Genomic DNA, 56,387 nt, shown 5'->3' on the forward strand with positions numbered 1-56,387 from the left:
CATAATTGAAGAGGCCGATCTGCGGCTGGTAGAGAAAAGTCCAGAAGTTTCCGACGACGGCGGGGCTCAGCATCATCGGAAGCACGATGATGGTCGTCCACAGGTCGTTACCGCGGAACTTCTTGTTGATGAGATAGGCGAGAGCAAAGCCGATCAGCACCTGCAGGACGATCGTCCAGATCAGGAAGTGGGCCGTGGCCTGCATCGTCAGCCAGATGTCCTTGTCGGTCAGGATGTTCAGGTAGTTGCGCAGACCGACGAACTGAACAGGCTCGTTCGGGCGGTTCACGCGGAAATTGGTGAAGCTCAGCCGGACGGTCCAGATCAGCGGGAAGATGTTGATCGCAAGCAAAAGCACGATGGACGGTGCGACGAAGATCCAGGCGATCGCGCGGTCCGACAACCCTGTGATGCGCCGTGCAAGCACGGGCGGCGTCGCGTGCGCAGCGCGATCGATCGAAGAATGGAGCATGGTATTCCCCTAAGGCATTGACGAATGGGCATGCGGGGCCGGCGCGAGAGATCGGCCGGCCGGCCCCGCATGGACGCTTCCGCCGGGAGGCGGCGGGTGTTTGCGTCAATACTTGCCTTCGTCCTCGAAGATGTCCTTCCAGTCGTCAGCGAGACCATCGAGCGCGTCCTTCGCCGTGCCCTGCTTTGCTACGACATAGTCGTGGAAGCGCTTTTGGGAAGCCTGGAGCAGAGATGCATAGGAAGGTTCTGCCCAGAAGTCCTTCACGATTGCCATCGAATCCAGGAAGGTCTGCGCATAGGGCTGGCTCGTGGCGAAGCTCGGGTCCTCGACCACCGAGCGCAGCGCGGAGTAACCGCCAAGCGCCCACCACTTTTTCTGGATTTCAGGCTGCGCGAACCACTTGATGTAATCCAGCGCTTCCTTCTGCTTGTCGGACGCCGCGACGACCGAGATGCCCTGGCCGCCGAGCTGGGCGAACTGAACTCCGGCCGGACCAGCGGGATTGGGGAAGTAGCCGGACTTGTCGCCGCCGACATTGGCGTCGGCATGGATGCCCGGCCAGGTGAAGGCGAAGTTCATCTGCAGGGCGACCTGCCCGGACTTGTAGGCGTCGATGTCCTCCGACATGTAGGCGTCGGAATGGCCAGGCGGCGTGCAGCAATCATAGAGCGCCTTGTAGAATTCCAGGCCCTTGACCGCATCCGCCGAGTTGACGAAACCGTCGAGCTCATAGGCCTTCTTCGGATTTCCGTATTCGAATCCGTAGCTGTAGAGCACGTCCATCACGCCCATGGTGATGCCTTCAGAGCCGCGCTCCGTATAGATCGCAGCGCCATAGACGGTCTTGCCGTCGATCTGACGCTTCTGGAAGAATTCGGCGATGTCCTTGAGTTCGGCGAAGGTCTTCGGCACGGCGAGATCGCGGCCGTACTTCTGCTTGAACTCCGCCTGGAGTTCGGGACGCGAGAACCAGTCCTTGCGATAGGTCCAGCCGACCACGTCGCCGAACGCCGGCAGCGCCCAGTAGTTCGGCGAGTTCTTCGGCCATTCCGCGTAACCGATGACGGTTGCGGGAATGAAGTCGTCCATCTTGATTCCTTCCTTGTCGAAGAAATCATTGAGCTTGATGTATTGGCCATTCTCGGCGGCGCCGCCGATCCACTGGCTGTCGCCGATCATCAGATCGCAGAGCTTGCCGCCGGAATTCAGCTCGTTCAGCATCCGGTCGGCGAAATTCGGCCACGGCACGAACTCGAATTTCATCGTGTTGCCGCTCTTGGCTTCGAAGTCCTTGCTGAGTTCGACGAGCGCGTTGGCCGGATCCCAAGCGGCCCAGCAAAGGGTCAGCTCCGCTGCGGAAGCGTGCGTACCGGACGCACCCGCAATGCCAAAATACGCTCCGACCATGACTGTGGAGCTCAACAGAATCTGCTTCATCATCGGGTTCCTCCCCCCCTTGTACCTTCTGACCTCCATCAGAAGGAAGCGCCCTGACCGGGCGGTGGCGTACCTAAATCCTCTTGGCACGAGCGGCGGGCGCGGCCGCATTCAGGGCCTGCGTTCTTCGCTGAAGGATTCATAACTGAGGTGCGCACCTCAGCGCAAGCGATTTTTGAGGTGCGCACATCAATTCTTGATTTCGCGGCGATTTTGGTGGAGTAGATTGGGGACGATACACACTGGGAGTTCCGCATGCGGCCAACAGCCAAGGATCTTGCTGAGGCAGCGGGGTTGAGCCTCGCAACCGTCGACCGCGTGCTGAACGACAGGCCGAATGTCAGCCCGAAGGCTGTCCGCAGTGTCAACGAAGCCATTGAGCGCATTGGGTTTATTCGAAACCCCGCGGCCGTCAGCCTGGCCCGCAACAAGAGCTATCGGTTCCGGTTCGTGCTGCCGACGAGCGGCGATCTCTATCTGGCGGAACTCATCCACCGGGTCGAGGAGGCGCGGGTGTCGATGAAGGGCGACCTCGTCGACCTCGACGTCGTCCAGATCCCGATCGACGACCCGCACAAGGTCGCAAAATATCTCGCCGACATCGACGAGAACGAATTCGACGGGATCGCGATGATGGCGCCGGAATCGCCGCAGGTCCGCGATGCGATCGGCCGCCTGATCGAGCGCGGCGTCAAGTTCGTGCAGTTCCTGTCCGGGCAGGAAAGGCTGCCGACCGCAGATTTCGTCGGCGTCGACAACTATGCCGCCGGCGCGACCGCGGCCAAGATCATCGGCCGGTTTGTCGGCCGGAAGGCCGGAAAAGTCCTGATCGTGGCCGAGACGATGCAGTCGCTCGACAGCATCCAGCGCCGCTTCGGCTTCGACGATGTCGTCAACTCACAGTTCCCGCACCTGCAGTGTCTGCCCTCGGTCGAGACCCACGGCGACGAGCGCAGGGCGACCCAGATCCTCCAGAGAGTTCTGGAAAACAATCAGGAGGTTGCGGCAATCTACGTATTGAGTTCCGAGGCGAGGATTCCGCTCGAGGGAGCCGCGTCCCTCACCGATCTGCAGAAGATCACGGTGGTCGTGCACGAGCGCACCCCCTTCAGCGAACGCGGCCTGCGCGACGCCAGCATCGACGCCGTCATCGCCCAGGATCCGGGCCACGCGGTGCGCAGCGCCATTCGCATCATGCGCGCACGGACCGATTTTCGCGAACCGCACGCCGCTCAGGACAAGATCAGGATAGAGGTCCTCCTCAAGGAGAACCTTTAAGCCAACGCTTGGCGCATACATCTTTGACGTGCGCACCCCAAGCGGCCGGGCGCAACGCCAGATCGCGATAGCGCCGCCGCGCCATGGAATGCATTCCCTAGCAGCCGACGTCAACCCTCGCTCGACGCGATCGAAGTACAGGACGAGACTGCTAAAGAATGTAGGTTGACGCTGTGATCAGGCGCGCGCTTTGGCGCGCACCGTCTCCGGCTGCGCGGGCGGTTGCCGGCTGGCGCTGCCGCCATAATTCACCAGCATCTGCATGGCTTTCTCTATGCCCGCGGGACTGTTCGGGTCGGTGTCGTTGGCGCGACACCATTCCTCGTGCTGCTGTTTGATGACGTCCATGTCGGCGGTAGAGAATGTGCCGGGCATCGTCGCCCTCCCTTTAATAATCACACCAAAGAGAAAACTATCACAACGGCGCAAAGAGGCTCCCCGCACAACTGGGGGGTTTGCGCCCTCGAACAGCAAATTCCTTTGCACAGTTGCCTGCGACGCAGACTGGCACCGGAACGTTGTGTGCCGAGGCAAACTTGACACGATCGACGGCATCGCGTCAGCATGAGCGCTACTCAGAGCCACGACCTGGGAAGGCTCGCAGCTCGGCGGACGTCCGAGCAAACGCGCTCCGGCCCGGTCGCGAGGGAGGGAAAAGATGGGTTATGATTGGAGCGGCTCACGCGAACGGCGGATGAAGGTTGCACGCTTCAGTGCGGCGCTGACACTGGCCGCAATGTTCGTAACCGTGGCGGCGCAGGTCGTGACGAGAGCAATCTGAGCCCGACCTCTTCGTTATGATGAGGACGAAGACGCCCTCATCCGGGCGTCGGCTTCCCGCGCCACGCCATGGGGTGCCGGAAGAACCGAACCCCAGCTCCCATGGAGAGCAAAAGGCAAGTCTCGGCCGCCAGCGGCCACCTCTCCGGATATGTCCGAGCACGCTCGACAGCGAACGGGAGATCTTGGCGGCGCGAGCATGAAGGGCAAATGACGACGACCATCAAATCCAGCGAGACACAGCCCGACCGTCTCAAGATCGGCTTCGTTCTGGCGCGGTCCTTCACCCTTTCGGCATTCGCGCTGTTCATCGACACGCTGCGGCTTGCGAGCGACGAGCTCGACAAGTCCGGCCGCATCCGCGCGGACTGGCAGGTCCTGGGCAACACGCGGCATCTCATCGCCTCCAGCTGCGGCGTGCAGGTGGCGCCGACATCCGACCTCGTCGATCCCGCCGGGTTCAACTACATCGTCGTGGTCGGCGGCCTGCTCAACAGCAAACAGCCGATCGACGACGACACGATCCGCTTCCTCCAGAAGGCGGCGGCGCGCAGGGTGCCTCTGATCGGCCTCTGCACCGGGACCTTCGTGCTTGCCGAAGCGGGCCTGATGACCGGGCACACCGTCTGCGTGAGCTGGCTTCATTATCAGGCGTTCCGCGAGCGCTTCCCCGATCTCAAGGTTCGTTCGGACCGCCTCTTCAACCTTGACCGCACCCGCGGGTCCTGCGCGGGCGGCAGCAGTGCCGCCGACATGGCAGCCCATATCGTGCGCCTGCACATCAGCAAGGAAGCCGAGCGGAATGCACTCGAGGTGCTGCAGATCGACAAGGCGCGCTCGCATCTTCATGTCCAGCCGAGAAAGCCGCTGGCGATCGAGAGCAACGACCCGCGCCTGAACGCCGCTCTCATCATCATGGAGCAGCACACGGACAACACGCTGTCGATCCCGGAACTGGCCGCATCCGTCGGCCTGTCCCGACGGCAGCTCGAGCGCCTGTTCATGGACAAGGCGAAGATGTCGCCGGCGCTGGTCTATCGGAAGTTTCGGCTGGAACGCGCCAAGCATCTCCTGACGCAGACGAAGGCGCCGCTGATCGACATCGCGCTCGAAGTCGGTTTCGAGAACGCCGGCCACTTCTCGCGAATTTTTGCGAAGACCTACGGTCAATCACCGAGCAAGTTCAGGGCCACGCTTTCGGCGTGACCCGTCCCAGGCGATCCGGTTAAAGGCACACTGGCCATAGCCGCCGCCGTCGGCTCGTCGGTTTCCTCAGGCCTGACCGCTACCCGCTGTCGCGGCTTCCTTGACGGCGAGTTCCGCCATGGCGAGCGCTGCCTCTCGCGTCGCTGCCGCCGCGATGAAGCGGCCGTTGTGGCAGAAGCGCGCGCCGGCCACGCCGCAAGCCGCCTCCAGTTCGCTGTTCGTCAGGCCGGCCCAGGCAGCCGGGAGATCGGCGCGCAGCTCGAACCCTTCGTCGGCCTTGCGAATGCCCGTCAGGCACCAGTCGTTCTCGCGCGGATGAACGACGAACAGCAGGTGGTCGGCGCCAGCCTTCACGATCGCCGGGCGGAAAGGCATGCCCCGCGGCAGTTCGAGCACGCGACTCTCACCGGCAAGGGCGATCTGCGCAAGCACGAGCGCCTCGGCCCGAAGCTTTGAAGCGCGCTGCGACACGCCAGCCTCGACGAAGGCGCGCGCGATCGAAAGGGCCTGATGGAAGCTGCGATCCTCGGCCTCCTGGCCGCCTTCGTCGAAGACAGGCTTCAAGGTCTCCAGCAGCGCCGACAGCGTCAACCCCGCCAAGGGCCCGGCAACCGAAGGGTCAAGCGCACCGTTGTCGACCAGATCGATCGGCAGCACGAAACGCGCATCGAAGGCGGCATGAACCGCCTCTACATGGGCCTCGGGAACACCAAACGCTGCCAGATAGGCGCGGCCGTAATGCTTCCAGATCAAGCCGAACGAACTGTAGGGCTGGCCGTCCTCTCGCACCGGCGCCCCGCGCTGATGGTGGTCGAACAATCCGGCCTCGGCATCATACTGGCCGCCGACATCGTAGATGATGCGGTCCGTCCCCGGCTTCAGCCATTCCGGCGCCCGGCTGCGAACGAGGCGAGCCTCGGGGAAAAGCCGCGTAAGAATGACGCTGGAAAGCAGTTCGTCGGCGTGGAAACCACCGGAATGGGTAACGAGAAAGTCTGGGATCATTCCGAATGGCCTTATGGTTCGTGACGCGTGTGTGCGGCACGACATAGCCATTGCCTGCGGTGACCTCAACCCGTCATCGCGCCTTCGTCGCAGTGTTCTGTTCTCAACGCACCCAAATCCGGCGCGAGATGTCGCGCCGCTTCTGACGCTACCCCACACGTTCGCCAGCCGACGACATCACTGCCGTCAGATCCGCGACCTTGGCAGGCAACAACTCCCTTCCCGTCAACCGATCGACAAAGGTGTCGCCGTCACACCTTGCGCAGCAACATAGCCCTAACGCGCCATTTCGAAGATCGCCTCGCCGGAAATCGGGTCCGTGACCCCGAGATCCTGACCGAGTTCCAGGAGCGTATCGCGGAACGTATCGAGGTTCGCCTTCATCATGGGACGTGCCGCAGCGATCGCCTCAAGGCTTTCCCACTCGGCAATTGAGAAATACGATCCATCCGCAGCCTTGCTGAGCGCCATCTTCCGCAAACCTTCAAAGTCGCGAAGAGCGCTGCGAAAAAGGTGCTCGAACCGTTCCTCTTGACCGGGTCTCACGCGGAAACGGACACAATTGCAAGCCGTCATCCTAACCTCCCTATGGGACGCAACTTCTACAGGATGGATCCGATACGGTTCACTCGCAAGAGGCAGGAAAGGTACGGTTGCAGTCTCGGATCGCCGGCAAGCCTGGAGCCATTCGACCTGAGCTTTGACAAGCCTCCCGGGCCTCGCGGCCAAGCTTGCGTCAAGGACGCTGCGACCATGCGTTGCGGGCAATATCGCTACGGTGACAGGCCTCTCCCGGCCGTTCTGAAGATGGCGCAGAAATCTTCTTTTCGCCCTTGACCTTCCCATCGTTGGAAGCCCCATCTTGCGACAAAAGACAGAGAAAGGAGCACGATCATGGGATCTGTGACCCCCATTAGAACGAACGATCTCGAAGCGATGTCCGCCGCGGCATTAAGCGCCAGCATTCCCGTCGAGGGCATGACCTGCGCATCCTGCGTGGCGCGCGTCGAAAAGGCGATTCGCGCCGTGCCTGGTGTCACCGAAGCCTCGGTCAACCTCGCAACCGAACGCGCCGACGTCCGCTTCGATGCCAGCACCAAGTCCGCCGATATCGTCAAGGCGATCGAGAATGCCGGGTATGGTGCGGCCGAAGACACGATCGAGCTCACCATCGAGGGCATGACCTGCGCCTCCTGCGTCGCGCGCATCGAAAAGGCGCTGAAGACCGTGCCGGGTGTCACCGAGGCCAACGTCAACCTGGCGACCGAGCGCGCGTCGGTGCGGGTAACCAGGGGCATCGCCACGGCCGCAGCACTCGAAGAAGCGGTCCGCGTTGCCGGCTATGCCGCCAAGCGCATCACCGGCGACGAAAGCGTCGACCGCGAAGGCGAGAAGCGCGAACAGGAGACCCGCAAGCTTGCGCGCTCGCTGCTGATTGCCGGCGTGCTGACGCTGCCGATCTTCTTGCTTGAAATGGGCTCGCACTTCATTCCGGCCGTGCACGAATTCGTCATGAATAATATCGGCATGCAGGAAAGCTGGTATCTGCAGTTCGTGCTGACGACGCTGGTGCTCTTCGGCCCGGGCCTGCGCTTCTACCAGAAGGGCGTTCCCGCCCTCTTCCGCCTGGCGCCCGACATGAACTCGCTGGTCGCAATCGGCACGTCCGCCGCCTGGATCTATTCCGTGGTCGCCACCTTCGCGCCCGATCTCCTGCCTGACGGCACCGCCAACGTCTATTACGAGGCGGCCGCCGTCATCGTGACGCTGATCCTGCTCGGCCGCTTCCTGGAAGCCCGCGCCAAGGGCCGGACCTCCGAGGCGATCAAGCACCTGATGGGGTTGCAGGCAAAGACCGCCCGCGTCATCCGCAACGGTGAGACGATCGAGGTTCCGCTCTCCGACGTCACCACCGGCGACAGCGTCGTGGTGCGCCCCGGCGACCGTGTCCCGGTCGACGGCAGCGTCATCGACGGCAACTCCTATGTCGACGAATCGATGATCACCGGCGAGCCCGTTCCGGTCGAAAAGATCGCCGGCAGCGAGGTGGTCGGCGGCACGATCAACAAAACCGGCTCCTTCACCTTCCGCGCCACCAAGGTCGGCGCCGACACGGTGCTGGCGCAGATCATCAAGATGGTCGAGCAGGCCCAGGGCGCCAAGCTGCCGATCCAGTCGCTGGTCGACCGTGTCACCGCCTGGTTCGTGCCGGCCGTCATCGCGATTGCGCTTCTGACGTTCGGCGTCTGGCTGATCTTCGGTCCGGATCCGGCACTCACCTTCGCGCTCGTCAACGGCGTCGCCGTGCTGATCATCGCCTGCCCCTGCGCCATGGGCCTTGCCACGCCGACCTCGATCATGGTCGGCACCGGCCGCGCCGCCGAAATGGGCGTGCTCTTCCGCAAGGGCGAGGCGCTGCAGACGCTGCGCAACGCCGCCGTCATCGCCGTCGACAAGACCGGCACGCTGACCAAGGGCCGGCCGGAACTGACCGACCTCGAAACCGCCGAAGGCTTCGACCGTGACACCGTGCTGACGCTGGTCGCCGCCGTCGAAACCCGCTCCGAGCACCCGATCGCCGAAGCGATCGTCGAGGCGGCCAAGGCAAAGGATCTTGATATCGCTGAACCGGCCAGGTTCGAGGCGATCCCCGGATTCGGCGCCAGCGCCGAAGTCTCGGGCCGCTCCGTCCATGTGGGTGCCGACCGCCTGATGACGCAGCTGAAGCTCGACGTGTCGGCCTTCGCCGACCAGGCGGCTCGCCTCGGCTCGGAAGGCAAGAGCCCGCTCTATGCGGCGATCGACGGCAAGCTTGCGGCGATCATCGCCGTTGCCGACCCGATCAAGGAGACGACGCCGCAGGCGATCCGCATGCTGCACGATCTCGGCCTCAAGGTCGCGATGATCACCGGCGACAATCGTCGCACCGCCGAGGCGATCGCCGCCAAGCTCGGCATCGACGAGGTCATCGCCGAAGTGCTGCCGGACGGTAAGGTCGCGGCCCTGAAGAAGCTGAAGCAAGGCGGGCGCGCGGTGGCCTTCGTCGGCGACGGCATCAACGATGCGCCGGCGCTCGCCGAAGCCGATGTCGGCCTCGCGATCGGCACCGGTACGGACGTCGCCATCGAAAGCGCCGACGTGGTGCTGATGTCGGGTGATCTCTTGGGTGTCCCGAATGCGATCGCGCTGTCGAAGGCGACGATCCGCAACATCAAGGAGAACCTGTTCTGGGCCTTCGCCTACAACGCGGTGCTGATCCCGGTTGCCGCCGGCGCGCTCTACCCGGTCTACGGCCTCCTGCTGTCGCCGATCTTCGCGGCCGGCGCCATGGCGCTGTCGAGCGTCTTCGTGCTCGGCAATGCGCTCCGGCTTCGGGCCTTTCGCCCGGTTGCCGCAGCACAGGCGGCCTAAGTTCGATCGTCTCCCCGGCTCTCGCCAGCATGGCGGAAGCCGGGGAGAGACCTTATATTCTCAAGGGAATGTCCGCACGGCGGTAACAAGGATGACATCATGAATATCGGCGAAGCTTCCCGCGCCTCCGGCGTATCGACGAAAATGATCCGCTACTACGAGACGATCGGCCTCATCCCGCAGGCCGACCGGAGCGAAGCCGGCTATCGCAACTATGGCGACAACGACGTCCATACGCTGCGCTTCATCCGCCGCTCGCGCGATCTCGGTTTCACCGTCCAGCAGATGGCCGACCTTTTGGCGCTCTGGCGCGACCGCGAGCGCGCCAGCGGCGAGGTCAAGAAGATCGCGCTCGAACATGTCGAGATCCTGGAGCGCAAGGCCGAGGAATTGAAGGCGATGAGCCGGACGCTCAAGCATCTCGCCGCCCATTGTCACGGCGACGGGCGCCCGGACTGCCCCATTCTCGAGGATCTCGCCGACGCCACGAACGCGTCGACGAAGGCAACCGAGCCCGCCCGCTTCGGTACGGCCGGCATCGATCCGGTCCGTAACCGGCGGCACGGGTGACGACGCGTGTGCAGCCCGGGAGGCCTCACGCATTCGTGACGGCGCCAGGCGCAAGCATCATTGACAGGAATCAAAGGCGTTTCTACGGATCGATCATGGAGAAGGTGCGAACCACATATCTGCGTTTGCTGATAGTGCTGAAGCTGGCGATCGCTTTGTCGCTGGCCGTGCTGCCTTTTTCCACCGCCTCCGGCATGATGCATGCGGCCGCGCACGGCTCGATGCAGATCGAGGCAGCCGCCAATCCGATGCAAGCTGCGACCGAGCATTGCCCGAGCCTCGACAAGGGCAAGGTGAAGCCGGCACAAGAAAACGGCAAGGCGGACAAGAAGGATTGCTGCAAGACCTTCTGCGCCGCCGTCGCGGTGCTTGGCGATGTCGACGGCAGCCATCCGGCTTTCCCACGCTCGGTCCGCAATTTCGGCCCGCACCCGCAGCTCACCCCCGGTGAGCTCGACGGTCTTCATCGCCCCCCAAGAGCCTGATTTCGTGAACCTGTGACCGCTGCCGTGGGCTTCCTTTGGTCCTTGCCGACTAAAGGATCTGTGGCGGTGCGAAGCGTTGCCGTGGCTTCCGCGTGTCCGATGAGACGCTCGCCCCACCTCTAGCGCGGTCCGCGACAAGGCCCGCCCGGTTTCATCCGGTCGACGGCCGACCTCTGCCATTCACATTTCAGGTTTGACCATGAAACGTTTGTTTTCCATGGCGCTCCTGCCCATGATCCTGGGCGGATGCGCTGCCACATTGCCTGCCGAGGTCTCAAGCCTTGGCGATCCCGCCAACAGCACGAGCGGCATTCGAAACACGCAGTATCGCAGCCCCATTTCGGGCTACACCCACCGCGAACCGACCGGCCCCAAGGCCTGGGGACCGCTCAACGACGCGCAGTCGACCGCCAAGGGAGACGCGTCATGAGGCTTCGCAAACTCAACCTCGCAGCAGCCATCGGTCTGCCTCTCGTGCTCGCCGGCTGCGTGACCGCATACTCGGCCAAGGACGCCGGCTTCACCACCGTGGATGCCAAGGTCTCGACGGCCGCGACCAAGAAGAGCGTCTGGATCCAGAACCGCGAACAGGCCGACAAGGTCAATGCCGAGGTGAAGGCGCTGCTGAAGCGCAAGACCATCGACGCCGACACGGCCGTCCAGATCGCCCTTCTCAACAACAAGGGCCTGCAGGCGGCCTATGCCGATCTCGGCGACGCGTCGGCGGATGCCTGGCAGGCGACCTTGTTCCTCAACCCCACCGTCTCGATCGGCACGACCGGAATCGGCACGCCGGAACTGCAGGCCTATGAGGCGATCGAGGGCCTCGTCACGACCAATATCCTGGCGCTCCTGACCCGCGACAAGACGATCGCCATTGCCGATGCGCGTTTCCGCCAGGCGCAGCTCAACGCGGCGCTCAGCACACTGCAGCTGGCGGCCGAAACCCGCCGCGCCTGGATCGAAGCGGTTGCCGCTTGGGAAACCGTGGCACAGCTGAACCAGGCCCAGGCGGCGGCAGACGCCTCCTCGGAGCTCGCCGCAAAACTTGGCGAAACCGGCGCCATGGGCAAGGGCAACCAGGCGCGCGAGCACGTCTTCAACGCCGAACTTGCCGGCCAGACGGCCGAAGCCCGGCTTGCGGCGCGTCTTGCCAAGGAGAACCTGACGCGCCTGATGGGTCTCTGGGGTAGCGACGTCGACTACCAGGTTCCCAACCGCCTGCCGAACCTGCCGAAGACGCTGGCGCGCAAGGACAGCATCGAGGCGGAAGCGCTGAAACGCCGCGTCGACCTGCAGATCGCCCGCCTCGATCTCGAAGCCGTGGCCAAGTCCTACAAGCTCACCGAAGCGACCCGTTATGTGACCGACCTCGAGCTCATCGCCGGAGCGGAAGCGGAACGGGAGAAGGAGGACGACGGCACCAAGGTCGAGACAACTGGCCAGTTCGAGCTCGAATTCGTGATCCCGATCTTCGACAGCGGCAGCGCGCGCATGCGCAAGTCCGAGCTTGCCCATATGCGCTCGGCAAACCTGCTGGCGGAAAAGGCGGTCAACATCCGCTCGGAAGCCCGCTCGGCCTACGAGGCCTATCGCTCGCGCTACGACATCGCCCGGCACTACCGCAACAACGTCGTGCCGCTGCGCACCAAGATCGAGGAAGAAGCGACGCTCAGCTACAACGGCATGATCACCAGCACCTTCGAGCTGCTTGCCGACGTCAGGGCCAAGGTCAATTCGACCGTGCTCTCCGTCAACGCGAAGCGCGATTTCTGGCTGGCCGATGCCGACCTGATGACCGCCATCCACGGCGGCGGATCAGGTGGCTCGGCTGGAGGGGCGGCAGCACCCGCGGCAGCGGAAGCCGGCGGCGCCGGGCACTAGGGCGGGTTGAGGAAAAATGTGTGCGGTTTCCGTACGCATCCGCCTCATTCAAAAAGGATCAGATCATGTTCAACAGAAGAAACTTCCTCGGCGCCGGTGCTGCTCTCGTCTCGACGGCCGCCTGGGCGCAAACCTCCAACTCCGGGCTGCCCGAAGCGGCAAGCATGGACAATGCCACGACCCAGAAGCCGCTCGTGCCGACGAGCGGACCGGACTACAACCCGGTCGTCACCCTCAACGGCTGGACGCTGCCGCACCGCGTGAACAACGGCGTCAAGGAATTTCACCTTGTCGCCGAGCCGGTCGAACGCGAGATGGCCGACGGCATGACCGCCTATCTCTGGGGCTATAACGGCCAGTCGCCGGGCCCGACGATCGAGGCGGTCGAGGGCGATCGGGTGCGGATCTTCGTCACCAACAAGCTGCCGGAGCACACCACCATCCATTGGCACGGCATGATCCTGCCTTCGGGCATGGACGGTGTCGGCGGCCTGTCGCAGCCGCATATCCCCGCCGGCAAGACCTATGTCTACGAGTTCGACCTCGTGAAGTCGGGCACCTTCATGTACCACCCCCATGCCGACGAGATGGTGCAGATGGCCATGGGCATGATGGGCTTCTTCGTGGTGCATCCGAAGGATCCGAGCTTCATGCGCGTCGACCGCGACTTCGTGTTCCTGCTCAACGCCTATGACATCGATCCCGGCACCTATGTGCCGCGCATCATGGAAATGACCGACTTCAACATGTGGTGCTGGAACAGCCGGATCTTCCCGGACATCGACCCTTTGGTCGTGTCGAAGAACGACCGGGTGCGGGTCAGGGTCGGCAACCTCACCATGACCAACCATCCGATCCACATGCACGGTTACGACTTCGAGGTCACCTGCACCGACGGCGGCTGGGTCAGGCCGGAGGCGCGCTGGCCGGAAGTGTCGATCGACATCCCCGTCGGCGCCATGCGCGCCTACGAGTTCGACGCCAAATACGAGGGCGACTGGGCGATCCATTGCCACAAGTCGCATCACACGATGAACGCCATGGGTCACGACATCCCGACCTTCATCGGCGCCGACAAGAAATCGGTCGCGGCGAAGATCCGCAAGGTGAAGCCCGACTACATGCCCATGGGTACGGCCGGCATGGCCGACATGGGCGAAATGGAAATGCCGCTCCCCGACAACACGATCCCGATGATGACCGGCTGGGGTCCGCACGGCGCGTTGGAGATGGGCGGCATGTTCTCGGTGGTGAAGGTCCGCGAAGGCATCTCCGCCGGCGATTACAGCGATCCCGGCTGGTACGAAAACCCGCCGGGAACACAGGCCTGGGAATGGACCGGCGCGTTGCCGGAACCGACGCGGGCTAAGGATGCCAAGACCGTGCTCACGCCCAAACCGTGAGAGGGCGGCCGACTGCAATGAACTCTTTCAATCCATCAGGAACATTACGATGAAGAAATCAGCATTCGCTCTGGCGCTCGTTGTCGCCTCCGCCCTTTCCTCCCAGGCGCTCGCCAGCGGCAGCCACGCCGGCGGCCACGACAAGGTGCCGATCGGCGAGCCCGGCGACAGCAAGAAGTCGACGCAGACGATCCGCGTCACCATGAAGGAAACCGACGACGGCAAGATGATCTTCACGCCCTCGACCATCAAGGTTCGCCAGGGCCAGACGGTCCATTTCGCGATCAAGAACGCCGGCGAACTCGCGCATGAATTCGTGCTCGACGACAAGGCGACGATCCAGGAACACAAGATCACCATGGAGAAGTTCCCGGACATGGAGCACGACGACCCGAACGCCATCCGGCTCGAACCGGGCAAGTCCGGAGACATCTACTGGACCTTCACCAATGACGGCACCTTCGAATTCGCCTGCCTGGTGCCGGGCCACTACGACGCCGGCATGCACGGCCCGCTCGACGTCGTGAAGAAGTAACCCCAAGAAAACAGGAAAGGATGAAACCATGAAAACCGTAGGTACCCTCTTTGCAGCGCTCGCGCTCACCGTTTCCGCCACCTTCGCCCTGCCCGCTTATGCGGCGGAGTTCACCAAGGGCGTGGTCAAGAAGATCGACACCAAGGCCAAGAAGGTGACGATCGACCATGAGGATCTGAAGAACCTCGACATGCCGGCCATGACCATGGTGTTCCGCGCCGACGACGCGGTGCTTGCCAAGCTCAAGGAAGGTGCTGCGATCGAATTCGTCGCCGACCGGGTCAACGGCAACCTCACGGTGACCGAGGTCAAGTAAACTGCGGCAAACCGCCCGGGTCGACTTTGCGCGGCCCGGGCGTCACAATCCGGAAATCAGGAAGAAACGGAAAGGAGTGTTCGATGAACGTGTTACGCAGGCATTTCGTTGCAGGCACGATTGCGGGCATCACCCTCTTGGCAACAGGCGCAGTCGCGGCAACCGGCACCATGGCGGTCTACAAGGATCCGCAATGCGGTTGCTGCGAACTATGGGCGGACGCGATGGAAGCGGCCGGCTACAAGGTCGAGGTGCGCGACGAGGCCGACATGTCGGTGATCAAGACGCGCTTTGCGGTTCCCGCCGACATGGAAGGCTGCCATACCGCCGTCATCGACGGCTATGTCATCGAGGGTCATGTACCGCTCGAGGCGGTCAAGAAGCTGCTCTCGGAAAAGCCTGATGTCGCAGGCATCGCGGTTCCCGGCATGCCCTCGGGCTCGCTCGGCATGGGCAACGATCCGCAGGCCTCCTACGATGTCTACACGATCGCCAAGGCAGGCGGCGCGAAGTCGACGGTCTATTATCAGGTCCGGCCGGCGAACTAGAAACCGGTCCCAGCCGTTCAAAGCCCTCTGGGCTGTCCTGCACGAAAGAGTTCGGGCGCTTCCGCGATCGCGGCGGTGCCCGAACTTTGATGTCGCCTCGCCAATTGAGACGCCCTAAACTGCCGTGCCTGCGGCGCCCAAGTCCTGTGGCTCTCCGAGCTCGATTGCATGCCCGTCCGGATCGCAAAATCGAAAGACGCGCTGGCCCCACGCCTGCAGCTCGATCGGATGGATCAGCTCCACATGCGGTGCGATGCGCGCGAAGGCTGCGTCTACATCGTCATCCTCGGAGTAAAGGAGCACGTTTTTCCGCCCATAGGGTTCGCCCGAAGACAGGTCCTGCCGCCAGATCGTCCGCTCGAGCGCGCGTCCTTCGTGGATGGCAAAGCCGCCCTCGAAAAGCACGAAGTCACCGAAGTCCTCTCGGATCGTCAGACCAAGTACTGTCTCGTAAAAGATCCGCGATCGGTCGATGTCGCTGACGAAGGGGATCGGATTGATGAAGCGCATAGATTGCCTCGCTGCCGCAACGCCAAGCCGAGGCTAGCGCGCTCCTGTCGCAGGAAGCAAAGGAATTGTTCAGGAAGGGGCAATCCGTCCTCGCCACAGGGCTCGATCAAGCGCCTCGCCAGCTGCCGTCCTCGTTGCGGGTGAGCAGCGGGGTCTGGAAGACGCCGGCGACACGCTCCGGCCAATGCGGCGCGCGGTCGGCGAGCGGCTGGCGCCAGCGCTCGGTCTGCAGCATGGCGGCGCCGATCGCCACCGGCTCGATGCCGCAGGTCTCCATCAGCGTCAGCCCGGCAAGGATCGACGTGCCGCTCGAAATCACATCGTCGATCAGCACCACCCGTTTTCCTTCAAGCAACGGCAGCATGCGCGGATCGACATAGAGCCGCTTCTTCTGGTCGGGCGTCGTAATCGAGGAAAGTGGGACGGAGAGGTCGTCGACATACCAGAATTTTCTCGAGGTCCCGAGCGGCACGTAGCGGCTGTGGCCGAGCTTGCGGGCGACGGCCGAGGCGAGCGTGAGGCCGAGCGTCGGCAGGCCGGCAACGACCTCGGGCTCATAGGGCGCGAGCTTGGCGGCCAGTTCCGTTGCCAGCGCATCCTCGACGGCAAAGCTCGCCTGATTGACGATCATGGAGGCCAGCGCATGCTTGCCGTCGGAAAGCGGACGGATCGGCAACAGGATCTGACTGCCATCGCCGAGCGACACCGGGAAGAAATCGCGATAACCCGCCTGAATGTCGAAGCTTTTCGGCGGGTAGATTTCCTGCCAGAAGTCGTGGGGCTGCATCGGTCCGGTCCTCGTCTGCGCGCTTTCGCCCGAAATGAAAGGCGATCAAAAAGGCCGGCTCGCTGTTCTGGTTCCGGCCGTTTTCGTCTATACCGTTTGCGACTTCGATCAAACCGAAAGGGCGCCGCGGCTCAAGCAAAGCACGCGGAATTCACAAGCCCTTCGCGCAATGAAACATGGGAATGCCTGACGATGCGCCTGCCAGACGGAATAACCGACGACCTCACCTTCCTCACCGACTTCCGTCGCGACCTGCATGCCCATCCGGAACTCGGCTTCGAGGAGGTACGCACCAGCGATCTCGTTGCCAAGTGGCTTGAGGAAGCGGGTCTAAAGGTCCACCGCGGCTTGGGAAAAACCGGCGTCGTCGGCACGCTGCAGGTCGGCAACGGCACACGCTCGATCGGCCTTCGCGCCGATATGGACGCGCTCGCTATGCCGGAGATCGCCGACCGTCCCTACAAATCCCGCGAAGCCGGCAAGATGCATGCCTGCGGCCATGATGGTCACACGACAATGCTGCTCGGTGCTGCCCGCCATCTGGCGAAGACGCGCAATTTCTCCGGCACCGTGCACTTCATCTTCCAGCCGGCCGAGGAAGGGCGTGGCGGTGCGAAGCGCATGGTCGAGGACGGGCTGTTTAACCTGTTCCCCTGTGACGCCGTTTACGGCCTGCACAACATGCCGGGTCTCGATCCGGACGAAATGGCGGTCGTGGCCGGCCCGCAGCTCGCCTCATCCGATAGCTGGCGTATCACCTTCCGCGGCGTCGGAACCCACGGTGCCAAGCCGCATCTCGGCCGCGATCCGGTGACGGCCGCCGGCACCTTCCTTGCCTCGCTTCAGTCGATCGTCGGCCGCGTCGTCGATCCCTTGCAGCCGGCCGTCGTCAGCGCCTGCTCGGTGCGGGCCGGCGATCCGAAGGCGCTCAACGTCATCCCCGATATCGTCGAGATTGGCGGCACGGCGCGCGCCTATACGCCCGAAGTGCGCGACCAACTCGAAACGGAGATCGGCCGTCTCGCGCGCGGTACGGCAGAGATGTACGGGATTTCCGTCGACTACGAGTTTGAACGCCGCATTCCGCCCGTCGTCAACGATGCCGATGCCACGGCCCGGGCGTTGAGCGCCGCTCAGGCGGTGTTCGGCAAGAAGACCCGCACGACGTTCCCGCCGTCGACCGCCGGTGACGACTTCGCCTTCTTCGGGCTGGAGGCGCCCGGCTGCTACGTCTGGCTCGGCAATGGCCCCGCCGTCGACGGCGCACTGCATCACAACACCGCCTATGATTTCAACGACGAAGCGATCGGTCCGGGCGCCGCCTTCTGGTCGACCCTGGTGGAGCAGGAACTGGCACAGGCGGAATAACGCGTGCATCGCGAAGATGCTCGCGGGAACCCGTGTTCTCAAGGATTTAGAGCCTGCGCTTAAAGAGCGAGGCTGCCCGCCTCGACGGAAGTGACGTCGGACTTCAAAGGCCGCCCAGGCAGGGCGGCCTTGAATGTCAGGCTTCAAGGATCTCCAGGATCGGGCTTTCCATGACCGTGCCCGTCGCCACGTCGGCGATGCCGCGATCGGTCTGGTGCGGGCCGGCGTTGCAGGCAAGCGTCGCGCCGAAGCAGGCCTTGAAGACCAGGTATGGCGGCTGCCAGTCGACGATGCGGCCGACCGCTTCGCGGAGTGCTGCAAAGCGATCCGCCACCTCTTCCAACGGCGTCTCGGAAACCAGCCCGGCGAGCGGCAGCGGCAGGAGCGCATCGACCTTGCCACCGGACGCGACGGCCATGCCGCCGCCGGCAGCAATCACCGCATTGGCCGCGATCGCCATATCCTGCTTATTGCCGCCGAAGACCGTGAGGTTGTGGCTGTCATGCGAAACCGTGGTCGCAAAGGCGCCGCGCCAGGTGCCCCAGCTCGACAACAGACCAACGCGCGGTCGACTGTCGGCGCGCCCATGGCGATGCGCGACGGCGATCAGAGTCGTGCCCTCAGGAGGAACGACGAAGCCGCCCTCGACCTGAGCAACGGCTTCGCCCCACTGGGTGAAGCGCGGCCGGTCGATGGTCGCGACGCGGACCTTGGTGCCGTCGGCAGGAATGCGGAAATCGTCATCCGAAAGCGGCGCGATTTTCATCGTGCCGTGCAGCCTCTCGGCGGCGATGCTGCTCAGCGGCTCGATCATCCGTCCGGTATCTGCAATCATTTTGCCATCGACAATGACGGTGCGCGCACGGAAATCAGCGAGATCCTCGAAGAGCACGATATCCGCCCGGCGGCCCGGCGCAACGAGCCCGAGATCTTGACGGCCGAGGCGCACGGCGCCGTTCAGCGTTGCTGCCCGAAGCGCCCATTCGGCGGGCAGGCCATAGCGAACAAGTCGACGAACGACGTCGTCGAGACCGCCGGCATGGGCAAGATCGTCCGGGAAGACGTCATCAGTGCAAAGCGTTACCGTCTGAGGAAGATGGCCCAGAGCCTTGATCGTCTTGACGAATTCCGGCAGCAGATGATCGTGCGAGCCGCGCAGTTCGATCGACAGACCGGCCCGGAGCTTTGCCAAGAGATCGTCGCCCGAGACGAGCTCATGGTCGGAGCTGACGCCGGCCGTCACGAAGGCCTGGAGATCAGAGCCGGCAAGACTGCGCGCATGGCCGTTGACCGGCTTGCCGGCGGCAAGCCCCGCCTGGACGATCCCGGTGATGCGCGCTTCGCCGTCGATGACGCCGCGCATGTTCATCATTTCGGCGATACCGCCGATTTCCGGCCAGCTCAAAATGTCGGCGATCACGTCGGCGTCGAAATCGGCACCGGCCAGCTCCAGGCCGGGTGCTGACGGCACGCTCGACGGTGCCAGCAGCACCGTGCGCAACGGCAGATCGCGACTTGCGTTTGCGGCCCAGCGCACGCCGGCCACACCGTTGACATTGCCGAACTCATGCGGATCCCAGACGACGGTCGTCACGCCACGCGGCAGCACCGCATTGGCATAGGTCGCCGGCGTCACCATGGAGCTTTCGACATGCATGTGCGTGTCGATCAGGCCGGGCGAAACGAAAGCGCCCGTCGCATCGATTACGGTTGCCGCATCGGAACGCGCGCCCGGTTCGTGGATGCTTGCGATTAACGATCCGACGAGACCGATATCGGCCGGACGAAGCTCTCCTGTCACCACGTCGACGAGCGTGCCGCCCGAAATCAAAACGTCGAACGGCTCGGCACCACGTGCTGCGGCCACTGCCCGGCTGCGGAGTGCCGCATCCATCAGGTCCTGAGGCTGCTCTATAAAACTCACTTCTGCGCTTCCTTCATCAGGGCGCCCAGGATTTGTGCCCGCGTCGTCTCGACATGGGCATCGACAGCATATTCGGCATTGAAGATCGCATGGCTTTCCCGTGTTTCGACGACGGTGCGCCCGCGCGTCAGCGTCCCGCCGAGTTCGACATCGATGCGCGCCTTGCGAAACGAGATTGCGCCCGGATTGACGAAGGCAACGGCAGCGCAAGGATCATAGATCGCCATGCCCGGCCGGCCGCGGCTGGTGCCGATCGAGATGAAGCCGGCAAGCAGATCGGCGATGAGGGCCGCGTGGGCGCCACCCGCCGAACGGATCGGCGCGACGTCATCGGGGTAGGCAAAGACCTTGCGGCAAAGATCGAGATCGACCATGCGCAGCGGCAGGCCATGCGCGATGACGATCGCCAACGCTTCCGGGTCGGCAAAGGCGTTGAACTCGGCGGATGCCGTATGGTTGCCGCTGGTGACGCCGCCGCCCATCCAGGTCAGATCGGTGATCCGGCTGGCCAGGTCCGGACGGGCAAGGCAAAGGGCAGCGAGATTGGTGAGCGGTCCGAGTGCCAGAACGCGCTTCGGCCCGTCCTGCTCCAGCCAGGAGCAAAGTGCCGCAAAGGCGTCCCTTACCGGCAAGGCGTCGGCCTCCGGCAGCGTCAATCCCGCCGTCGGCATGCCGGCTTCGCCAAGGATGCGTTCGGCAGTTTCGAGCTTGCCGAGCACCGGAAGGGCACGGCCTTCGTGGATTGGGAAAGCCCAGTCGAAGGCGCGCGCGGCACTGGCTGCATTGCGCTTCACCCGGTCGAGCGGCGTGTTGCCGAAGACGAGCGAAACGCCGTCGATCTCTTCACCGGCATGAAGGACGACAAGCACGGCGGCAATGTCGTCGAACCCCATGTCCGTATCGATCCAGACACCCATTTGACCTTACCCGAACTTCTTGAGGCGCGCGGCCTTCTCGACCGGCAGGTCGAAGGCGATGGCAGAACCGGTTTCACGGGCTGCAAGCGCTGCATCCTCTTCCGCCTTGATGGCGCCGAGCGGCGTATCGAGCAGATACTCGCGCGTGCTGCCGGAGAAAGAGGCTCCGCGCACAGTGCCTTGGAAAGGACCTGAACCAAGGGTCACCATGCGCGGACGCCACGCAAGCCCTGCCGTGTCAGGCGGCAGGGATCCGGAAAGATCGATCGGGCCGTTTTCGGCCTTCAGCTTGCCGCCCCCGACGGCAAAGATGTTTTCGAAGCCGACGAAATCGGCGACGAAGCGCGAGATCGGGCGATTGTAGATATCCTCGGGGGTGCCGATCTGCTCGATCGCGCCGTTCAGCATGACAACGATGCGGTCCGCCAGCGACAGGGCCTCGCCCTGGTCGTGGGTGACGAAGATCATCGTGACGCCGGTTTCCTTCTGCACCCGCTGCAGTTCCGTGCGCATTTCGAGGCGCAGACGCGCGTCGAGGTTCGACAGTGGCTCGTCGAGAAGCAGCACCTTCGGTTCCATCACCATGGAACGCGCCAGCGCCACACGCTGCTGCTGGCCGCCCGAAAGCTCGCCCGGCTTACGTGCGGAGAACTTCGAAAGCCCGACGGACTTGAGGCCAGCCGTCACCTTCCTCTCGATATCGGCAGCCGGCAGCTTCTTCAGCCGCAGGCCGAAAGCGACATTTTCGAACACGGTCAGGTGCGGGAAGAGCGCGTAGGACTGGAAGACGAGGCCGACGGAGCGCTTGTTGGCGGACACGCGGGTGATGTCGGCGCCATCGAGCTTGATCGCGCCTGAGGCCGGCGACAGCAGGCCGGCGATCGAGCGCATCGTCGTCGTCTTGCCGCAGCCGGAGGGCCCAAGGAAGGCCACCAGTTCGCCCTTGCGGATCGAAAGGTCGAGGTCCTTCACTGCAACGGTATCGCCATAGGCGAGCGTCAGTTTTTCAAGGCTGAGGAAGGGGGCGTCAGACATAGCGAGAGAATCCCAGGAAGCGTTCGGCAAGAAAGACGATGCCGATGGACATGAAGGCGAGCAGCGCGGAGAGGGCGGCGACCGACGGATCGTAGGTGATCTCCATGTAGGAGAGCATGTCGATCGGCAGTGTGCGCACGCCCGGGCCGGAGAGGAAGAGCGATACCGGCACCTGGTTGAAGCTCGTGACGAAGCCGAGGATGAAGGCGGCGAGGATGCCGCTGCGGATGTTCGGCATCACCACGCGGAAGAAGGCCCCGGCGCGGGAGGAACCGAGCAGCACAGCCGCCTCCTCGATGTCGGAGCGCAGGTTGTTGAGGCTCGCCGAGACGACCCGTACCGCATAGGGCAGAACCAGCGCGGTGTGGGCGAGAAACAGCGTCAGCGTGATGTTGAGGCCAAAGGGCACGACGATGTAACGCAAGAGCGCCAGGCCGACGATGATACCGGGCACGATGATCGGCAGCGAGACGATCGTGCGGATGGTTTCGCCGAAAGGCAGCTTGTAGCGCGACAGCGCGTAAGAAGCGGGAACGCCGAGCACGAGAGCGGCCGCGGTACCGCCGATCGCGAGCAGCATCGAGATCGCGAAACTCTCCTGGAAACTCTCGACCGTGAAGACTTTGGCGACCCACTTGAACGAGAAGCCCTGCGGCGGGAAGGCCAGCGTCTCTCCGCCCGAAAGTGACGCGGCAACAATGATGAAGAACGGCCCGATCAGGAAGGCGATCACCAGGAAGAGGACGAGCGGCGTAAAGATGCGAGGGGTCATCGCTTGTTCCTCGCAGTGGCAAGCCGTTTCAGGAGAAGATTGGCGGCAAAGCTCATGACGATCAGGATGAACGCGATGACGCTTGCGGCGACGAAGTCGTTGGCGACGGTGACGCGCTGGTAGAGCAGCGTTTCAAGCATCAGAACCTTGGAACCGCCGAGGATCGCAGGCGTGATATAGGCGGTGAGCGAACCGGTGAAAACCAGCGTTCCGCCGATCACAAGGCCTTCCTTGGTCAGCGGCAGGATCACCTTGAAGAACACTTGGAACCAGTTGGCGCCGAGAACGCGGGCGGCCGGGATCGCATCCTTCGGCATGTTCTCGAGCGCGCTGATCAAGGACAGGATCATCAGCGGCAGGAACAGCTGCAGCAGGCCGATGAACACGGCTGTCTCGGTGAAGAGGAAGCGGATCGGCTCATCCGAAAGGCCGACGAGCTGGAGCGCCTGGTTGACGATGCCGGTGCGGCCAAGAATGACGATCCAGGCATAGGTGCGCGCGACCGACGAGATCATCAGCGGCAGCACGACGAGGCCGATCATCTGTCCCTTGTTGCGCGGCGACAGATTGACGATCGCAAAGGCCGCGGCATAGCCGATGACCGCCGAAACGACGGTAACCATCAGGCCGAGCCGGAAGGTGCGCAGGAAGACGGTGCGGTTCAGCGGATCGGAAAAGAAGGTCGTATAGGCCGACAGCGACCAGCTGTCGGCGCTGCGAAAGCCTTCCGCCAGCAGGATCACCACCGGCGCCAGAAAGACGATCGCCGCAAAGACCGCTGCGGGCAGAGCGAGCGCCAGGGCTTCGGCGCGGTTCTGGAACATCCTTCTTCCTTTCAAGGCATTCCTGGGCGCTTCTCATCGCGCCCGTCGCATCAGGTCTCCACCGGCGGTCCGTGTCCGCCGGTGGAGGTCGCAAAGGCCTGGACTTACTGGCCGACCTGGGCGTTCCACTCCGACAGCCACGCTTCGCGGTTGTCGAGGGCGACGGCCGACGGGATCAGCTTGAGATTCTTCACGGTCTCTTCGCCGTAGGTCAGGTTTTCGGCGATCTCGGGCGAGACCTTCACGTCCTTGTTGGCCGGGCTGTCGACCAGCTTTTCGGCAAGTGCGGTCTGAACTTCGGTCGAGAGCCAGAAGTCCATGAACTGAAGTGCGAGATCCTGGTTCTTGCCGCCCTTGGTCAGCACCATCACGTTCATGCCGCCGGTCTGGCCTTCCTTAGGCGTTGCCCACTTGATCGGCAGGCCGAGCTTGGTGAAGCCTTCCCAGGAGAAACGACCGATCGGGGCGGCCCAGATTTCTTCCTGCTGCATCAGCTGCACCAACTGCGAGGACTTGACGTAGAAGGTGACGATCTCGTCCTTTTTGGCGCCGACGGCGGCAATCGCCTCCTTGAGGTCAGGCGTGTTCTTGCCGATGGCTTCGCCGACCATGTAGAGCGCCGGCGGGCCCTGGTTGGTGGTGACGTTCGGGAACGCCACGTGGCTGGCGTTCTTCTCGCTCAGGAGGTCGGCCCAGGAGTTCACTTCCATCTTGTCCGAGCGGTAGACGATCGACGTGGCGTAGAAGGTGTAGCCGACGCTCATGCCGTCGCCGTTCGGATCCTTGGCGAGGTCGTAGAGCTTGTTGAAGTTCTGGAGCTTCGAGGTGTCGATCTTTTCGATCAGATCGGCCCGGGTGGCCGAAAGCGCGTCAGCCATAGACACGACGGCCATGTCGACGACCGGGCTCGCCTTGTTGGCTTCCATCTTGGCCAGGCGCTCGACGCTGTTGCCGGTTTCGACGACGAGCTTGCAGTCGCACTTCTGTTCGAACGGCGTGTAGACCAGTTCCTTGAAGGCGTCCTGGGCAAAGCCGTAGACGGAAATGGTGAGCGTCTTTTCCTGGGCAGATGCGGCGTTGGCGGTAACGAGCAAGAGCGCGCTTGAGGCGAGCAGGAACTTTTTCATGGCTGGGGTCCTCCTTCGGTGACGGATGTGGCTGCGGTGACAGTGGTATGAACGGGTTGAGACGCGGGCGGCGCTGCGGCCGATTGCCGGACGACCAGGTGCATCGGCACCTTGGAGGTCGCCGCCGTAACCGGCGCACCGATCTCAGGATCGGACGGGTCGCGCTCGCTGATCGCCTTGACGAGCGCTGCGACGGCGACCGCCGCGATCTCGGTCATGTCCATGCGCGCCGTCGTCAGCGCCGGCGTGATGACCGGCGACCAGATCAGGTCGTCGAAACCGGTGACGCTTGCCTTTTCCGGCACATCGATGCCGGCGCGCTGCAATTCGGTGAGCGCCCGCAGCGCATGAAGATCGGAGATGCAGGCAAAGGCGGTGTAGCCTTCGGCCACCTTATCGGCGAGGCCGAGCGGACAGCCCTTGCCCGCCGCCTTTTCCAATGGCTCGATCCAGAGCGTATCGGTATGGCAGCCCTCGCCAAAGACCGAGCGGATGCCGCCGGCGCGGTCGTTCTGCACGTTCGAGGCGGGATTGTTGCCGATGATCAGCACCCGGCGGTGGCCGAGCGCCTTCAGATGCTCGGCGATCTGCTGGCCGCCACCCCAATGGTCGGCGGCAACCGTGTTTCCGGGGGTCGAGGGCGTATCGATGACGGCGACCGGACAGCCGACATCGGCGATGCGGGTGCCGCGCCTGGGCACGATCACGAGGCCATCGACGTCGCGATCGATCAGACGCTCGATCGCCTTGGTCTGGGTCGAGACGTCGCCGCGGGAGTCGGCGATCAGCACGCCATAGCCCGACGACGAAGCGGCGAGCTCGATTGCCTGAGCGATCTGCGGGAAGAGCGGATTGGCGATATCGGGAAGGACGAGACCGAGAACGCCGGTGCGGCCGGTGCGCAGCGCCCTGCCCGCCTGGCTCGGCACATAGCCGAGCTCGGCAGCGGTCGCGCGGATTTTTTCCACCATCTCGGCGGAGACGCGCCCCTTGCCGGAGAGCGCGTTGGAAACCGTCGCCGCGGAGACGCCCAGCGTTCTGGCAATCCTCGTTAGTTTTGGTCCGGAACGCGCCAAGACAGTGTTCCCGCTATCGCGTGATTAAACGATTAATCAGCCGATATATCAGAATCTGCCGACTGTCGAATCCTTTTGTCGACTCGTTGCATTTTGCAATTTTCAAGGGAAAACCTACGCGAACAACAATCGATTTCTGCCTGACGCCCGGCATTCACAGTCAGCGGAAGAAAATCGCGCCAACTCCTCAAGGGCGCGCGGGCCTATCAAGGCCTGCCTGATATATCTCTGTTCACACCACGCGATGAAAAGCGAAATGCGCATCTGCCCAACCGCCGCAATCGCGGGTACAAATTTCAACTTCGCCTGACAAAAGAAATCAATTTTCCCACTAAATTACTAGGGAATAAGTATGATGCACGGCAATCGTCCGATGGCTAGAATTCGGGCGGCGGTGCGATCCGCACAACAGGCATAAGCAGGAGTTTGGGACATGACTGGCACTATCATCGGCTTTGGCAAGACCACGGGACAGGCCCGCCGGGCGCGCGGCACAACCTTGGCAGCCGCCACGCTCGCACTGGCTCTTGCGTCGAGCACGGCCGTCTTCGCCGAGGACGCGAAGTTCGATCCCAACGCCTCGATCACCATCGGCTCGCTTTATGAGCCGCAGAACCTCGATAACACTGCCGGCGCCGGCCAGGGCATCAACGAAGCCTTCAACGGCAATGTCTATGAGGCGCTGTTCACGCTGACCGACGCAGGCGACGTTCAGCCGGGTCTCGTGGCTGAGCAGAGCGTCAGCGACGATGGCCTCACCTACACTTTCAAGCTTCGCCCCGGCGTCACCTTCCACTCCGGCGATCCTCTGACGGCCGCCGACGTCAAGTACAGCATCGAGCGCGTAACGGCCGAGCAATCCAAGAGCTCGCGCAAGAAGAGCCTTGCAACCATCAGCGCCATCGAAACGCCCGATGACCAGACGGTCGTCGTCAAGCTGTCCGCCCGCTCGATCTCGTTGCCCTACAATCTGAGCTATGTCTGGATCGTCAACGATGCAGCCAAGGATCTGAACGCGGGCGAAGACGGCACCGGCCCCTATCGCCTCGACGAATGGCGCCGCGGTTCGTCGCTGGCGCTCGTCCGCAACGACAAGTACTGGGGCACGGCGCCGACCAATGGCGAAGTCGTCTTCCAATATTTCACCGATGCGACCGCGCTCAACAATGCGCTATTGACCGGCGCCGTCGACATCGTCACCAGCGTCCAGAGCCCGGACTCCATTGCCCAATTCAAGGACAATCCTGACTTCACGGTCACTGCAGGCCAGTCGACGACCAAGGAACTGCTCGCGTTCAACGACCGCGTCGCCCCCTTCGACAACGTCAAGGTCCGCAAGGCGATCGCCCGTGCCATCGACGACAAGAAGCTTCTGACCTCGATCTGGGGCGAATACGGCACCCTGATCGGCTCCTTTGTTCCGCCGACCGATCCCTGGTACGTGGACCTGACCGCCGTCGACGCCTATGACGTCGAGAGCGCCAAGGCGCTCTTGAAGGAAGCGGGCTTTGCCGATGGCTTCACCTTCAAGCTCGATACGCCGAACTACGATCCGCACCCGATCGTCGCGCAGTTCATCCAGAGCGAACTCGCAAAGGTCAACATCAAGGTCGAGATCAACGTGATCACCGCCAACGAGTGGTACACCAAGGTCTACAAGGCGCATGACTTCCAGGCCACGCTGCAGGAGCACGTCAATCACCGCGACATCGTCTTCTACGGCAATCCGGATTTCTACTGGGGTTACAACAATCCCAAGGTCGTCGATCTGATCAAGGCGTCGGAGGCCGCCGCCAACACCGACGAGCAGACGGCGAAGCTGAAGGAAGCCAACACGATCATCGCCGAGGATGCGGCCAGCAACTGGCTCTATCTCTACCCGCAGATCGTTGTCTCGAACTCGGCCGTGACCGGTTACCCGGTGAATGGACTGAACTCGCAATTCTTCGCCTTCGGCATCAAGAAGAGCGAGCAGTAAGCGGCACCGCCGTCCGGCGTGCACCCCACACCGGTGCACGAACAGCAGCCCCTGGATCCATTCCGGGGGCTGATTGCGTTTCGCGCCAATTGTCCGGGCAATTCGCCGTCCTTCCACAGGCGCGACCAAAGATAGGCCGTGCTCTAGCCTGCCCGATCTTTTTGGTGCAAAAGCCAGCTCTCTGATCACGGCCCCCGTGAGAAGAAAGGAATGCAGCCATTCTCACCTATCTCGTCCGCCGCTTTGCCATTCTGCTTCTGTCGCTGCTGATCGCGGCGGTGGTGCTGTTCGTGCTTTTGCGCCTTTTGCCCGGCGATCCCGCCAATGCGCTTCTCTCTGTCGGCGCCGATGCCGTGCAGATCGAGAAGGCGCGCGAACAGGTCGGCTCGAACCTGCCGCTCTGGCAGCAGTTCCTGCGCTTTGCCGGCAGCCTCGCCCGCTTCGATCTCGGGACCTCTTTTGTCAGCGGCAAGCCGGTGATCGAGGAGATCGCGGCGCGGCTGACGGTCACCGTGCCGCTGGCGCTGATGGGCTTCGTGCTCGCCATCCTGATCGCCGTTCCGCTCGGCATCCTCTCGGCCGTCAAAGCCGATCGCTGGTATGGCGGACTGATCTCGACCATTTCACAGCTCGGCATCGCCATCCCCGTCTTCTGGGTCGGCATCCTTCTGGTCACGCTATTTGCCGTCACCTTCCGGCTGTTCCCTTCGGGCGGTTTTCCCCGCCGCGGCTGGCAGAACGAGGGACAAGTGCTCTATGCGCTTGCATTGCCCGTCATGACGATCGGCCTCGTCATGGGCGCGTCCCTGCTGCGCTACGTGCGCTCGGCGACCCAGGATGTCCTCGGCAGCGACTATCTGCGCACCGCACGTGCCCTCGGCGCCAGCTTCCCCGAGGCACTCATGCGTCACGGCATCCGCAACGGCGCCGTGCCGATCGTCTCCATTCTCGGCATCGAGCTTGCAACGACACTGCTCGGCGCGGTGGTCGTCGAGCGCGTCTTTGCCCTGCCGGGCCTTGGCTCTATGCTGCTGCTTGCGATCGAGCAGCGTGACTATCCGAATGTTCAGGGCGTGCTGTTCATCTCCACCCTGCTGGTGCTGCTCATCGGGTTTGCCGCTGATCTCACCCAAAGGCTGATCGATCCGCGTCTGCGCGAACGCGCCGTCGGAGGCAACGCATGAGCCCCATCGACACAGCCGTTTCCGCGCCGAAGCGCCGGAGCTCGCTGGCGCTTACCGTCGGCCTTGCGTTCGTCGGCCTCAACGTCGCCGTCGCGGTACTGACGCTTTTCTGGACGCCCTACGACCCGCTGAATGCCTCGGGCGGACGACTGGAAGCGCCGTCATTTTTGCACTGGCTCGGCACCGACCGCCTGGGCCGCGACCTGCTTACCCAGTTGATGATCGGCGCCCGTACTGCTCTGCTGGTCGGCACCGGTGCAGTTGCGATTGGTGCTGCGATCGGCGTCAGCCTCGGCGTTGTCGCCGCCTTCGCCACGCGCCTGGCCGACGACGTGATGGCTGCGACGCTCGATATCCTGATCGCCTTTCCGACCCTTCTGCTTGCCATGCTGGTGGTGGCGGCAAGCGACAGCGCCAGCCTCTGGTCGGCGATCCTGGCACTCGGGCTTGCCATCTCGGCGATCGTTGCGCGGCTGACCCGCATCCTCGCCAAGCGCGTGCTTAGGCAGGACTACATCGTCGCCTCGCGCACATCGGGAACCTCCTGGGCCGGCGTCGTCTTCCGCCATGTACTGCCTAACATCTGGCCGACGCTGTCCGTCAATTTTGCCCTGCAATTCGGCCTTGCGGTTATTGCCGAAGCGTCGCTCTCCTATCTCGGCCTTGGCGCACCACCACCGAACGCCTCGTGGGGACGGCTGCTGCAGGAAGCACAAGGGACCGTCTATACGGCTCCGATCGGCGCGATCGCACCGGGCATCGCCCTCGTTGCGCTCGTCATCGGCATGAATCTTCTGGCCGACGGCCTGCGCGATATCGCCGATCCGACACGGGGGAGATCGCGATGACAGCGCTGCTCGACATCCAGGGTCTCGACATCCGCGCCGGCGACAAGCCGTTGGTGTCCGGCCTCTCTTTCGCCATTCGCCCCGGTGAACGCATCGGCCTGATCGGCGAATCGGGCTCCGGCAAGTCGATGACGGCAATGGCCGCGACCGGCCTGTTGCCGCCGTCGATCACTGTCACCGGTTCGATCACTCTTGACGGGCAACAGGTTGTCGGCGCCACCGACCGGGTGATGAACCGGCTGCGCGGCGTCGCCGCAGCGGTCGTCTTCCAGGAGCCGTTGACCGCGCTCGATCCCCTGATGAAGATCGGCCGGCAGATCGCCGAACCCGTTCGCCGACGTCTGGAGCGAGACGGCGGCAAGGCAACGAAGGAAGCGGTTCAACGCGAAGTCCGCGACCTGATCGCCAAGGTGGCATTGCCTCAGCCCGACCGCATCATCAATTCCTACCCGCACGAAGTGTCCGGTGGCCAGCGCCAGCGCGTGGCCATCGCCATGGCGCTCGCCTGCCGCCCGAAGCTGCTGATTGCCGACGAACCGACGACGGCACTCGACGTCACGACGCAGGCCGAGATCTTGAAACTGCTGGACCGGCTGGTACGCGAGACCGGCATGGCGCTTCTGTTCATCAGCCACGACCTGCCGGTCGTCTCCCAGGTGGTCGAGCGTGTCATCGTGCTGAAAAACGGCATCGCTGTCGAAGAGGGCCTGGTCGGCTCGGTCTTCGGCACACCGCAGCACGACTATACCAAGACCCTGGTCGAGGCCGCCCGCCTCTTCGACGAAGCGCTGGGAGCAACCGGATCATGATGCTCGATCTTCAAAACGTCAGCTTCGGCTATTCCCGCCAGCAGACCACCCTCGACAACGTCTCGATATCGGTGCGACCGGGAGTGAGCGTCGGTCTCGTCGGCGAATCCGGATCGGGCAAGACGACGCTGCTGCGACTGATGCTCGGGCTCATTCGCCCGACGGGCGGCACCATTCGCTTCGGCGAGGAAGCCCTCGACACCGGCAGCAGCGCCTTCATGCAGCGCTACCGCCGCGCCGTGCAACCCGTTTTCCAGGATCCCTATTCCTCTCTCGACCCGCGCCAGCGGGTGATCGACATCATCGGCGAGCCGCTAAGGTCGCTGCGGATCCCGGGCGACCGGACGCAGGCGGTCACCGCGGCACTCGAAGCGGTCGGGCTTCCTGCCGATGCACTCCGCCGCTACCCGCACGAGTTTTCCGGCGGCCAGCGCCAGCGCATCGCCATTGCCCGCGCCATCGTCGCCCGCCCTCAGATCGTCCTTGCCGACGAGGCGGTCAGCGCGCTCGACCTTTCCACCCGCATCCGCATCGTCGAGCTGTTCAAGACACTCGCCGAAAAGTTGACGCTGGTTTTCGTCTCGCACGATCTCGGCGTCGTCGCGGCCCTCTGCGAAGAGATGGTCATTCTGGAGCGTGGCAAGGTGGTCGAAAGCGGCAAGACCCGCGACATTTTGGCCGCCCCGCAACATCCCTATACGCAGCGTCTGCTTGCCAGCATTCCGCGCATGCCCGCTTGACAAGGGATTGGCGCGGATATTGCGTCTTTGGCCGAATCCACCTTTTTCCCCAAGGGCTTGATGATTCGCGCCCGCATTGATCCAGGACAACCGCTGAGACGCCCTGTTGAGCATAGTGCCGTCGGCCGCAGAATCCCTGCCGCCGAACGCCCTGACCGGCGATGTTCAACTTCTTCTGGGGGTCCGGAAAATCATGCCTACTCGCGCCATTCTGCCATCTGCCGTCCTTTTCGCCGCGCTTGCGGCACCGCTCGCGCTCGCGACGGCGGCAGATCTCTCCGAGCCGGGCGCGGTCGCGGCACCGGAAATGCCACTGGCAAGCGAGCCCGGCCCTTGGATGATCCGTGGCCGCGCGCTCGCTGTCCTGCCTGACGACAAGGGCACGCTCTATCTCAACGGCAGCGCACTCGACGGCGAAAAGGTCGGCGTCAGCAACTCCGTCGTGCCGGAGCTCGACATCACCTATTTCTTCACCGACAACATTGCGGCCGAACTGATCCTCGGCACGACGCCACACACCGCGCGCGGCAGCGGTTCGATCGCCGGCCTCGGCGAGATCGGCAAGGCCTGGCTGCTGCCGCCCACGCTCACACTGCAGTATCACTTCAACGTCACCGACGAGATCAAGCCCTATGTCGGCGCCGGCGTGAACTACACGATGTTCTACAACGAGAAGCCCCGCGGCGATTTCTCCAGCTTCAATCTGAAAAACACCTTCGGCGTGGCGCTTCAGGCGGGCGTCGATATCAAGCTCGACGACCACTGGGGCCTGAACTTCGACGTGAAGAAGCTGTTCCTGGAGCCTGAGGTCAACGCCACACTGCCGGGCGCCGGCGCTGTCAGCGGCAAGGTCAAGCTCGATCCGTGGCTGATCGGCACCGGTATCAGCTACCGGTTCTGACAGCCTCGAACGAAACGGCTGGCGGCGCCTATTCAAAGGCGCCGCGAGCTGCAAAGCCGACGTTAGACGTGATGGGCCGTGACGGCCTTGGCGAGTTCGCCCGAGAGTTGCTGGCTGCCGGCATGGGAGACATCCCCCAGCGACAGCATACCGACCATGCGCTTGTCCTGGTCGATCACGGGCAAACGCCGCACCTGTTTCGCCTCCATCAGATGGACGGCATGTTCGATCGTCTCGTCCGTGCGGCAATAGACGATATCCCTCGTCATCACGTCCCGCGCCGTCATCGACGCCGGGTCCCGCCCGTTGGCAAAGGCGCGCAGCGCAATGTCGCGGTCCGTGACCATGCCGATCAGGCGGTCGTTTTCGCCGACCGGCAACGCGCCGATGTCCTCGTCGCGCATGATACGCGCGATTGTCTTCAGATCGGTTTCCGGAGAGATCCAGCGAGCGCCGGGATGCATGGCTTCCGATATTCTCATCTCATCCTCCTGTGCGTGAAAGCGGCGGAGCATAGGCCGACATCGTGGCCATTCATTGATCCAGCGAAACGCGGCGCTACCCCTATCGCAGTTCGAGGAGGAAATAGGTGGTCGGGCCGGAGGGCCCGTTGTTGGAGAGCCGGAAGGCGACATTGCCCGTGCCTTGCACCACCGGCGCATGCACGTTGCCGTCGAGGCCCACCGGCGAAACGCTCCAGTTCCCTGCGGTTCGCGCCAGCGTCAGATCGACATCGCCTTCACGCAGCCGAACCGGCAGCCGGCCAAAATCCTCGATCACCTTCTCCTCGGTATCGCGAAACGCCATGCCGGTGTTTTGCGCATCGGTCGCAAAGATCAGCAGCAGGCGCCGGCCGGTGGCGAGCCCTGCATTCGCATCGAGCGCCGAGATCGCAACAAGCCCGTTGCCATCGGCCCGCTCGACCCTGAGCAGACCGAGATCGATCGGCTCCCGCAGCGTCGAGAAGGCGGCGGCCGCGGTCCTGTCGGTGACGACGCGCAATTGGCCGGCAAGGCGGTTCAACAGGATTTCACCGGTACTGCTCTGGTAAATGCCGGTATCGATGCTGGTGCCGTTATCATCCGAAAGCGCACCGTCTTGGCGCAGGCTGTCGAGTATCCCTTCGCTGTCCTGCTGGCGCGGTTGCTTTACCGCAGGCACATCGCCGAGCCGGTTCGCCTCTTCAAGACCGACCCGCCCGACCAGCGCGAGGTCCGTCAGGCGCTCCGGTTCGCGCGCCTGCATGTCGTCGGAAAGATCCTCTTCTCCGCGCACCGCAAACGGGACGGTAACGGTTGAGGTCGCCACGTCGCCGCGGCGGTAGAGAAGCGCCGACAGCGTCTCGCCGGCGCGCGCGACGGGATCGAGCGCAATGGCGTAGGGCAGCATCGCCTTCTTGTGCGGGAACGGTTCGCCATAGGAAAGAACGATCGGGCCATGGCCGTGGCGGCAGAGCGCATCCCAGCCTTGCAGGGCCGCATAGGCCGGCATCGCCAGCCCGGCCTCGTAGCGGTAGCGGTTCCAGAAGAGGTGATCGTACTCGCTGACGAGGAACGGTCGGTCGAGCCAGCGCGTTGCCGCGATCATGCGGATGTAATTCACCCCGTCGGCGATCGAACTGACCTGTGTGGTCTTGCTGCCGGGCGCATAGCCGCTGACCCAGTCGTGATAGGTGTTCATGGTCACGGCTTCGAGGCCGCGCCGGCTGAGCGACGCCTGAACCGTCGGCCAATTGTTGTAGTTGCTGATCAGGCCGCGGTAGCCGAGCCCGCGTAGCACCTCGCCCATGCGCGCGGTCGTCGCCGCTTCCGTCTCGGTAAAGAACGCCTGCAGATCGCGCAGCCGCGGGCCGGGAACGTAGCGGTCCGCCGGCAGCGCCACGGATCTCGCTTCGATCGTCTCGTCTGGGCGCAGATCAGGCCACGCCTTGGCAAGCGCCGCGGTCGATCCGTAGCGTTTGGCCAGCCACGCGTTGAACGGCTTGGCAAGCTGCGGATCATAGGGCGGCTTGCCCGGCCGATCGTGCACAACGGTGTCGAACTCCATGCCGTTCTCGTTGGCGAGAATGACGACCGCGAGCGCGTCGTCGCGGATCGGCGCCACGCCCGTATAGGGGTTTACGCGCCCGAGGATCGCCTCCTGCATGCGCTTCCAGTGATCGAACGCCCGCTCGTCGACAAACAGCTGGAGCTTGAGGTTGCCGCCATCGTCCCAGCGATCGTCAAAGCCGCCGTAAACGCCGCGCAGGGACGACAGGCCGTCCATCATCCAGTAGATGCCGTTACGCTTCAGCGCCGCCAGCAGATAGTGGATGCGGTCGAGCGTCTCGGGGTCGAAATCGAAGTCCCGGTCGCGACCGAACATCAGGCTGCCGTCGACGAAATGCAGCCGGGCGAGATTGTAGCCGCGCATCGCCAGTTGCCGGGCGTAACGATCGGCGGTTTCGTGATCGGGAAACCCGCCGGAGGCCGGGCTCCAGGCAAGCGACGCACAGAGCATGCGCTCCGGCTTGTCCGGTGACTTCGCGAAGGCAAGCCGTCCGCCGGCACCGGCGACCAGGCGGTGATCCGCATCGATCGTGCCGTTCGGCAGGAAAGAGGAAAAATCGAGAGGGCTGCCAGCCTCGAACTCAAGCGAGATTTCCCGCACGGGAAGCCACTGGTCCGATGCCTGCGCCGGCGAGCAGACGGCAGCAAGCGCCACGGCTGCCGCCGGCAGTGGCTGCCACCTCATGCCGGGGCTCCGAGCAGCTTGCTTTCGATCGGCGCGTCAGGCTTTCGCCGTGCCCGGAAGAAGCCGACCGGCAGCGCCGCCGCGTGGAAGAACCAGGCGACGACAGTGTAGAGCCCCATGCTGAAACCGCCCTTGCGCAGGCTCATCAGCCCGACGACGCCGGCAAGGATCGCAAGGACGATGCCGAGCGCAAGGAGTTTGTCGGGCACGAGCAGCAGGATCGCCAGCGACGCTGCCCACCAGAGATAGACCAGCGCCCAAAGCTTGAGCTCCGGCAGTTCCCGGACGAGCTGGAAGAAATAGGGCTGGCCGAGCGAGGCGCGCAGCAACTCCCCGATGCCGAACAGGTACTTGCTCTTCCAGCGGCGCACGAGCAGGCGGTAGGAATTGTCGGTGTGGCCGAAATGCTGGACGAAGCGCCGGTCAAGGCGATGCAGCTTGAAGCCGGCGCTTCTGAGCCGGATACCGAGGTCGAACTCCTCATAGCCGTGCAGGTTGCGATCGGAGAGATAGCCGACTGCCTCGATCGCCGACCGACGATAGAGCCCGCCGCCGTTCATGCGGTCGATCGCGCCGATCCGGTTTTCCGGTGAATTACGGGTGACCCGCCGGGAAAATTCGAGGTTGGAGGTCAGCATCTCCTGCACATGGCCGGTAACACCAGCCACTGTGGGCTTGTCGGCGAGGAACGCTTCCGCCACTTCGAGGAAATCGTCGTCCAGCAACATGTCGCCGTCGAGCAGGCAGATATGTGTGTGGCGCGAATATTGGAAGCCGAGTTGCGGGCCGATGCCGCAGCTCGGAAGCGCCGGTGGGCTGATCTGGGCGATGACAACAGGATAGCGCGAGGCGATCTCCACCGTCCGGTCCCTGGAGCCGCTGTCGGCAACGATGACCTCGCCGCCCACGGTTTCGAGCGCCTTCAACGCGCTTTCAATGGTCGCAGCGATGCGCTTTTCTTCGTTCAGCGTCTTGATGATGACGGATACTGCCACGCGATCCCCCAGTCTCGACGGAGCGCAGGCCTGCTCCGGTTGCCGCCGATCTTACCGGCGATATTTTGCGTTTTGGTTTACCGCCCCAGCAGCCGCAGCAGCGGCAAGCGAAAGCGATAGAGGAACCAGCCGCCAAAGACGCCACAGGCGCCGCCGAGAAGCTTGACCATCACATCCGTCAGGCGTGCGTGGCGGTCAGCAGAAACCATCTGCAACAGTTCGAAGCCAATGGCGGTCGCAAAGACCAGAACCAGCACGAACGCCAGCCGCCGCGGATAGGCGATCGCAAACAGCAGGCCCAGCAGTCCGAAGGCCCCGAAACGTTCGAGATGGACCATGTGCCCGATGCGCGGCCGCAGGTCGAGCGGCGACATCGTCGAATAGGCGATCACGGCAAACAGGATCCATGCGAAAAGGCTGGCGGCGCGTTTGATAGTCATTGTCGGCTTGTCTTCCAGGCGGCGTGCGAGGCACGGTAATCATCGAACGATCGGCGACGGCGCCTGCGCTTTCATCGCGTTGCGGGGGCGCGGTCGCATTCTTGAGGAGACCGGTGTGCGGTGAACGCACGAGGCAGGCTCCGGCCGGCGACACGGCGGACGTGAACGTCCGGCTACTTCGCCAGCAACGCGCTATACACCGCCGCGGTCCTTTGCGCCACATTTGTCCAGCTATAGGCGGCTTCAGCGTGCGCGGCGCGCTCGCGCACGTCCTCGTCGCTGAGCGGGGCTGCGAGCTTGTCCACGATCCCGGACGCCAGCGCATCGATGTCGCCCAACGGGAAATATTCGTCGGGTGCCAGCTCCAGTTCCTGATTGGCGACGATATCGCTTGCCAGAACCGGCAGCCCGTAGGCCATCGCCTCGAGCAGTGCAATCGGCATGCCCTCGTGGCTGGAAGGCAGCACGAAGAGGGCGGCATTGTCGAAGAGTTCCGCCAGCCTGTCGCCCGTCTGAAAGCCGGTGAGCACGACACCCGGCACGTCGCGCGCAAGCGCCCTCACCTCCTTGGCATAGGGCGTCTCGAACTCTGCGCCGCCGGCAAGAACGAGCTTCGTATCGCTGAGGCCGCACTTGGCAAAAGCACGGATGAGATCGAGCTGCCGCTTTTCCGGGACCAGCCGGGCGGCGAGCAGGATATAGCGCCGCCGCTCCAGGCCGAACTCCGCGAGAATGCCGGCCTCTCCCGTCGGCGGGGTGACCTGGACGCCGTTCGGCACCAGCGTCATCGCAACATGGTGCCGGGCGTGCATCGTCTCGGCGATGTCCTTCGAGATCGCCACGCGTCCGTTCGAGAACCGCATGCCGAGGCGCTCGCCGAGCTTCAGCGTGCGCCTGGCGAACCCGCCCCACTTCTGCCGGTCATAGTCGTAGCCATGATGGGTCACAACGACCTTGAGACCGAGCAAGCGCGCAAGCGGCGTCATCAGCGCCGGGCCGATAGCATGAATGTGCAGGACATCCGGGCGCCGCCAGGCGGCGAGCCAGACCCCGAGGAAGGTATGGACGATCGCTTCCAGCGCCATACGGCGCGGAGCCCAGAGAGGAACGACGTCCACTCCGTTCCAGGCGTAAGCCTTGCGATCCTCCAGATAGCGGCGGCGTCCGACCACCTCGACGTCCCAGCCGTATCCGAGCAGCTTGCTCGCCAGCATTTCGACGTGTTTCTCGACGCCGCCCTGAACGTTGGGGATGCCGCGCAGGCCCAGCATCATCACGCGCTTGCGCTCACCGCGTGCGGCCAGCGCGCCGCTCTGAGCGGGGTGGCCGTGCTGTCGGCCAGCGCGTGCGGCGCTAGGCAGGGGTAGCCGGCCGGCGCCGTCCGACAGTCCGGTCTGTACCATCTCCTGCGCAATCACCGGCTGTTGCTGGCGATGACTTCGCGAAACATCAGACTTTCTGCTCATGTGTCGCCTCGAAGGTTGCCCGTTCCGTTTACTAGGGCGATATACTTAATCACCGCCAAGATATTTCACTCACCCCTCATATAAATGACCGAAAACCATAGCGCGAGCCCAGGTTACTACAAATTGTATCGTAACGTTAATGGCGGACGCGCTCAGAGCGCGCCCAGCCTGGAATAGAGGTCGATCGTCCGTTGCCGATAGGCGGCGGCGGAGAACTCGTTTGCGATCCAGCGTCGGCCCGAAGCCCCCATCGCAGCGCGTTCGGCAGCCGGCAGACCGGCCATCGTCGACAGCATGCGGGCGAGATCGTCGGCGTCCCCCGAAATCGCGGTCATGCCGGTCTCGCCCACGCGGATCATTTCAGGAATGCCGCCGATCGAGGCCCCGATCACCGGCCGCCCTAACGCATAGGCTTCAAGCACGCTGATCGGCGCGTTCTCATACCATTCGGAAGGCAGAACCAGTGCCAGCGACTGCCCGATCAGTCGGTGCAGGGCCTCTCCGGAGAGATAGCCGGCAAAGGTCACATCGGCGCCGGTTTGCGCAACCAGCTGACGCAGCATCGCTTCCTCGGGGCCGGTTCCGGCGATCACCAACCGTTGGCCCGATGCGGCCGCCGCGCGGATCAGCGTCGCCAACCCCTTCTCCGGGGCCAGCCGTCCGGCAAAGACGAAATAGTCGCCCTCGACCCAGTCGGCCGAATAGTCGTCGACATCGACGAAGTTCGGGATATGGACCATCTGTTCGCGCGGCCAGCCCCATTCGACCAGCTTCTCGACGTAGAATTTGCTCGGTACGACGATGCGGTCCACCTTGTTGCGGTAGAGACCGAGCCCGCGGTGAACGACGGTTTCGGCGAGCACGACGGCGCTCAGCGTCGTCTCCCCCTTGATGCAGCGATGCCGCAAGACGTTGTAGATATGCCCGCCGCGACAGTCCTCGCAGACGGCACCGTCACGCAGCATCTTGTAGGAAGGACAGGCAAGCTTCAGATCGTGAGCGGTCATGACGACCGGGATGCCGGCCGCCTTCAGCGTCGAGAAGATCGCCGGCGAAAGATGGTGGTAGACGTTGTGGGCATGGGCGACGGAGGGCCGGGCGCGCTCGATCAGCCGGCTGACGTTCTTCTGCGCTTCACGCGAGTAGATGACGCTTGCCGCCTGAACGACCTTGCGCAGAAGGTTGGTGCGCCGGCCATACTCGATCTCGGAGACGAAATAGTCGGACCATGGCGAGGCTTCGTTATCCTCGTGCTGCATGGCGAAGGGCACCACGTCCCAGCCGATATCCGAAAACATCTTCATATGGTCGAAAAAGACCGCCTCCGCGCCGCCGCGGCGATAGAAGTAGTTGTTGATGGCGAGCAGCCTGTTGCCGCCGTTCCCCTGCCCCGACATGCGCCCTCCTACCAGCCGAGCCTGTCGAGCGCCTGCTCGACCGGCAACACGACACAGCCCTTCTCAACCGCGTAGCGAACCAGGGTCTCGAAAGTCTCGGGCGTGCAGCCATAGGGCGTCGGACGCGCGGCGATGTCGTGGGTGAAAAATACGAGCCAGCCCGGTCGATCAACGACATCGTCGATCCAGCCCGTGAGCGCTCGAGCGTCCGCCTCCGGCTGCCGGATCTCGACGGCCTTCAGCATCAGCGGATCGACGGCCGTGCGGTTGACGCTCTCGCCAGCCGCACGACAAGTGCGGTAGCGGCGCCCCAGCTCCCGCCGCGCCAGCGGCCAGGCGGCATTGTAAGGAAAGGCGAAGTTGGTTGCAGCGGCATTGACGCCGCTCTGGCTGAGATAGGCGGCATTCCGGTCGAGATCCCGGGCGAGCCCACCTCCGCCCAGACGCCTGATTTTGCTGTGGGAATAGGTGTGGCAGCCAACCTCGTGACCCCGACGAGCGAGCTCGGCGCAGCCCTCCGGCGAGATCAGGGTACGATCCGTCTCGACCCGCCCCCCAAGCCCTCCGGCGATATAGAACGTTCCGTGCACGCCATGACGTTCGAGGATCGCGGCGCCGTTGTGCAGTGCTGTGTCCGGCACGTCGTCGAAGGTGAAGGAGACGAGCGGCGCATCGGTTATGACGTCACGCGGTTTCGCCGCGAGACGCCAGATCAGCCGATTGGCGACGCGGTCGACAAGGCCGTCGACCCTCGACAGAGCCTGTGAAAAACTAGGCATGCGCCACCATCCTTTGTGCAAGCGGGCGTGGTTCGGTTGCAAGCGCTGCCGAGGACTGCAGGCGCAAACCGCAAATTGCGAAGAGCAAGGTAAACCACAGCACGTTCGGACCATCGAAGAAGAAGGCCTCGAGGCTGGCGCTGTAGATCGAATAGAGCCAGATCCGCAGGAACAGCCGCGTGAGGTCGCTGTGCTGCCGGGCCGGCGGTATGCGCGAGATATGATAGAGCGGGAGCACCACCAGCCAGAGCAGCGTGAGGATCAATCCGGGTATGCCGATGACCAGAAGCGTCTCGAGATAGGAATTATGCGCATGGGCGGCGCGAACCGCCCAGGTCTCGATGCCGCCGCCGCTGAAGACCACTTCCTCGGTCTGCCAGAAAGCCTTGAAGCCGCGGCCGATAAACGGCTGTTCAGCGATTACCGAAAAGGCGAAGCGCCAGACGTCGGCGCGGTTCGTGAAGGTCGCGTCGATGCCGAGCGACGTGACGAATTCGCCAAGTGGCCGGAAGACGGCCGACCCGACGGCGAAAAGGTTGAACAGGGCCACGCCGCCGATTGCAATCGGGATGCGCAGCAGGCGTACGCGTTCGAACAGCCATGCCAGAAGCAGGATGCCCGGCAGCATCGCTGTCGAGGTCTTCCCTCCCGTGTGGATGAGGAAGAAGAAGGCGAGGCCAACGATGGTCACGCCGACTAGCTTCGACCACCGATGCAGGACGTAAAGGCCGAGAAACGAGGCCAGCACCATGGCGACGGCCGCTTCGTTCTTGTGACGAAAATGGCCGCGCCACAGCCCTGCATGCATCGGCTCCAGCACTTCGTTGGCCTGGTGAATGGACAGAAGCGGCTTGAACAGTACGCCGTAATAGGCAACCGCGAGCATGACGAGCGTCGAGATCGCCAACATCTTGGCGAAGTGCCGCTCGTTGGCCGGCAACAGCAGATAGACGTTGGCGTTGACCGCGACCATCGTCGTCAGGATGATCGCCTTGATGCCGTTGGCCGGATGAGCGGAAACCAAGCAAGCAAAGAGCACCCACAAAAGCAGGACCGCAAGCAGCACCCGCGGCTGCATCAGCCCGCGCCGCATCGGATGCAGCACACCGTAACAAGAGGCGCCGGCAAACAGCAGCAAGGCCACGATCTGGTTCAGCCGGCTGGAATTGTCACCGCCCGGCTCCAGCAGGCTTTCCTTGGTCAGGTCGACGAAGGAATGGAAGGGAATCCAGTAGTAGATGGAAATCGCCAGGAACAGGAAGGTCCCGACGCGGACCCTCAAGGTTTCTGCAGAAGTGACCGGATTGCCGCTGAGATCGGGCACGATGGCCGCCCTCTCACGGCGCCAGGGGCTGCGGACGACGGATGTATCTCCACAGACCGAGGGCAAGCGCGAGCGATATGCCGAGAACGATCCCGAGGAAGCCGCCGCCGGCGAGCAGAACCACGGTGCGCGGCGGCCAGCTGCGTGCATTCGGCGGCAAGGCGCGCGAGATCACGCGAACATTGGTCGTGTCGATCTGCTGGCGTTCAGTGATCTGCTGGGCACGCGCCAGGTGGGTCTCATAGATGGCGGCCTTGGCGCGCGCGTCCCTTTCGAGATCGCGCAGCTGTACCTGGGCTTCGTTGTCGGAAAATACGTTCGACTTCTCGTCGCTCGCCTTGGCGCGCAAGGCCGAAAAGGCCTGTTGCTCCCGGTCCATGTCCGCCTTGGCGCGATCCAGGATGCGGCGCGCTTCGTCGGCCATGGCCGACTCCAGGTTCGCGCGCTCCGAGCGCGCATTGACGAGGCGCGGATGGCGCTCGCCATAGGTGCGCTGCATGGAGGCGATCTGCTGCTGCAGCACGTTGTACTGCTCGCGCAGGTTCGTCATGTTGACGGATTCGAACTCGGAGGCGCTTGCGGTCCGCCCTTGCGCGATCGCATCGTTCATCTGCCGGTAGCGGGTATCGGCCTGGATGAAGCGCTGCTGGGCATCGAGGACCTGGGTGTTGAGTTCGTTCGAAAGCTGATTGCTGACGAGCTGGCCGTCATTGGTCGACTGCAGCCCGTTCTTGCGGCGGAAATCCTCGACCGCCCGCTCGGATTCGGTGACGTTGTGGCGAAGTTCATCGAGCCGGGCGTTGAGGCTCTGCGCGACGCGACCGGCACTCTCGGCGGCGGACTGAAACAGCTCCTGCTCGAAGGCCGCGACGATCGCATCCGACAGCGTCACCGCTTTCGCAGGCTCTTCGCTCCAGACCTTCATCACCACCACGAAGGACCGCTCTTCGCGCCGGGCTTCCACCCGCTCCGACAAGGCGCGCATGGCGGCAAGCTCGTTTCCGGCCTGCTGCTCCGCCTTCGTGGAGAAGAGGTTCTTCAACGAGCTAAAGGCCGAGGGCTTCACGAATTCCGGATCCTCGGTGAGGCGCAGTTGTGTGATCACCCGCGATAGCACATTGCGCGACGTCAGGATGCGCAGCTTGCTTTCTACTTCCAGCAATTGCGCATCGCGCTGCGGGTTGCTGGTGAAGACGTCATCGCTGACGACGTTGAGGTTGGACGGATCGACGACGATATCGGTGTAGACCGTATAGCGCGGCGTCGCCGTCATAGCATAGGCGAGCGCCCCCCCCACACACAGGACGAGCGCCAGCACGATCCAGATGAGCCCGTCCCGCAACCAGCCGATGATATCATCGATGCCGATCCTGCTAAGGCCGCTCAACCCGGGAAAGTAGCTATCGCGCGTCGCGCCGGCCGCACTGGACACGGGACGCGCCACGTCAGTGGGCTGGGGCGTGGCGTTCGGAATATCTCTGGATTGGCGCTGGATTTCGGCGGGCCTGTCTGTTGCCGACCTGTCGGCGGCAGTCTCCGCTTCGTGAAGGTCCGACGAGAGCAGATCGAGCAACGAACCTCTTTCGACCGGCGCACGCTGCTCGCGTGCCGGTTGACTGACCCCCTGTTTTCCGGCCTCGTCCGGCCTATACATAAGCATCCCTCACGCACGCCCATCAAGACGCGAAGATCGTGACCCCGCGAGCCGCCTTCTAGCGCAGAATTAAGGTTGTACGGTGAATATTCCGTTAAACGGCAGGATTGTCGCTTAACCCATGGCTTCAGAAGTCGGTCAACAACCGGCTCCAGCTCTCCGATGCCAGACCGCCGACATAGATATCGTTGCGCTGGGCCGCGTCTTTCAGATCTGCATGCCGCGTCACCATGCAGAAGTAGCCGCGATGGTGGAAGGACAGCCATCTCTGGCGCGAGATCGCATTCATGAGGAACGGCTGCGAGCTGCCGACGGCGAGCGCATAACCCTCCGCGTCAAGCGCGTGGAACATCTGCGAAGTAACGGCGAACTCGCGGCCGGCCTCGCAGACGACATTGAGCACCGTCGCCCGCTCACCGGCCTTGCCGAAGTAGAGATAGGCGCCGATGACGCGCCCGCTCTCGTCTCGAACCTCTCGGCAGAGAAGATCGCCGAGCGGCGTGTTCAGTCGCGCGACCATCACCAGCCAGTCGAACTCACTGCGCGACCAGACCGGCCTGACGGAAAAGCGCTGCAGCATCGGTTCTGCGAGATCGACGAAGGCGGCGGGGTCGATGGCGTGCGTCGTGCAGCCGGCCACCGGATCGGGTTTCGTACGTGGGCGGCGGCGCCGCAACAGCCGGTCGGCAAGCGCGAGCGGCTTGGAAAGGATCGGGGATCGGAGCGGGCGCACTTGCCGACCAACCGTCAACCCCCAGGCTTTGAACGGCCGGAAGGAGCGACGCCAGTCGAGGCTCTGGATCGGCAGCACGACGCCACCGCCGGCAACCCAGTGATCGGCGCTGACCGGAGACGAGTTGTCGGAAAAACACATGTCCTGGCGTGTCGCCCGCATGGCGCGCGCCAGGCAGGCGGCGCCGACCGCACCGGCCTTGCCTTCGGACATGAAGGCGCAGAGAAGCTTCGCCACCGTCCGGCGGCCGTTGACCGTGAACTCCATGGGAAGCGCCAGGATGGCGCTGCCGAGGCTGCCGGAGCCGTCGTCGTAAACGATGCTGCCGTGTTCCGGCGCGTATAGCGGGCTACCGAAGAAGATGGTCTCGACATATTTCTGCAGTTCCGGGCTCGCGTCCTGCTCCCGCTTGCGAAAGATCCGGGTGAACATGCTGCTGACGGCCGGGATATCTCGGGGTTCCATGGCGCGCACATTGCCCATCCGGGGCATTTCCCGTCCGAGCGACCGTGCAGCCTGGATTTTCCCCAGTTCAGCCTCCATGCGCCACCCCCGTCGACAGGGAAGCTGCGCCGGCCTGCTCCCGATCGCGCCGCACGAAACGCAGGAAGACCGCCCATGAGACGATCACCATCGCGATCTCGATCACGTAAAAGGAAATGAACGTGCCTGTCGGCGGTGCGTACCAGGTCGCCCAAGCGGTGAGTGCCGCCCCAAGCACGCTGCCAAGCCCCATGACCGACGCGCGCGCCGGATGGTGGCCGGACGCGCCAAGCGCCTCCATCGCCACCGACCACATGGCAAGCGGCACGACGACCCAGCACAGGATGCGAACGAAGGAAACGAGAGAGACGTAGTCCTTGCCGAAGAGATAGGGCAGCACTGGCGCCAGCACGAAGACGGCGACGGCCGCGGCAATGCTGATCGAGGTGGCCGCGAACAGCACCTTGCGCACGCGCTCGAAGGCATGATGCAGGCCGGCTGCGGTCGCCTTTGCCGAACCGGGATAGATCAACCGGTTCAAGGCCTCGACCGAGAGGTAGCTGCTCTCCAGCATGCGCCGCGCGACGCTGTAGCTGGACATGACCTCCGCACTTGCAACCAGGCTCAGGACCAGAAGGTCGGCGTTCTGCCGGACAGCGCGCAGGATGAACGGGATACTGAAATAGAGCCCGAGCGGCAGCTCTTCCCGCACGATTCCATAGGTCGGACGTCCCAGTCCCTTAACCGCCCGCCAGCAGCCAAGGGCCACGATCACATGGCACACGAACTGCCACACGGCCCAGGAGGCAACCGATGCCACTCCGAAGGCGATGCAGGCGAGCGCTGCAGCGATGGTGCGCGCCAGGGCGAAACCGACGACCACCTTGTTGGCCGAGGCAAAATTCGAATGCGCGAGAAAGATCTGCTCCGCCAGCACGATGACGCGCACGAAGATGATGTTGGTCACGAGCATCAAGGTGATCACCGTGACATTGGTCACGGGATCGGGCGAAAGCGTGAAGAAGAACGGCAACACCGCCGCGCCAAGCAACACCAGCAGCACGCCGCTGATCGCAGTCAGGATGATGTTGTGGCCGAGCATCTGCGAGTACATGCTGCGGTCGCGCGCGACGCGGCGCACCAGGCACTCCATCGCGCCGAGACCGCACAGATGAACTGCGATGTTGGCAACGGCCGTAATTGCGACGAAGACGCTGAACTCATGCACGCCGAGAAAACGCGCGAGGATCGCAAAGGTCAGGAGTTGCGCAGCCGAGCCAATGACAAGGCTGCCGCCGGATGCAGCATAGGATATGATCATCGAGAGGAACGGTTTGTGCGCGCGTTCCTTCACACCTTCCGAAGCCATTCCGATCTGCCCTTGACCTCAACCGCTCATTGTTACGCTCAAAAAGCGTTCAATGACAGCGAGCACCCGCCTCTGATCACGCGCACGGTAACAGGCAGAAATGATTGCGCGGTTAACGTGCTCGCAGCAATTGTATTTCAGCTTCCGTTTACTCAATTACACTAGGTTACGGTCCGCACGTCTACAGAGTTTTCCAGCGACATGAGGAGCGGCCGTGGCGCACGACGACATCAATCCGACCGACCGACCGACCGAAGACCGGGCCGCGACACTGCACCGGTTCATGGGTGTCGAACTGGAACTTGCGCCCGACGTGCTGGTTCCGCGGGAAGAAACGGAGCTTCTTGGAAGGAGGGCCGTTTCGATTCTTGAAGGCGGCCCTTCGGAAGTCACCATCATCGACATGTGCTGCGGCTCCGGCAACCTCGCCCTTGGCATTGCCAGCGAGATCCCCTCGGCGCGTGTTTGGGGCGCGGATCTGACGGACAGCACCGTCGCGCTTGCCCGCCGCAACGTCGATCGGCTCGGCCTCGGCTCGCGCGTCTCCATCCGGCAGGGCGATCTTTTCGCGGCGCTTGAAAGCGACGATCTGCAAGGCAAGATTGACGTCGTGGTCTGCAATCCCCCCTATATCTCGACCGGCCGGCTGGAGGGCGACCGCGCCCATCTGCTCGAGAGCGAGCCGCGCGAAGCCTTCGATGGCGGCCCCTACGGCATTTCCATCCATCAGCGCCTGATCCGAGATGCGCACGCCTTCCTGAAACCGGGAGGCTGGCTGTTGTTCGAGTTCGGCGAGGGCCAGGAGCGGCAGGCAGGCGCCCTTCTCTCACGGGCGAAAGCCTATGCACCGGTCACCTTCGCGACCGACCGCGACGGCAAACCGCGCGTCGCCATCGTCCAGAAAATCGCCGACCCGGCGGCGGCGGGCACCGGAGAGCTCGCCCGATGAGCGAAATCCGTTCGCTAGAATACGCGGATGTTCCAGCGGTCGCCGGAATGTTCCAGCGGGTGTTCCGCGAGGAGCGCACCACTTCGCCAGCCCTTGCCGACTATATGCGGCAGCTCTATCTCGACGGACCGAACTCCGATGCGGAAATCAGACCGCTGGTACATGTGAACGACGAAGGCCGGATCACCGGTTTCGTCGGCGTCAACGCGCTGCCGATGACACTGAACGGCCGGCATCTGCGCGCCGCGATCTGCGGATCGCTGATGGCGGAAGACCGTGAAAGCGATCCCTTGGCGGGAGCGCGCCTCATGAAGGCGTTCCTCGCCGGTCCGCAGGATCTATCGTTCAGCGAGACGGCAAGCGAAGTCTCGGTGCAGATGTGGACGCGGCTCCGCGGCGTGGTTCTGCCGCAGTACAGCCTCGACTGGGTGCGCGTCATCCGTCCGGCGACGTTCAGCCTCAGCGTCGCCTCGAACCGTATCAAGCCCGCCCGGCTCGCCGCCCCCTTCGCGCGTGTGCTCGACAATTTCTATCGCAAGCGCATGGGCCAGGGCGAGCAGCGCTGGTCCGCCCTGCCCGAAGCGGGAGCGGCACCGGCCGGCTTCACCGCGACCGAGACGGACCGCAGCGGCTTTGCCGCCGTCGTCGACCAGTTCACCGCGCAGTTTCCGCTTCGCCCCGAATGGAGCGATGGCCAGCTCGACCACATCCTTGCCGATGCTGAAAAGAAGCCGGAGCAAGGCGAGCTCGTCTACGCGCTGGTAACGGCCCGCACGGGCACCGTCGTCGGAGCCTTCGCCTACTACGCCAAGGCCGGTGAAATCGGTCGGGTCCTGCAGATCCTGGCGCGACCCGGGCAGGCCGGGCCGGTCATCGACTGCCTGGTCGACGAGGCGTCGAGACGGGGCCTTGCGGGCTTGCGCGGACGCACGCAGCCGGCGCTGATGGAAGCCATGCTCGGCCGACGCATCGCCTTCGTGCACGTCGCCTCGAGCGTCGTGCACTCGCGCGACCAGGAGATTGTCGAAGCCTGCCGCGACGGACAGGGCTTCTTCAACGGTATTTCCGGCGAATATTGGAGCCGGCTGATCGGCGGCAGCTTCTCTTGAGCGTGACCGTCGGTCCGGCCAGGCCTCAATAGCCGGCGATCTCCTCCACGGGCTGCACCAGTTGCGGCCCGAGATGCAGGTAGCGCGTCGCCTTGCGCTTGGCGGCGATATCGGCCCAGACCCGTTCGACCTGCACCACGGTCAGGCCGGCCGCCTTGGCGACGGCGTCAATCTCGATCCCGTGGTTGAGGCCGTAAAGGCAGAGGTCCATGCGATCGTAAGGCAGGGAGAAATAAAACTCCTCCTGCGTCTGCTCCAGCGAATAGGTGTCGGTCGTCGGCGGGCGACGGCAAACTTCGGCGGGAACGCCGAGATGGGCGGCAAGCGCATAGACCTGCGACTTGTAGAGATGGGCGATCGGCTTGACGTCGGCGGCGCCATCGCCGTTCTTGACGAAGAAGCCCTGGTCGTACTCCAGCCGGTTCGGCGTGCCGAGCACGGCGAAGTTCAGCCGGTCCGCATGGTAGTACTCGACCTGCTTGCGGGTACGCTGCTTCATGTTGGTGGCAGCGACGACGCCGAGATAGACCGATGGCGGCATTCGGTGTTTCGATTGCACGCCTTCAGGGCTCTGAACCACCAGCGAGGAGATGTTGTAGCCTTCGCCTTCGAGCGCATTGGCGATGACGACCTTCGAGGCCCATCCGTCGCCATAGTCCGGAACCAGTTCGCGGATGAAGGCGTCGCGGCGCTCGTAGCAGCCCATGGCCTTGAGCGTCGGCCCAATGTCTTCGACGATCGCCTCGACGCCGAAGGTTTCTGCGACCAGCCGGCCGAAGCGCAGGCTTTCCGGATCGGAATCGTTTTCCGGCATGAACAGGCAGAAGACGTTCTTGGCGCCGACCGCGCGCACCGCAAGCGCCACCGAGACGCTCGAGTCGATGCCGCCGGAGAGCCCGAGCACCAGACCGCGCTTCTTCATGGAGCGCAACTGCCCGCGCAAGCCGGAAACGATGCGGTCGGTTTCGAGCGCATGGTCGATCGTCAGGGTTTCGGCCGAAAACAGGCCCGTGCCCCCGGTTGTTCTGATGTTCATTGTGCAGGCTCCATCGTCTCGGCGGCAAGTCGGCGGCTGACCTTGCCGGTATCCGTCTTCGGCAGTTCGGTGCGGAATTCGATGATCTTCGGCACCATGAAATCCTCGAGGTGGCGGGTGCAGTGGCGGATGATGTCCTTGTCGGTCAAGCCAGGGTCCGCACGCACCACAAGGGCAGCGATCGCGTGGCCGAGCACCGGATCGGCCACGCCGACCACGACGGCCTCGGCGATGCCGGGATGGGCATGGAGCACGGTCTCGACTTCCTTGGGCGCCACCTTCTCGCCACGGGTCTTGATGATGTCGTCCTTGCGGCCGACGAAATAGAGAAAGCCCTCTTCGTCCGTCTGGAAGAGGTCGCCCGTATAGAGCACCTTTTCCCACGGGTTCGGTCCGGGCCGCAGCATGCGCTCGGTCGCCGCGTCGTTGCGCCAGTAGCCCTGCATCACATGCGGCCCGCGGATGACGAGTTCGCCAGGAACGCCCGGCGGCACGCGGCTGCCCTCGTCGTCGACGACAAAGGCTTCCGTATTCGGAATGGCGATGCCGACCGAGCCCGGCCGGCGATCCAGTTCCTCCGGCGGCAGGTAGGTGCAACGCTTGCACTCCGTCAGCCCGTACATCGAATAGAGCCGCGCGCCCGGGAAAAGCTCACGCAGGCGGGCGATGTGCGGCGGCGGAAGCGCCGCGGCGGTGTTGGAGAGATAACGCAGGCTCGGCAGGAACCCCGGCTCCAGATCGCGCATCTGCAGGATCATCGCCGCCATCGTCGGCACCAGCGGGAAGCCGGTGACGCCCTCCTCGCGGATGCGCTCGAAGATCGCATGCGGGAACGCAAAGGACTTTTCGAGCACCAGCGTCGCGCCGAGCCTGATCGCCATCAGCAACTGGTAGAGGCCATAGTCGAAGGCGAGCGGCAGCACGTTGAGGATGATGTCGTCGTGCTCGTTGCGCAGGTAGGTGGTGATCGATTCCGACGCCGCGTCGATATTGCGATGGGTCATCATCACGCCCTTCGGGCGCCCGGTCGAACCCGACGTGTAGATCAGCATCGCCAGATCGACGTCGATGCCGCGATGCGACACCGGCATCGCCTCCGCCGCCGACAGGCAGCCCTCGAAGGGCACCGCGCCGGCAGGCGACTGGCCATTTGGCGCCGCGGTCGATGCAACGAAGATGTCGGCCTTGCCGCTGCTTTGCGCCTGGGCTTCCGCCACCACCGGCATCAGCTTGGCCTGCGTCAGGATCGCGGCCGGCTCGCAGTCATCGATAATGTAGGCGAGCTTGTCCGCCTTGGTGGAGGCGTTGATCGGGCTGAAGGTCGCGCCTGCCTTCAGGATCGCGAAGATCGAGGCGGCCGCCTCCCAGCAATTGTCCATGAACACGAGGACGCGGTCGTTGCGCTTCACGCCCGCCTTAGCCAGCGCGGCCGCCAGCCGGCTCGATAGCTCGTCGAACTCGCCGTAGCTGAGCCGCTTGCGATCGGTCACGAGCGCCGTCTTGGCCGCATGCCTTGCCGCATTGCCGATGAGAAATTGTTCGAACCGCATGGAACGCCCTCGGGTCTTGGTTAGGCCGTGGCCGGCACTCCGGCCTTCGCCTCGATGAAGGCCGAGATGCGGGCGAGCGAATCGAGGTTCGCAGGCACGATGTCGGCGTCGGCCATGGCAATGCCGAACTGGTCTTCGATAAAGGCGACGAGTTCGAGAACGCCGGTCGAGTCGATGATGTCGTTCTCGATCAGAGAGGCGCCGTCGGCGAGATCGTACGAGGTATCGCCAAACAGGAAGTTCTCGATGACAAAGGCCCTGACCTTGTCCTTGATGGTTTCCGTCATTTCATTTCCTTTCCCAATGGGTTTCGGGCCGCTTGAGCGGCGCGGATGCTGGTGCCGGTAAAGGTCTGCAGCCAGAGCTGCGTCGACAGGATGCCGACGAAGGCGGCATTGTCCCTAAAGCCGGTGGTCGGTTGCGACTGGCATTTCTCGTAGAGCTTGCTCACGGCCTTGGCATTGAACAGACCGCTGTCACCGATGCGCGTCTCGCTCATGGCATCGCGAACGTAATCCAGTTCGCCGGCGCCGGTGAAGGAATGGCTGTCGGGCGCACGATAGGGCTGCTTCGTGCGCTGGCCGATCGTCGGCGGAAGCAGATCCTTCGTCGCTTCGCGCAGGATGTGTTTTTCCACCAGCCCCTTCAGCTTCATTTCCGGCGGCAGGCGCGTCGCGAACTCCACGAGCCGATGGTCCAGGAACGGGAAGCGTCCTTCGATCCCGTGCGCCATGGCCATGCGGTCGCCCTGGCTGGAGAGAATGTAGCCGGGCAGAAGGAAACGGCTTTCGAGATACTGCGCCTGGTGCAGCGGATGCCAGCGACCGAAGGCGGCAGGAAGCCGGCTCGCCAGATCCTCGGCCGCGTCGTAGTCCTTCAGCGTGGCGCGCAGGTCGGGAGAAAAGAAGATCTTGGTCGCGGCTGTGCTTTTGAACCGCGGGCGGTGCGAGAACAGCGGGTCGTTGAGCGGCACGTCGCCGGCGCCGAAGAAAGCGGCGAGATATTCCGCCGATTGCTGCTGCAGGCCCGGCAGATAGGGGTAGAGCTTGCGGAACAGGTGCGGCCGGATTCGCGAGCCGGGCTGGCGGCCGCAGAAGCGGCGCACCCGCGCCTCCTTGAAGATATCGTATCCGGCGAAGACCTCGTCGGCGCCCTCGCCTGTCAGCACGACCTTCAATCCCTGCTCGCGCACGAGACCCGAGAGCTGGTAAAGCGGGGCGGGTGCCGTGCGGATAATCGGACGTTCAGCGAACCGGACGACCTGCGGAAAGACCTTCGCGATGTCGCCGGCGCGACAGGCGACCGCGCTATGATGCGTGCCGAGCGCCTTTGCCATTTCCATCTGGAAGGCGCTCTCGTCATGTTCGACGCTATCAAACGTCACGGAAAACGTGCGCAGACCCTGCGGCGCCATTCCGGCAGCAAGCGCCGAGACGATGGAGCTGTCGAGCCCGCCCGAGAGATAGGATCCGACGGTCACGTCGGCCCGCATGCGGATCCGGGTCGCATCGGTAAGAAGGGCGCGTAGTTCCTCGGCCGCGCTGCGCTCATCGGCAAACAGCGGCGGCGCGTCGTGGTCCGGATAGTCGAGTTGCCAATAGGGGCGGATCGACGTCTTGCCTTTCTCGACGATCATCAGGTGAGCCGGCTCGAGCTCGTGAATGCCACGAAAGCCGGTCCGCGGCGCGATCGGCGCCCAAAGGGTAAAAATCTGGTCGAGCGCAACGGGATCGAGTTCGGCGGAAATGCCGGGGACCTGGAGCAGCGCCTTAATTTCGGAGGCGAAATAGAATGTCCCGCCATGGGTCGTGTAAAACAACGGGCGCACGCCCATGCGGTCGCGCGCCAACATCATGCGCTGGCGGCGTCGATCCCAGATCGCGAAAGAGAAGTCGCCGTTGAGGACGGACAGGCAGTCCTCACCCATCACGGCGTAGAGATGCAGGATGACCTCGGTGTCGCTCGCGGTGCGGAACCGCCGCCCCTTGGCGCGCAGTTCCTCGCGCAATTCGACGTAGTTGAAGATCTCGCCGTTGAAGGCGATCGAAAGGTCGCCGGTTTCATCGGACATCGGCTGCTGGCCGTCGCCGAGACCGACGATCGAGAGCCGCACATGGGCGAGCCCGGCCTCCGGCGCGGCAAGAATACCGTTTTCATCCGGGCCGCGATGCGCGATCGCAGAGGCCATCCTTTTGAGAAGGATTTCCGCCTCCGGGACCGACCCGAAATAGCCACCGTAACCGCACATGCCGAGATACTTTCACACCGTTCGATCACTGCCGGACCATAAACCGCATGACGGAATCATGGGTTAATCTCCGGCATTTTCTAGTTGTATGGTAAATACCGCTGTTCAGGCGCCGCGTTGAGGATGAGCGCCGCCGGCCCTTGCCGTCAGCGCTCCGGAATTCGTCTTTTCGATGCCATCCTGAGCATCAGATACAGAAACAAGATCGGCCAGAAAACGCAGACCAGAAGCCCGGCCACGCGGTACATGTTCCAAGGTGCATGCGCCTGCAATCCTTCAAGATAGGTCATCCCCACGAGAAAAAACGCCGTCAGGCCATAGGCGACACCGGCAACGTATAACCAGGACATGCAACCGCCCTCCGCGACGCGCCACAACCAAAACCAGGAAATAGCAGCAGCGAACCTATACCACCGGAAGTAACATTTTGAAACGAAGAGTTAACTTTAAGCGGGGGCATGGTTAACCGAACCGAGGATCGTTTCGGTTCTCGGCGAATGCCCGGAGCATTGCCATTCGCGTTCTCAAGACACGGAACGAATTTGAGCTGCCAGCAGTCCTCAGCGGCTGCCCTCGCGGGCCACGAACAGCAGGTCGAAACCGCGGAACTCCCGGCGCGCGATCGATTTGCGCAGCGCCGTCCAGATGGCCGAGGGATTGTCGAGGCGGAAACCTTTGAAGCTGCGGATCAATCCGATAGTGGCGGTCATGGTGCGAAGGACGCGCGACAGCCTGGAGCCCGTCAGCGACGCAAACAGGATCTGCGGATGAACCGCCAGCAGCACGCCGGCCGTCCGCATCCGATCGATCGTGCGGAACTGGTTCAGCGCGCGATACTCGTAACCTTCGATGTCGATCTTGAAACAGAGCCTTTCGGTCCGCGCCATGTCCTGAAGGGCTGCGATCGTCACGGTGCGCGCACGGATCGCCTCGCCGTCGTCGTCGGCGATCAGGGCCGATGTTTCGGAGCTGCCGAAACCGCCACCGACGGAATGCAGCACGAGAACGTCATCCTCCGACAGTGCGGCATTGATGACCCGCACTTCGCCGCAATTCTCCGGCTGCATTTCCTTGAGGATGCCGAAACAGACAGGGTCGGGCTCGACAGTGATGACGTTGTCGGCAATCTGCGCCGCCCAATAGGGCGTCACGCCGATCCAGCCGCCGATGTCGATGAAGGTCGTCTTCGCGTCGACCAGGCGTTCGATGTTCTGGAACGTGCAGGGCTCCCAGTCGCCGTTCTGCAGCCGCGCGAAAAAGCGCTTCTTTTCCGGCTTGTCGGGAAACTGAACGGTCTTGTGGAAATAGGTTATCGAACGCATGGCGCTTCTCTAACCCATATCCGGACGAAGCGGAATCGATTTTGCGAAGGGCTCGTATGCCCGAGGCGAATGACTGCCCCGGCGCATCAACGTCTGCATTTTCGGGAAGGACCGCCCGTACAAGGGAGCCGCCGCCGTTAGGCGTCCACCGGCTCCATCGAACCGCGGGCCTCGCTAAGCTCCGCCGTCGTTTGTGTAAGGCGGTCGGCGAGAACGCGCATGATTTCCACCGCCATCTCGGGGAAATCGGCCAGAAGCTTGAGGAAATCGTCCTTGCGGATGCGCAGGGCCTCGAGCGGCGTGCTGGTGCGCACCGTCGCGGTGCGTGGCGTGTTGCAGAGGATGGCGATTTCGCCCACGATCGAATTCTGCTCTAATTCCGCGATCTTGAAAGGCCCACCCGCCGTATTGATGAGCACCTCCGCCTTGCCGGAAAGAATGACATAGGCCGCGTCGCCGATGTCACCCTGATAGAACAGCGCTTCGCCGGCGCTGTACATGACCCTGTCGGACGTGAAGGCCAGAAGTTTCAGCTTTGCCGGCGGCAATCCCGAGAAAAGGGTTATTCGGCGCAGCATTTCGACTTCGTCTTTGAGCAACATCACAATCCGTGTCTCCGAGTTCCTGTCGGGGGCAACTTGCCTCCCGCATCGCGGCGGGACCATATGCTCGTGCCCTGACATTAATATTACATCAAGATGCCATTTCCTTATAGTCAGGTCGTTCATCCACATTGGCGTCGTGCAGCAGGCGCCCGTTCTCGAACCGGGCGACGCGATCGAAGAGGTCCGTCAACGCCGGATTGGCGAGGACCCAGATGACCGCAGGATCGCGCCCGCCCTGATCGAGCATCGCAAAAACGTTGCGGACGACCTGTTCCTGGACACGCTGGTCGAGCGCCAGGAGCGGCTGATTGAAGATGTAGTAATCGCAATTGCGGATCAACGCGCGCGCAAGGTCGAGCTTCTGCCGCTGCGCGGCCGTCAGTCGCTTGCCGCCGGCGCCGACATTGAAATCGAAACCGAAGGAAAGCACCTCGTTGTAGAGGCCGCCGGCCTCGAAGAGGTCCCGGACGATGGCGCGGATTTTCTCCGAGCCGTCGGCGTGTTTGTGACCGATACGTCCGAAGAGCACGTTGTCGATGATGCTGCCGGACGCGATGAAGCGGTTCGGACGGTAGTGCTCGATCATGCCTGCGAGATCGGCCGGCAGGCCTTCGTCGAACTCGCGCCGGGCGGCAACGATCTTCGCCATAACCTCATCGGTTAAGAGACCGAAACGATGCCGGGGCTCGATATAGTCGAAGCACAGCCTCAGCACCTTGATCTGATCGTCTTCCGATACTTCGGCCTTGCCCTTGGTGCGAACCTTCTGGAGAATGGCCTCATAGACCGGGATTTCCTCGGCGGTCATGAAGGTCAACTGCTGGAAGAACGGGTGATCCGGCGGCAAGTCGCGGAACAGTTCGACGACGTTCTCGGCGATCTCGATGCCCATCTCGTAGAAGACATCGCGCAGGCCGACCCGCTGCAGGATCGTCTTGAAGAACGGATGGTTCTCCAGCGCGTCTGCCCACACCACCTGATCGGTGATGGTGCCAAACAGCATGTTTTCGCCGATCGTCGCCTCGACGTTGTAGGTCCCGGGCTCGAAGAACACGACGAGGTCGCTGAGCTTTTCCTTTTCGAGACGCTGCCGGAGCGCACTGCGCATCTCGACGATGCCAGCGGCAAACTCCGCATGCTCATGGGGATCGATGGTCGAACGCACGGCCAGCGCCATGACGTCGTTGGTCAGAAGTACCGCGTCGAGAACCGGCCGGATCTGCACGAGCAGATCGTCCGGACCGTTCGCCCCGGCGGATCCATAGTCGATCCAGTCGCTGTTGACGTCGAGATACGGGTTGCCGGCCAGCCGGGCCTCGGTCACCTCCCACTTGCGGTGCGTGGCACGCTCGCCCTCATAGACCTCGTTCGTGAGCGGCGCATGTTTCAGCCCGTAAAGGATGTTATCGCCGAGGCTACCCTGGAAGACGTAGACGTCGGAGGAAGCGTAGGCAATCCGCCGGCCGGTCACCGATTCCGGCAGCTCCAGAATGTCCTGACCACCGACGATCACCTTGCCGCTTGCCGGCCAGACGAGGCGGCCGAAGGCCTCGGCGAGCACTTCGCCGCCGCCCATCAGCGCCACCTTCTCGCCGGGCTGGACCTGCAGCGAGACATGGTCGAGCAACGTCGAGCCGCCGTCGTCGATCACGGTCAGATTGACGGCCGCAAGCGGGCCTGCGAGCGGCGCCGCAGCGGTCGTCGCCACCGCCTGCACCTTGGGATCGAGCAGCGTGTCGACGCTGAACTGCTCGACCACCTGCGCATATTTCACCTGGACGTCCTGACGGGCCTGGTCCCAGTCGATCAGTTCCTTCAGTGGACCCGGCAGGTCCTTGTAGGCGCCGATGACGGCGACGAGCTGGCCGATGTCGAGGCGACCCTGCAGGGCGAAATAGCCGCCAATCGCGTAGAACAGGAAGGGCGTGACCTGCGCCAGGAAGTTGTTGATGAACTTGACGAGGAATTTCCACTGGTAGAGGTCGTAGCGGATCTGGAAGATCCGGCCGAGGCGAGCCGCAATGTCGGCGCGCTCGTAGTTCGACGTGTCGTGACCGCGTAT

The 56,387-nt window shown here is 63.5% G+C and carries 54 protein-coding genes (2 of these 54 running past the window's edge); 21 read left to right on the plus strand and 33 right to left on the minus strand.

The annotated features are described in order from the left end of the window. On the minus strand, window positions 1-472 hold the 5' end (the start) of the coding sequence (locus JVX98_RS02045) for a carbohydrate ABC transporter permease (RefSeq protein ID WP_205236695.1). It extends 476 nt beyond the left edge of the window; 472 of the gene's 948 nt are visible here — the first part of the coding sequence; its start codon is at window positions 470-472; the stop codon falls past the left edge of the window. 105 nt (window positions 473-577) lie between these two features. After that, on the minus strand, window positions 578-1,912 hold the full coding sequence (locus JVX98_RS02050; protein WP_205236960.1) for an ABC transporter substrate-binding protein: 1,335 nt from the start codon (window positions 1,910-1,912) through the stop codon (window positions 578-580). A 255-nt stretch (window positions 1,913-2,167) separates the two neighbouring features. Here JVX98_RS02050 and JVX98_RS02055 point away from each other — a divergent pair, with 255 nt between their 5' ends. Continuing rightward, window positions 2,168-3,190 carry a LacI family DNA-binding transcriptional regulator gene (locus tag JVX98_RS02055; RefSeq protein WP_205236696.1) on the plus strand — a complete coding sequence of 341 codons (1,023 nt, stop codon included), beginning with the start codon at window positions 2,168-2,170 and terminating at the stop codon, window positions 3,188-3,190. A 177-nt stretch (window positions 3,191-3,367) separates the two neighbouring features. On the opposite strand, the gene JVX98_RS02060 is transcribed toward JVX98_RS02055, so the two are convergent. Further along, window positions 3,368-3,565 carry a hypothetical protein gene (locus JVX98_RS02060; RefSeq protein WP_043613804.1) on the minus strand — a complete coding sequence of 66 codons (198 nt, stop codon included), beginning with the start codon at window positions 3,563-3,565 and terminating at the stop codon, window positions 3,368-3,370. A gap of 283 nt (window positions 3,566-3,848) precedes the next feature. Between JVX98_RS02060 and JVX98_RS32505 the strand changes: the two genes are divergently transcribed. Continuing rightward, window positions 3,849-3,971, plus strand: a complete 123-nt coding sequence (locus tag JVX98_RS32505; RefSeq protein WP_256442640.1) for a hypothetical protein — start codon at window positions 3,849-3,851, stop codon at window positions 3,969-3,971. Window positions 3,972-4,180: 209 nt separating this feature from the next. After that, a complete protein-coding gene (locus JVX98_RS02065; protein WP_205236697.1) occupies window positions 4,181-5,176 on the plus strand; it encodes a GlxA family transcriptional regulator in 996 nt (331 codons plus the stop codon). 66 nt (window positions 5,177-5,242) lie between these two features. Here the strand turns inward: JVX98_RS02065 and JVX98_RS02070 are convergent, their stop codons facing one another. Beyond that, window positions 5,243-6,181, minus strand: a complete 939-nt coding sequence (locus tag JVX98_RS02070; protein WP_205236698.1) for an MYG1 family protein — start codon at window positions 6,179-6,181, stop codon at window positions 5,243-5,245. A gap of 276 nt (window positions 6,182-6,457) precedes the next feature. Further along, window positions 6,458-7,042: an antibiotic biosynthesis monooxygenase gene (locus JVX98_RS32635; RefSeq protein ID WP_371826504.1), complete on the minus strand. Its 585-nt coding sequence runs from the start codon at window positions 7,040-7,042 to the stop codon at window positions 6,458-6,460. Between the two features lie 75 nt (window positions 7,043-7,117). Here JVX98_RS32635 and JVX98_RS02080 point away from each other — a divergent pair, with 75 nt between their 5' ends. The 9 genes from JVX98_RS02080 to JVX98_RS02120 all read left to right on the plus strand — a co-directional run bounded on the left by JVX98_RS02080 (window position 7,118) and on the right by JVX98_RS02120 (window position 15,333). After that, complete coding sequence (locus JVX98_RS02080; RefSeq protein WP_205236961.1) at window positions 7,118-9,592, plus strand: heavy metal translocating P-type ATPase; 2,475 nt, start codon at window positions 7,118-7,120, stop codon at window positions 9,590-9,592. Between the two features lie 99 nt (window positions 9,593-9,691). Continuing rightward, on the plus strand, window positions 9,692-10,162 hold the full coding sequence (cueR, locus tag JVX98_RS02085; protein ID WP_205236700.1) for a Cu(I)-responsive transcriptional regulator: 471 nt from the start codon (window positions 9,692-9,694) through the stop codon (window positions 10,160-10,162). 95 nt (window positions 10,163-10,257) lie between these two features. Further along, the gene (locus JVX98_RS02090; RefSeq protein WP_205236701.1) at window positions 10,258-10,647 is read left to right on the plus strand and encodes a hypothetical protein; all 390 of its coding nucleotides are present in this window, start codon (window positions 10,258-10,260) and stop codon (window positions 10,645-10,647) included. A gap of 199 nt (window positions 10,648-10,846) precedes the next feature. Further along, on the plus strand, window positions 10,847-11,077 hold the full coding sequence (locus JVX98_RS02095; RefSeq protein ID WP_205236702.1) for a hypothetical protein: 231 nt from the start codon (window positions 10,847-10,849) through the stop codon (window positions 11,075-11,077). After that, complete coding sequence (locus JVX98_RS02100) at window positions 11,074-12,531, plus strand: TolC family protein (RefSeq protein ID WP_205236703.1); 1,458 nt, start codon at window positions 11,074-11,076, stop codon at window positions 12,529-12,531. Before JVX98_RS02095 ends, JVX98_RS02100 begins: the two co-directional genes overlap by 4 nt. 65 nt (window positions 12,532-12,596) lie before the next feature. Further along, complete coding sequence (locus JVX98_RS02105; RefSeq protein ID WP_205236704.1) at window positions 12,597-13,934, plus strand: multicopper oxidase family protein; 1,338 nt, start codon at window positions 12,597-12,599, stop codon at window positions 13,932-13,934. 49 nt (window positions 13,935-13,983) lie between these two features. Continuing rightward, the gene (locus tag JVX98_RS02110) at window positions 13,984-14,469 is read left to right on the plus strand and encodes a plastocyanin/azurin family copper-binding protein (RefSeq protein ID WP_205236705.1); all 486 of its coding nucleotides are present in this window, start codon (window positions 13,984-13,986) and stop codon (window positions 14,467-14,469) included. Window positions 14,470-14,497: 28 nt separating this feature from the next. Then, window positions 14,498-14,785, plus strand: a complete 288-nt coding sequence (locus tag JVX98_RS02115; protein WP_205236706.1) for a copper-binding protein — start codon at window positions 14,498-14,500, stop codon at window positions 14,783-14,785. An 89-nt stretch (window positions 14,786-14,874) separates the two neighbouring features. Then, window positions 14,875-15,333, plus strand: a complete 459-nt coding sequence (locus JVX98_RS02120; RefSeq protein ID WP_371826517.1) for a DUF411 domain-containing protein — start codon at window positions 14,875-14,877, stop codon at window positions 15,331-15,333. Between the two features lie 114 nt (window positions 15,334-15,447). On the opposite strand, the gene JVX98_RS02125 is transcribed toward JVX98_RS02120, so the two are convergent. Next, the gene (locus tag JVX98_RS02125; RefSeq protein WP_205236708.1) at window positions 15,448-15,843 is read right to left on the minus strand and encodes a VOC family protein; all 396 of its coding nucleotides are present in this window, start codon (window positions 15,841-15,843) and stop codon (window positions 15,448-15,450) included. Between the two features lie 106 nt (window positions 15,844-15,949). Next, entirely contained in the window at window positions 15,950-16,666 is a 717-nt protein-coding gene (locus JVX98_RS02130) for a phosphoribosyltransferase (RefSeq protein WP_256442648.1), read from the minus strand. Window positions 16,667-16,822: 156 nt separating this feature from the next. On the opposite strand from JVX98_RS02130, the gene JVX98_RS02135 reads away from it, so the two are divergent. Continuing rightward, the gene (locus JVX98_RS02135) at window positions 16,823-17,998 is read left to right on the plus strand and encodes a M20 aminoacylase family protein (RefSeq protein WP_205236710.1); all 1,176 of its coding nucleotides are present in this window, start codon (window positions 16,823-16,825) and stop codon (window positions 17,996-17,998) included. A 136-nt stretch (window positions 17,999-18,134) separates the two neighbouring features. Here JVX98_RS02135 and JVX98_RS02140 read toward each other — a convergent pair whose 3' ends face one another. From JVX98_RS02140 to JVX98_RS02170, 7 genes are all read right to left on the minus strand, one after another. After that, entirely contained in the window at window positions 18,135-19,892 is a 1,758-nt protein-coding gene (locus JVX98_RS02140; protein ID WP_371826518.1) for an adenine deaminase, read from the minus strand. A gap of 26 nt (window positions 19,893-19,918) precedes the next feature. Beyond that, window positions 19,919-20,839: a nucleoside hydrolase gene (locus JVX98_RS02145; RefSeq protein WP_205236712.1), complete on the minus strand. Its 921-nt coding sequence runs from the start codon at window positions 20,837-20,839 to the stop codon at window positions 19,919-19,921. Window positions 20,840-20,845: 6 nt separating this feature from the next. Beyond that, window positions 20,846-21,874 (minus strand): ABC transporter ATP-binding protein, encoded by a 1,029-nt coding sequence (locus tag JVX98_RS02150; RefSeq protein WP_205236713.1) that lies wholly within the window; start codon window positions 21,872-21,874, stop codon window positions 20,846-20,848. Then, window positions 21,867-22,646, minus strand: coding sequence for an ABC transporter permease (locus tag JVX98_RS02155; protein WP_192449612.1), 780 nt, complete (start codon window positions 22,644-22,646; stop codon window positions 21,867-21,869). Before JVX98_RS02155 ends, JVX98_RS02150 begins: the two co-directional genes overlap by 8 nt. Beyond that, complete coding sequence (locus JVX98_RS02160; RefSeq protein ID WP_043613763.1) at window positions 22,643-23,470, minus strand: ABC transporter permease; 828 nt, start codon at window positions 23,468-23,470, stop codon at window positions 22,643-22,645. The genes JVX98_RS02155 and JVX98_RS02160 overlap by 4 nt, the downstream gene beginning before the upstream one ends. Before the next feature lie 104 nt (window positions 23,471-23,574). Further along, window positions 23,575-24,597, minus strand: coding sequence for a PotD/PotF family extracellular solute-binding protein (locus JVX98_RS02165; RefSeq protein WP_205236714.1), 1,023 nt, complete (start codon window positions 24,595-24,597; stop codon window positions 23,575-23,577). Then, window positions 24,594-25,673 carry a LacI family DNA-binding transcriptional regulator gene (locus tag JVX98_RS02170; RefSeq protein WP_192449610.1) on the minus strand — a complete coding sequence of 360 codons (1,080 nt, stop codon included), beginning with the start codon at window positions 25,671-25,673 and terminating at the stop codon, window positions 24,594-24,596. Before JVX98_RS02170 ends, JVX98_RS02165 begins: the two co-directional genes overlap by 4 nt. Before the next feature lie 433 nt (window positions 25,674-26,106). Here JVX98_RS02170 and JVX98_RS02175 point away from each other — a divergent pair, with 433 nt between their 5' ends. The 6 genes from JVX98_RS02175 to JVX98_RS02200 all read left to right on the plus strand — a co-directional run bounded on the left by JVX98_RS02175 (window position 26,107) and on the right by JVX98_RS02200 (window position 32,133). Next, window positions 26,107-27,651: an ABC transporter substrate-binding protein gene (locus tag JVX98_RS02175; protein WP_205236715.1), complete on the plus strand. Its 1,545-nt coding sequence runs from the start codon at window positions 26,107-26,109 to the stop codon at window positions 27,649-27,651. A gap of 218 nt (window positions 27,652-27,869) precedes the next feature. Beyond that, entirely contained in the window at window positions 27,870-28,835 is a 966-nt protein-coding gene (locus tag JVX98_RS02180) for an ABC transporter permease (protein WP_205236962.1), read from the plus strand. Next, window positions 28,832-29,683: an ABC transporter permease gene (locus JVX98_RS02185; RefSeq protein ID WP_205236716.1), complete on the plus strand. Its 852-nt coding sequence runs from the start codon at window positions 28,832-28,834 to the stop codon at window positions 29,681-29,683. Before JVX98_RS02180 ends, JVX98_RS02185 begins: the two co-directional genes overlap by 4 nt. Then, window positions 29,680-30,492 carry an ABC transporter ATP-binding protein gene (locus JVX98_RS02190; protein WP_205236717.1) on the plus strand — a complete coding sequence of 271 codons (813 nt, stop codon included), beginning with the start codon at window positions 29,680-29,682 and terminating at the stop codon, window positions 30,490-30,492. The genes JVX98_RS02185 and JVX98_RS02190 overlap by 4 nt, the downstream gene beginning before the upstream one ends. Continuing rightward, on the plus strand, window positions 30,486-31,232 hold the full coding sequence (locus JVX98_RS02195; RefSeq protein ID WP_205236963.1) for an ABC transporter ATP-binding protein: 747 nt from the start codon (window positions 30,486-30,488) through the stop codon (window positions 31,230-31,232). The genes JVX98_RS02190 and JVX98_RS02195 overlap by 7 nt, the downstream gene beginning before the upstream one ends. A 193-nt stretch (window positions 31,233-31,425) precedes the next feature. Next, window positions 31,426-32,133, plus strand: coding sequence for an OmpW family protein (locus JVX98_RS02200; protein WP_060530260.1), 708 nt, complete (start codon window positions 31,426-31,428; stop codon window positions 32,131-32,133). Between the two features lie 62 nt (window positions 32,134-32,195). On the opposite strand, the gene JVX98_RS02205 is transcribed toward JVX98_RS02200, so the two are convergent. The 11 genes from JVX98_RS02205 to JVX98_RS02255 all read right to left on the minus strand — a co-directional run bounded on the left by JVX98_RS02205 (window position 32,196) and on the right by JVX98_RS02255 (window position 45,506). Further along, window positions 32,196-32,615 (minus strand): CBS domain-containing protein, encoded by a 420-nt coding sequence (locus JVX98_RS02205; protein ID WP_043613745.1) that lies wholly within the window; start codon window positions 32,613-32,615, stop codon window positions 32,196-32,198. 82 nt (window positions 32,616-32,697) lie between these two features. Then, entirely contained in the window at window positions 32,698-34,866 is a 2,169-nt protein-coding gene (locus JVX98_RS02210; RefSeq protein WP_205236718.1) for a glycoside hydrolase, read from the minus strand. Then, the gene (locus JVX98_RS02215) at window positions 34,863-35,861 is read right to left on the minus strand and encodes a glycosyltransferase family 2 protein (RefSeq protein WP_205236719.1); all 999 of its coding nucleotides are present in this window, start codon (window positions 35,859-35,861) and stop codon (window positions 34,863-34,865) included. The genes JVX98_RS02210 and JVX98_RS02215 overlap by 4 nt, the downstream gene beginning before the upstream one ends. 77 nt (window positions 35,862-35,938) lie before the next feature. Further along, the gene (locus JVX98_RS02220) at window positions 35,939-36,301 is read right to left on the minus strand and encodes a VanZ family protein (RefSeq protein WP_205236720.1); all 363 of its coding nucleotides are present in this window, start codon (window positions 36,299-36,301) and stop codon (window positions 35,939-35,941) included. A gap of 173 nt (window positions 36,302-36,474) precedes the next feature. Beyond that, window positions 36,475-37,575 (minus strand): glycosyltransferase family 4 protein, encoded by a 1,101-nt coding sequence (locus JVX98_RS02225; RefSeq protein WP_246764887.1) that lies wholly within the window; start codon window positions 37,573-37,575, stop codon window positions 36,475-36,477. A gap of 344 nt (window positions 37,576-37,919) precedes the next feature. Then, entirely contained in the window at window positions 37,920-39,164 is a 1,245-nt protein-coding gene (locus JVX98_RS02230; RefSeq protein WP_205236722.1) for a glycosyltransferase family 4 protein, read from the minus strand. Between the two features lie 8 nt (window positions 39,165-39,172). Further along, complete coding sequence (locus tag JVX98_RS02235; RefSeq protein WP_192449600.1) at window positions 39,173-39,943, minus strand: polysaccharide deacetylase family protein; 771 nt, start codon at window positions 39,941-39,943, stop codon at window positions 39,173-39,175. Beyond that, window positions 39,936-41,267, minus strand: coding sequence for an O-antigen ligase (locus JVX98_RS02240; protein ID WP_205236723.1), 1,332 nt, complete (start codon window positions 41,265-41,267; stop codon window positions 39,936-39,938). The genes JVX98_RS02235 and JVX98_RS02240 overlap by 8 nt, the downstream gene beginning before the upstream one ends. A 13-nt stretch (window positions 41,268-41,280) precedes the next feature. Then, entirely contained in the window at window positions 41,281-42,921 is a 1,641-nt protein-coding gene (locus tag JVX98_RS02245) for a GumC family protein (RefSeq protein ID WP_192450020.1), read from the minus strand. Window positions 42,922-43,048: 127 nt separating this feature from the next. Beyond that, window positions 43,049-44,146 (minus strand): GNAT family N-acetyltransferase, encoded by a 1,098-nt coding sequence (locus JVX98_RS02250; protein WP_246764888.1) that lies wholly within the window; start codon window positions 44,144-44,146, stop codon window positions 43,049-43,051. A gap of 40 nt (window positions 44,147-44,186) precedes the next feature. Further along, window positions 44,187-45,506, minus strand: a complete 1,320-nt coding sequence (locus tag JVX98_RS02255; RefSeq protein ID WP_205236724.1) for a lipopolysaccharide biosynthesis protein — start codon at window positions 45,504-45,506, stop codon at window positions 44,187-44,189. Between the two features lie 283 nt (window positions 45,507-45,789). On the opposite strand from JVX98_RS02255, the gene JVX98_RS02260 reads away from it, so the two are divergent. Further along, the gene (locus tag JVX98_RS02260; protein ID WP_205236964.1) at window positions 45,790-46,455 is read left to right on the plus strand and encodes a HemK family protein methyltransferase; all 666 of its coding nucleotides are present in this window, start codon (window positions 45,790-45,792) and stop codon (window positions 46,453-46,455) included. Beyond that, window positions 46,452-47,564, plus strand: a complete 1,113-nt coding sequence (locus JVX98_RS02265) for a hypothetical protein (protein ID WP_205236725.1) — start codon at window positions 46,452-46,454, stop codon at window positions 47,562-47,564. Before JVX98_RS02260 ends, JVX98_RS02265 begins: the two co-directional genes overlap by 4 nt. A gap of 25 nt (window positions 47,565-47,589) precedes the next feature. Here JVX98_RS02265 and nadE read toward each other — a convergent pair whose 3' ends face one another. The 8 genes from nadE to JVX98_RS02305 all read right to left on the minus strand — a co-directional run. Further along, on the minus strand, window positions 47,590-48,600 hold the full coding sequence (gene nadE / locus JVX98_RS02270; protein ID WP_205236726.1) for an NAD(+) synthase: 1,011 nt from the start codon (window positions 48,598-48,600) through the stop codon (window positions 47,590-47,592). Then, complete coding sequence (locus tag JVX98_RS02275) at window positions 48,597-50,150, minus strand: class I adenylate-forming enzyme family protein (protein ID WP_205236727.1); 1,554 nt, start codon at window positions 50,148-50,150, stop codon at window positions 48,597-48,599. The genes nadE and JVX98_RS02275 overlap by 4 nt, the downstream gene beginning before the upstream one ends. 20 nt (window positions 50,151-50,170) lie before the next feature. After that, window positions 50,171-50,437 carry an acyl carrier protein gene (locus tag JVX98_RS02280; RefSeq protein WP_034799210.1) on the minus strand — a complete coding sequence of 89 codons (267 nt, stop codon included), beginning with the start codon at window positions 50,435-50,437 and terminating at the stop codon, window positions 50,171-50,173. Beyond that, on the minus strand, window positions 50,434-52,398 hold the full coding sequence (gene asnB, locus JVX98_RS02285) for an asparagine synthase (glutamine-hydrolyzing) (RefSeq protein ID WP_205236728.1): 1,965 nt from the start codon (window positions 52,396-52,398) through the stop codon (window positions 50,434-50,436). The genes JVX98_RS02280 and asnB overlap by 4 nt, the downstream gene beginning before the upstream one ends. Window positions 52,399-52,544: 146 nt before the next feature. After that, a complete protein-coding gene (locus JVX98_RS02290) occupies window positions 52,545-52,748 on the minus strand; it encodes a hypothetical protein (RefSeq protein ID WP_034799207.1) in 204 nt (67 codons plus the stop codon). A 210-nt stretch (window positions 52,749-52,958) separates the two neighbouring features. After that, window positions 52,959-53,720, minus strand: a complete 762-nt coding sequence (locus JVX98_RS02295) for an FkbM family methyltransferase (protein ID WP_205236729.1) — start codon at window positions 53,718-53,720, stop codon at window positions 52,959-52,961. Window positions 53,721-53,857: 137 nt separating this feature from the next. Next, window positions 53,858-54,322 carry a cyclic nucleotide-binding domain-containing protein gene (locus tag JVX98_RS02300; RefSeq protein ID WP_192449591.1) on the minus strand — a complete coding sequence of 155 codons (465 nt, stop codon included), beginning with the start codon at window positions 54,320-54,322 and terminating at the stop codon, window positions 53,858-53,860. A 91-nt stretch (window positions 54,323-54,413) separates the two neighbouring features. Beyond that, window positions 54,414-56,387: the 3' portion of an ABC transporter ATP-binding protein gene (locus JVX98_RS02305; protein ID WP_192449590.1), read on the minus strand. The gene runs 717 nt beyond the window's last position; 1,974 of the gene's 2,691 nt are visible here — the last part of the coding sequence; the start codon falls outside the window, past its right edge — the gene reads right to left on this strand; the stop codon is at window positions 54,414-54,416.

The organism is Ensifer sp. PDNC004, assembly GCF_016919405.1.
Taxonomy (GTDB): Bacteria; Pseudomonadota; Alphaproteobacteria; order Rhizobiales; family Rhizobiaceae; genus Ensifer.

What these genes read in the sequence shown, in the direction of transcription:
- JVX98_RS02175 (WP_205236715.1), top strand. Translation starts at nt 26,107, where the DNA reads ATGACTGGCACTATCATCGGCTTTGGCAAGACCACGGGACAGGCCCGC.
- JVX98_RS02165 (WP_205236714.1), bottom strand. Translation starts at nt 24,597, where the DNA reads ATGAAAAAGTTCCTGCTCGCCTCAAGCGCGCTCTTGCTCGTTACCGCC.
- JVX98_RS02065 (WP_205236697.1), top strand. Translation starts at nt 4,181, where the DNA reads ATGACGACGACCATCAAATCCAGCGAGACACAGCCCGACCGTCTCAAG.
- cueR (WP_205236700.1), top strand. Translation starts at nt 9,692, where the DNA reads ATGAATATCGGCGAAGCTTCCCGCGCCTCCGGCGTATCGACGAAAATG.
- JVX98_RS02160 (WP_043613763.1), bottom strand. Translation starts at nt 23,470, where the DNA reads ATGTTCCAGAACCGCGCCGAAGCCCTGGCGCTCGCTCTGCCCGCAGCG.
- JVX98_RS02185 (WP_205236716.1), top strand. Translation starts at nt 28,832, where the DNA reads ATGAGCCCCATCGACACAGCCGTTTCCGCGCCGAAGCGCCGGAGCTCG.
- JVX98_RS02070 (WP_205236698.1), bottom strand. Translation starts at nt 6,181, where the DNA reads ATGATCCCAGACTTTCTCGTTACCCATTCCGGTGGTTTCCACGCCGAC.
- JVX98_RS02265 (WP_205236725.1), top strand. Translation starts at nt 46,452, where the DNA reads ATGAGCGAAATCCGTTCGCTAGAATACGCGGATGTTCCAGCGGTCGCC.
- JVX98_RS02135 (WP_205236710.1), top strand. Translation starts at nt 16,823, where the DNA reads ATGCGCCTGCCAGACGGAATAACCGACGACCTCACCTTCCTCACCGAC.
- JVX98_RS02245 (WP_192450020.1), bottom strand. Translation starts at nt 42,921, where the DNA reads ATGTATAGGCCGGACGAGGCCGGAAAACAGGGGGTCAGTCAACCGGCA.
- JVX98_RS02190 (WP_205236717.1), top strand. Translation starts at nt 29,680, where the DNA reads ATGACAGCGCTGCTCGACATCCAGGGTCTCGACATCCGCGCCGGCGAC.
- JVX98_RS02205 (WP_043613745.1), bottom strand. Translation starts at nt 32,615, where the DNA reads ATGAGAATATCGGAAGCCATGCATCCCGGCGCTCGCTGGATCTCTCCG.
- JVX98_RS02060 (WP_043613804.1), bottom strand. Translation starts at nt 3,565, where the DNA reads ATGCCCGGCACATTCTCTACCGCCGACATGGACGTCATCAAACAGCAG.
- JVX98_RS02300 (WP_192449591.1), bottom strand. Translation starts at nt 54,322, where the DNA reads ATGTTGCTCAAAGACGAAGTCGAAATGCTGCGCCGAATAACCCTTTTC.
- JVX98_RS02080 (WP_205236961.1), top strand. Translation starts at nt 7,118, where the DNA reads ATGTCCGCCGCGGCATTAAGCGCCAGCATTCCCGTCGAGGGCATGACC.
- JVX98_RS02150 (WP_205236713.1), bottom strand. Translation starts at nt 21,874, where the DNA reads ATGTCTGACGCCCCCTTCCTCAGCCTTGAAAAACTGACGCTCGCCTAT.
- nadE (WP_205236726.1), bottom strand. Translation starts at nt 48,600, where the DNA reads ATGAACATCAGAACAACCGGGGGCACGGGCCTGTTTTCGGCCGAAACC.
- JVX98_RS02090 (WP_205236701.1), top strand. Translation starts at nt 10,258, where the DNA reads ATGGAGAAGGTGCGAACCACATATCTGCGTTTGCTGATAGTGCTGAAG.
- asnB (WP_205236728.1), bottom strand. Translation starts at nt 52,398, where the DNA reads ATGTGCGGTTACGGTGGCTATTTCGGGTCGGTCCCGGAGGCGGAAATC.
- JVX98_RS02095 (WP_205236702.1), top strand. Translation starts at nt 10,847, where the DNA reads ATGAAACGTTTGTTTTCCATGGCGCTCCTGCCCATGATCCTGGGCGGA.
- JVX98_RS02235 (WP_192449600.1), bottom strand. Translation starts at nt 39,943, where the DNA reads ATGCCTAGTTTTTCACAGGCTCTGTCGAGGGTCGACGGCCTTGTCGAC.
- JVX98_RS02145 (WP_205236712.1), bottom strand. Translation starts at nt 20,839, where the DNA reads ATGGGTGTCTGGATCGATACGGACATGGGGTTCGACGACATTGCCGCC.
- JVX98_RS02105 (WP_205236704.1), top strand. Translation starts at nt 12,597, where the DNA reads ATGTTCAACAGAAGAAACTTCCTCGGCGCCGGTGCTGCTCTCGTCTCG.
- JVX98_RS02255 (WP_205236724.1), bottom strand. Translation starts at nt 45,506, where the DNA reads ATGGCTTCGGAAGGTGTGAAGGAACGCGCGCACAAACCGTTCCTCTCG.
- JVX98_RS02275 (WP_205236727.1), bottom strand. Translation starts at nt 50,150, where the DNA reads ATGCGGTTCGAACAATTTCTCATCGGCAATGCGGCAAGGCATGCGGCC.
- JVX98_RS32635 (WP_371826504.1), bottom strand. Translation starts at nt 7,042, where the DNA reads ATGGGGCTTCCAACGATGGGAAGGTCAAGGGCGAAAAGAAGATTTCTG.
- JVX98_RS02100 (WP_205236703.1), top strand. Translation starts at nt 11,074, where the DNA reads ATGAGGCTTCGCAAACTCAACCTCGCAGCAGCCATCGGTCTGCCTCTC.
- JVX98_RS02050 (WP_205236960.1), bottom strand. Translation starts at nt 1,912, where the DNA reads ATGAAGCAGATTCTGTTGAGCTCCACAGTCATGGTCGGAGCGTATTTT.
- JVX98_RS02225 (WP_246764887.1), bottom strand. Translation starts at nt 37,575, where the DNA reads ATGATGCTGGGCCTGCGCGGCATCCCCAACGTTCAGGGCGGCGTCGAG.
- JVX98_RS02115 (WP_205236706.1), top strand. Translation starts at nt 14,498, where the DNA reads ATGAAAACCGTAGGTACCCTCTTTGCAGCGCTCGCGCTCACCGTTTCC.
- JVX98_RS02280 (WP_034799210.1), bottom strand. Translation starts at nt 50,437, where the DNA reads ATGACGGAAACCATCAAGGACAAGGTCAGGGCCTTTGTCATCGAGAAC.
- JVX98_RS02055 (WP_205236696.1), top strand. Translation starts at nt 2,168, where the DNA reads ATGCGGCCAACAGCCAAGGATCTTGCTGAGGCAGCGGGGTTGAGCCTC.
- JVX98_RS02220 (WP_205236720.1), bottom strand. Translation starts at nt 36,301, where the DNA reads ATGACTATCAAACGCGCCGCCAGCCTTTTCGCATGGATCCTGTTTGCC.
- JVX98_RS02290 (WP_034799207.1), bottom strand. Translation starts at nt 52,748, where the DNA reads ATGTCCTGGTTATACGTTGCCGGTGTCGCCTATGGCCTGACGGCGTTT.
- JVX98_RS02200 (WP_060530260.1), top strand. Translation starts at nt 31,426, where the DNA reads ATGCCTACTCGCGCCATTCTGCCATCTGCCGTCCTTTTCGCCGCGCTT.
- JVX98_RS02250 (WP_246764888.1), bottom strand. Translation starts at nt 44,146, where the DNA reads ATGCCCCGGATGGGCAATGTGCGCGCCATGGAACCCCGAGATATCCCG.
- JVX98_RS02260 (WP_205236964.1), top strand. Translation starts at nt 45,790, where the DNA reads ATGGGTGTCGAACTGGAACTTGCGCCCGACGTGCTGGTTCCGCGGGAA.
- JVX98_RS02210 (WP_205236718.1), bottom strand. Translation starts at nt 34,866, where the DNA reads ATGAGGTGGCAGCCACTGCCGGCGGCAGCCGTGGCGCTTGCTGCCGTC.
- JVX98_RS02125 (WP_205236708.1), bottom strand. Translation starts at nt 15,843, where the DNA reads ATGCGCTTCATCAATCCGATCCCCTTCGTCAGCGACATCGACCGATCG.
- JVX98_RS02295 (WP_205236729.1), bottom strand. Translation starts at nt 53,720, where the DNA reads ATGCGTTCGATAACCTATTTCCACAAGACCGTTCAGTTTCCCGACAAG.
- JVX98_RS02155 (WP_192449612.1), bottom strand. Translation starts at nt 22,646, where the DNA reads ATGACCCCTCGCATCTTTACGCCGCTCGTCCTCTTCCTGGTGATCGCC.
- JVX98_RS32505 (WP_256442640.1), top strand. Translation starts at nt 3,849, where the DNA reads ATGGGTTATGATTGGAGCGGCTCACGCGAACGGCGGATGAAGGTTGCA.
- JVX98_RS02140 (WP_371826518.1), bottom strand. Translation starts at nt 19,892, where the DNA reads ATGGATGCGGCACTCCGCAGCCGGGCAGTGGCCGCAGCACGTGGTGCC.
- JVX98_RS02230 (WP_205236722.1), bottom strand. Translation starts at nt 39,164, where the DNA reads ATGTCGGGGCAGGGGAACGGCGGCAACAGGCTGCTCGCCATCAACAAC.
- JVX98_RS02110 (WP_205236705.1), top strand. Translation starts at nt 13,984, where the DNA reads ATGAAGAAATCAGCATTCGCTCTGGCGCTCGTTGTCGCCTCCGCCCTT.